Below are 56,436 nucleotides of genomic sequence, written 5' to 3'. Positions count from 1 at the left end.
TCTGCGAGACATCAGCCTGTTGGCGATCGAGATAAACCGAATATTTCGCCTCCGTTTCGAGGCGCTCTGCCGTTTTGGCGTCGATGGCGCCAAATTCGGGAGCGATTCGGGCCAACCAGGCGATATCGACACCGGGATAAGCCAGCAACTCATAGGCGGAGCGACGCACTCCGTCCCTGTTGATCTCCAGCCCATGGCGCGCCGCTTCGTTGGGGGTCATGGTCGTTCCAAGCGCAAGGTCCCTCGCCTTTTCAAGCTCCTGCATGACATCGTTGAAGCGCTGCATCCGCTCCGGTGAAGCGATCCCGAGCTTCGTCGCCAGCGGCGTCAGCCGCTCATCGGCATTGTCGGCCCGTAGCGACAGCCGGAACTCGGCCCGCGAAGTGAACATGCGATAGGGTTCGGCAATGCCGCGGCTGGTCAAATCGTCGACCATCACCCCGATATAGGCCTCCGTGCGGCTGAGCACGATCTGGTCGCTTGCCGAAGCCTGCCGCGCAGCGTTGAGGCCGGCAAGCAGCCCTTGCGCGGCGGCCTCCTCATACCCGGTGGTGCCGTTGATCTGCCCGGCCAGGAAAAGAGCGCCAATCCGCTTGGTTTCCAGCGTCGGTTTAAGCTCGCGCGGATCGACATGATCATACTCGATGGCATAGCCGGGCTGCAGCATGATGGCACGCTCAAGGCCAGGAATGGTCTTCAGAATGTCGATCTGAACGTCCTCGGGCAGCGAGGTCGAAATACCGTTGGGGTAAACGGTGTCATCGTCCAGCCCTTCCGGCTCCAGAAAAATCTGGTGGCCTTCGCGGTCGCCGAACTTGACGATCTTGTCTTCGATGGACGGGCAGTAACGCGGCCCGACCCCTTCGATCGAGCCGGAATACATGGCGGAACGGCTCAGATTGGCGCGGATCAGCTCGTGCGTCGCCGCCGTCGTGCGCGTGATGCCGCAATGGATCTGCGGATTGTCGATGCGGTCGGTCATCAGCGAGAACGGCACCGGATCCTCGTCCGCCGCCTGGCTCTCCAGCGACGCCCAATCGATCGTGCGCCCGTCCAACCGCGGCGGCGTGCCGGTCTTCAGCCGCCCGAGCTTGAAACCCGCTCTGCTCATCGTCGCCGACAGGCCAAGGCTGGCCTGCTCGTTCATGCGGCCGGCAACGATCTTCTTCTCGCCGATATGGATCAGCCCGCGCAGGAAAGTGCCGGTCGTCAGCACCACGGCGCCGCAGGCAAGCCGGCGGCCATCCGCCAGCAGCACCGCGGCTATGCGCTCATTGTCGATTTCGAAATCCAGGACCTCGCCCTCGACCACGTCGAGACGGGCCTGCTCGCGAATCGCCGCCTGCATGGCGAGCCGATAGAGCTTTCTGTCGGTCTGGGTGCGCGGCCCGCGCACCGCAGGCCCCTTGCGGCGGTTGAGCAGGCGGAACTGGATGCCGGCCGCGTCGGCGACGCGCCCCATCAGCCCGTCCAGGGCGTCGATCTCGCGAACCAAATGGCCCTTGCCGAGCCCGCCGATCGCCGGATTGCAGGACATGACGCCGATCGTCTCGAAGCGCAGCGTCACCAGAGCGGTTTTGGCACCGGCGCGCGCGGCAGCGCTGGCCGCCTCGCAACCAGCATGGCCGCCGCCCACCACAACCACATCATAGTGATCGGTCATTTCAGAATCCCGCATTCAAGTCGACCGACACATGTGCCCGTCAGAACGTGGTGTCAAGAATAGGTGGAGCTTGGCGGGCAAATCTCTTCGAAGAAGTGGCGAAGCCGGCGCCGTCTTCCCTTCTCCCCTTGTGGGAGAAGGTGGATTGGCGCGCAGCGCCAAGACGGTTGAGGGGTGCTGGACGGAGTGCCGTCGCAGCCAAGCTGGAGCACCCCTCATCCATCGCCTTCGGCGACACCTTCTCCCACAAGGGGAGAAGGGAGAACCGCACAAAGCTCTAGCGCCGGCGCGCCACGGCTCGCCCCGGAATCAGTGAGGAGCGAACTCAACCTAAAGCGATTGCCCGGCGAACCGTTTCACGTGAAACAATGCCTTCGACGTGGTCGCTCAGCGTTTCACGTGAATCATCGTGAGTCTTTCCGCCCAGTGTTTCACGTGAGTCATTTGCCGATGCAGAACTGCGAGAAGATTACGTCCAGCAAATCCTCGACATCGACCGCCCCAACGATCCGGCCAAGCCTATCAGCTGCCAGCCGCAATTCTTCGGCCCGCAGCTCTTGCCCGCGCTCATCCCCTGCCACCGCCGCAAGCAGAAAGCGTTTCGCCTCATTGAGAAGCTCGACGTGCCGCAGCCGCGACGGCAGGACATCGCCGGCCTGGCCGATTTGCGCCGCGGCGCGTTGGCCGATCTCCGCCAGCAGCTCCGCCAGCCCTGTTCCGTCCCTGGTCGAGATGACCGCGTCGTAGCGCGTTGCAAGCGATTCATCTCGCAGCAAATCGACCTTTGTCCCGATCCTCAATGTCGGGATATCGGCCGGTATTGCGCCGATCGGGACCGGGTCCACCATATCCTCCAACACGAGCAACAGATCGGCGGTTCCGGCCTTGCTCCTTGCCCTTTCGATGCCAATCGCCTCGATCCTGCCGGGCGTCTCGCGCAGGCCGGCGGTATCGGTCACTCTGACGCGCATCCCCTCCAGGTCCAGCACCACCTCGAGCAGATCGCGGGTCGTGCCGGGCTCTTCCGTGACGATCGCCGCCTCGCGCCGGGCCAGCGCATTGAACAGACTGGACTTGCCGGCATTCGGCGCGCCGAGGATGACGACCTCGAACCCGTCGCGGATGATCTCTGCGGCTCGGAAACCTTCGACATGACGCTCGATCTCGTCGATCATCGCGCGCACATCCGACCAGACCGTCTCTGCAACGGAACCGGGCACATCGTCTTCGTCGGCAAAATCGATCTCGGCTTCGATCATCGCCCGCGCATGGATGAGCCGACGCCGCCAGCCCAGATAGAGCTCGCTCTGCACGCCCTCGGCATTCTGCACGGCAAAGCGCCGCTGCGCCTCCGTCTCGGCGTTGACGAGGTCGGCCAGCGCCTCGGTCTCGACCAGGTCGACCTTGCCGTTAAGAAAGGCGCGGCGGGTGAACTCGCCCGGCTCGGCATGCCTGACGCCATCGAAGCCGGCGATCGTCTCCAGCATCTTCGCCACCACGGCGCGGCCGCCATGGACATGGAATTCCGCGATATCCTCACCAGTAAAGCTGTTCGGTCCTGCGAAGAAAACGACCAGGCCGCTGTCGAGCACCGATCCGTCCGGCGCCCTGAACTTGCGATAGGCCGCAACACGGTCTTTAACCATCGGACCGGCGATCGTTTCGATGACGAATCGACTTTGCGGGCCGGAAATGCGGATCACGGCAACACCGGCGGGCAGGCGGCCGCTGGACAGGGCAACAATGGAATCACTTGAAATCATTTGCCGACCCAGCACAACCGCCCTAGCTTCGCTTATTCATCGACAACCGCCGAGTGCCCGACCGTGACATTACCCGCGCAAAATCTGCCCGCGCAAAATCTACTTGCCGAAGAGGCCAGCCCCTATCTGCAGCAGCATAGCGGCAACCCGGTGCATTGGCGGGCGTGGTCGCCGGCGTCGCTCGCCGAAGCAAAGGCGCTGCAGCGGCCAATCCTGCTCTCGGTCGGCTACGCCGCCTGCCACTGGTGCCATGTCATGGCGCACGAAAGCTTCGAGAATGACGACGTCGCCGCCGTCATGAACCGTCTCTTCGTCAATATCAAGGTGGATCGCGAGGAGCGGCCGGACATCGACCAGATCTATATGGCCGCGCTGTCCTCGATGGGCGAGCAGGGCGGATGGCCGCTGACCATGTTCCTGACGCCGGACGGAAAGCCATTTTGGGGCGGCACCTATTTTCCACGCGAGGCGCGTTACGGCCGGCCGGGCTTCGTCCAGGTGCTGGAGGCGGTCGACAAGGCGTGGCGAGAGAAGAAAGAAAGCGTTAACCAAAGCGCCGACGGACTGACCACGCATGTTGAGGCGCGGCTGGCGGGCACGCATGCCAAGGCCGTGCTCGACCGCGACACGCTCGCGAACCTTGCCCAAGGCATCGACGGCATGATCGACAGGGATCTCGGCGGCCTGCGCGGCGCGCCAAAATTCCCCAACGCGCCTTTCATGCAGACGCTTTGGCTGTCGTGGCTGCGCGACGGTAGCACATCGCATCGCGACGCCGTGCTGCTCAGCCTCGAAAAGATGCTGGCAGGCGGGATCTACGACCATATCGGCGGCGGGCTGAGCCGCTATTCGACCGATGCTGAATGGTTGGTGCCGCATTTCGAAAAGATGCTCTACGACAATGCGCAGCTCATCAGGCTTTGCAATTGGGCCTATGCGGCATCGGACAATGATTTGTTCCGGATACGAATCGAAGAGACCGTCGACTGGCTTCTGCGCGAGATGCGCGTCGAGGGCGGTGCGTTTGCTGCCAGCCTCGACGCCGACAGCGAGGGCGAAGAGGGGTTGTTCTACACCTGGGGCAGGGATGAGATAGAAACCGCTCTCGGCGGCGAATCATCGTTGTTTTTCAAATACTTCACGCTTTCCGGGCCACATGGCTGGGGGGGCAAGCCAATCATCCACCAGACCGGAGCACAGCAAACGCTAAGCGTGGTTGATCGCGATCAGCTCATTCCATTGAAGGAAAAATTGCTGGCGGCTCGGGAGCAGCGCGTCAGACCCGGGCGCGACGGAAAAATCCTGACCGATTGGAATGGCCTGGTGATCGCGGCTCTCGCCGAAGCCGGGCGCGCCTTGAAACGAATCGACTGGATCGAGACGGCGGAACAGGCCTTTGCCGCCATTGCCAGCACCAGCCGAGACGGCCGCTTGCCGCATTCGATGCTTGGCGCAAAGAAGCTGTTCCCGGCCCTGTCGAGCGACTACGCCGCCATGGCCAACGCCGCGATCTCATTGTTCGAGGCTACCGGCACATCGAGCTATGCCGAGCTGGCCGGCCAATTCATCGCGCAGCTCGACCAATGGCATCGCGACGATGCCGACACCGGCTACTATCTCACCGCTTCGGACAGCAGCGATGTGCCGATCCGCATCAGGGGCGATGTCGACGAGGCCATCCCGTCAGCCACCGGCCAGATCATCGAGGCCATGGTCCGATTGTCCTCGCTTTCAGGCGATCTCGAATTGCAGGAAAAGACCTGGAAGGTCGCCGAACACGCGGCCGGCCGTGCGGCGCATCAGGCCTATGGCCAGGCGGGCATCGTCAACGCCTGTGCCCTGGCGATCGAGCCATTGAAACTGGTGCTGGTTGACGACCCGGAGAATCCCCGGCTTGTTCCGGTTGCGAATCGAAATCCCGACCCGCGCCGGATCGACACTATCGTGCCAGTCGGTTCGGCAGGGAGCCTGCCGGCTTTGCCGGGAGGTGTGCTGCCGCCAACCGACAAGCCCGGCGCCTGGCTGTGCACCGGGCAGGTCTGCCTGCCGGTGATAACGGATTCTGAGGAACTCGAGCGGCGGTTGCGACGCGGATAGGAAGCTGAGCGGCTCTCCTTCTCCCCTTGTGGGAGAAGGTGGCCGAGCGAAGCTCGGTCGGATGAGGGGTGCTCCAGCTTGGCACCCACCGCACTCCGTCCAGCACCCCTCAACCGTCTTGGCGCTGCGCGCCAATCCACCTTCTCCCACAAGGGGAGAAGGGAAGACAGGGCAGCGCCTCAGCCCTCTTACGTATTCATCGAATCGAAGAAATCCGCATTGGTCTTGGTCTGCTTGAGCTTGTCGATGAGGAACTCGATGGCGTCGGTCGTGCCCATCGGCGCCAGGATGCGGCGCAGCACGAAGATCTTCTGCAGGTCCTGGCGGGCGACCAGAAGATCTTCCTTGCGGGTGCCGGACTTGAGGATGTCCATGGCCGGGTAGATGCGCTTGTCCGCCACCTTGCGGTCGAGCACGATTTCCGAGTTGCCGGTGCCCTTGAACTCTTCGAAGATGACCTCGTCCATGCGGCTGCCGGTATCGATCAGCGCGGTGGCGATGATGGTCAGCGAGCCACCTTCCTCAATGTTGCGGGCGGCGCCGAAGAAGCGCTTCGGCCGCTGCAGCGCATTGGCGTCGACACCGCCGGTCAGCACCTTGCCGGATGACGGCACCACGGTGTTGTAGGCGCGGCCGAGGCGGGTGATCGAATCCAGCAGGATGACGACGTCACGCCCGTGCTCGACCAGGCGCTTGGCCTTCTCGATCACCATTTCGGCGACCTGGACGTGGCGCACCGCCGGCTCGTCGAAGGTCGAGGACACGACTTCGCCCTTCACCGAGCGCTGCATGTCGGTAACTTCCTCCGGCCGCTCGTCGATCAAGAGCACGATCAGATAGCATTCCGGATGATTGGTGGTGATCGAGTGGGCGATGTTCTGCAACAGCACCGTCTTGCCGGTGCGCGGCTGCGCCACGATCAGGGCGCGCTGGCCTTTGCCAAGCGGCGCCACTAGGTCGATGACGCGGGCCGAGATGTCCTTCGAGGTCGGAACCTCCATTTCCATCTTCAGCCGCGAGGTCGGATAAAGCGGCGTCAGATTGTCGAAATGGATCTTATGGCGGATCTTTTCCGGGTCGTCGAAATTGATCGTGTTGACCTTGAGCAGCGCGAAATAGCGCTCGCCTTCCTTCGGGCTGCGGATCGGGCCTTCGACCGTGTCGCCGGTCTTCAGCGAGAACCGGCGGATCTGCGACGGCGAGATATAGATGTCGTCCGGACCCGGCAGATAATTGGCATTGGCCGAGCGCAGGAAGCCAAAACCGTCCTGCAGCACCTCGACGACGCCGTCACCGATGATCTCGATATCCTGCGTTGCCAGCCTCTTCAGGATCGCGAACATCAGCTCCTGCTTGCGCATGACGCTGGCGTTCTCGACCTCGAGCGATTCGGCATAGGCGATCAGCTCTGGCGGTTTCTTGTTCTTGAACTCTGCGAGTTTCATTTCTTGCATCATTAGACGGACTCTGAGTGAGTAAGCATTGGGAAAATATCGGCGGGATGCGACAAATGCCGGGCGCGGCCGAAGCGATGAATGGGGCGGCGCATGACGGGAAGGAAGACCCGTCTTTTATCGTCGGTAGACTGAAAGAGCAAGCCGCCTTTTGCAGGTCATCGAAGCCTCAGAAAGGCTTCACTATGACCAGCACGACGATGACGATCATCAGCAATGTGGGGATCTCGTTGACGATCCGCCAGTGCCTCCCGGGCTTTTCGTTGCGGTCCTCGGCGAATTTGCGCACCGCGCCGGCGAGATAGCCATGAACGGCGGAGAGCCCGAGCACCGCGGCGATCTTGGCATGCAGCCAGCCGCCCTGAAAACCGAAGCCCTTCCAGGCCAGCCAGAGGCCGAACGCCCAGGTGATGATCATCGCCGGATTGATGATGCCGCGCAGCAGGCGGCGCTCCATCACCTTGAAGGTTTCGGACTGGACCGAGCCTTTCTCCGCATCGGCATGATAGACCAGCAGCCGCGGCAGATAGAGCATGCCCGCCATCCACGAGATGACGGCGATGACGTGGATCGCCTTTGCCCAGGGATAGAAATCATCCGGTCCGAACAGGAACAGAAGCCCGGCCAACACGAGGAAAACCGCAATCGCGATCGCTGCGCGGCGCATTGCGCCAACACCACCTTCCGCAGGGCCTTTCCCCATCATAGTCACGACGCGCTCCGCACCAGTTTCACCATGGTCTCGACATGCGCGATCGGCGTCTCCGGCGTGATACCGTGGCCGAGATTGAAGATCAGCGGCCCATCGCCGAGTGCGTTCAAGATAGCGTCGACGCCGTCGGCTAGAGCCTTGCCGCCGGCCACCAGCCGCAGCGGATCGAGATTGCCCTGTACAGCACCACCGTGTTGCAATTCCTTTGCTGTCGATAACGGCACGGTCCAGTCGAGCCCCAGCCCCGTCACGCCGGTCTTCTGCCGATAGTTCCTGTAGTGATCGCCAGCACCCTTGGGAAAGCCGATGATCGGAACGTTGGGATGGACGGCTCGCACCTGCCTGACGATCTCCGCCACCGGCCTGACGCAAAACGCCTCGAAAGAAACTTCATCGAGAACGCCGGACCACGAGTCAAAGATCTGCACCACATCGGCGCCGGCCTCAATCTGCCGGATCAGATAGGCGGCCGAATGATCGGCAAGCACATTCAGCAGCTGCAAGAAAGCTGCCGGCTCACGATAGGCGAACAGCCGCGCCGGCGCCTGGTCTGGGGTGCCATGGCCGGCAATCATATAGGTCGCCACCGTCCAGGGCGCGCCGCAGAAGCCGATCAGCGTCGTTTCATCGGGCAGTTTTGCCCGCAGCCGTCTGACCGTCTCATAGACCGGTTCGAGATTCACGTGAAACGTTTCGCCGTCCAGAGCCGCAATCTCCATGGCCGAGATCGGCGTCAACAGCGGCCCGCGTCCCTCCTCGAAGCGCACGTCGCGGCCCAGCGCATGCGGCACGACAAGGATATCGGAAAACAGGATCGATGCGTCGAAGCCGAAGCGCTCGATCGGCTGCAACGTCACCTCCACCGCGAAGTCGGGATTATAGCAGAGATCGAGGAACGACCCGGCCCGCCTGCGTGTCTCCCGATATTCCGGCAGATAGCGCCCGGCCTGGCGCATCATCCAGAGCGGCGGCGGGAACACCGTTTCGCCCTTCAACACGTCCAGCATGATCCGGTTTTCAGGCATTCAGCGCTCGCATGGTGGCCTGCGGCCGATCGCAGATGTTGGAGATTGGCGGCTGAAGGCCGATCGGCAGCGACCGTTCATGATCTCTCTTAGGCCCACTCAAAGAGTCAAATCCTCTGCCTCTCCAGGCTTCTCTATAATTAAATATTCTATTTCTAGGAATCTTATGATTCTAAGAGTCTGTTGGTATCGGTGGTTGTCTCCTGTCCCGTTTTGCCCCGGAAAAGGCCAGCCAGCATATTGTCGCGTGCTTCTTCTGCCGGATAGGAGGGGATTGGGGACAGTTGGAAATTTCCGAATGGGAACAATGAGTTGCCGCCCGCGCAAAGAAAATGGGCCTGTGGATGGGGCTGAGTCAAAAAAGCCCGTCCCCGGACTTGTCCCCAGCCGCCCGACGAAGCCGACAGCGCATCGAATTGTGGACAAACTGGCATCTGATACAGTCGCCCCAAACCGACCGATCTTTCCGACCGACCTTATCCACATCGGCCCACAGCTTGGAACGAACGCCTGTGAACAAACCCCAGAGCTTCTTTCACCTTCACCTGATTTCCGATGCCACCGGTGAAACGCTGCTGGCGGCCGGGCGGGCGGCTTCCGCGCAATACAAGGATGCGCGCGCCATCGAGCATATCTACCCGCTCATCCGCACCGAAAAGCAGGTGACGAAAGTGTTCGAGGACATCGAGGAGGAGCCGGGCATCATCCTCTATACGGTTGTCGACCAGAAACTCGCCCGCGGCATCGACGAACGCTGCGCCGCCATGGGCCTGCCTTGCGTCTCCGTGCTGGAACCGGTGCTGACCGTGTTCCAGTCCTATCTCGGCACGCCGGCCGGCCGCCGCGTCGGCGCCCAGCATGTGCTGGACGCCGAATATTTTCGCCGCATCGACGCGCTCAACTTCACCATGGAGCATGATGACGGCCAGCTGCCGGCCAATATGGACGACGCCGACATCGTGCTCGTCGGCATTTCGCGCACGTCGAAGACCCCGACCAGCATCTACCTCGCCAATCGCGGTATCAAGACCGCCAACATCCCGATCGTGCTCGGCGTGCCGGTTCCGGAAAGCCTGGTCAGCGCCACGAAGCCGCTGATCGTCGGGTTGATTGCCACCGCCGAGCGAATCTCGCAGGTCCGCCAGAACCGCATCCTCGGCAACACCAGCGCCTATGAGCCGACCGATTATGTCGACCGCGCCGCGATCTCCGAGGAACTCGCCTACGCCCGCCAGATCTGCACCCGGCATGGCTGGCCGATGATCGACGTCAGCCGCCGCTCGATCGAGGAGACGGCGGCGGCCATCGTTGCCCTGCGGGGTAAGACACGCTAGGGTTCGGGTGCTTGTGCTGTGGGCGGTCCTTTCCTTCTCCCCTTGTGGGAGAAGGTGGCCGAGCGAAGCTCGGTCGGATGAGGGGTGTTCCAGCTTGGCACCGACAGCACTCCGTCCAGCACCCCTCAACCGTCTTGGCGCTGCGCGCCAATCCACCTTCTCCCACAAGGGGAGAAGGAAAAGACCGGACGAAAAACCATGGCCGAAAAAATCATTCTTGCCTCAGGCAGCCCGTTCCGCAAGGCGATGCTCGTCCATGCCGGCGTGGCGGTCGAGGCAGTTCCGGCGGAAGTCGATGAGCGCGCGCTTGAGGCTCCGCTAAAAGACAGCGGCGTCTCGCCCGAGGACGTCGCCGTGGTGCTCGCCGAGGCCAAGGCCACCGAAGTCAGCGAGAGAAGGCCCGGCGCCCTGGTGCTTGGCTGCGACCAGACGCTGTCGCTCGGCGACGAAGTGTTCCACAAGCCGGCCGACATGGAAGCTGCGCGCCGCCATCTTTTGGCGCTGTCGGGCAGGACCCATCAGCTCAACAGCGCCGTGGTGCTGGCCCGCGATGGCGCGGTTCTGTGGCGGCATGTCGGCATCGCCAGCCTGACCATGCGAAAGCTCGATCCGGCCTTCATCGGCCGCCATCTAGCGCGGGTCGGCGCCAAGGCGCTGTCCAGCGTCGGCGCCTACCAGATCGAAGGCGAGGGCATCCAGCTGTTCGAAAGAATAGAAGGCGACTATTTCACCATCGTCGGCCTGCCGCTTCTGCCCGTCCTGGCCAAGCTGCGTGACCTCGGAGCCATCGATGGCTGAGGCCGCGAAAAAGGCCTTCGTCACCGGCCACCCGGTCGCGCATTCCCGATCGCCCAAGATCCACTCCTATTGGCTGGCGAAATACGGTGTCGACGGCAGTTACCGGGCGATCGACGTCGCGCCGGACGATTTTGCCGAATTCGTCAAAACGCTCAAGACGAATGGCTACCGTGGCGGCAACGTGACCATCCCGCACAAGGAGGCCGCCTTCGCGCTGGCGGCGCGCCGCGACGATGCGGCCGAGCAAATCGGCGCGGTCAACACACTGTGGTTCGAGGCCGGAGATCTGTGGGGCGGCAACACCGACGCCCATGGCTTTGCCGCCAATCTGGACGAGCATGCGCCCGGCTGGGCAAATAATGGCCCGGCTGTGGTGCTCGGCGCCGGCGGCGCCTCCCGCGCGGTCATCCACGCGCTGATTGAGCGCGGCATCAGCGACATCCGCGTCGTCAACCGGACGCTCGCCCGAGCCGAGGAACTGCGCCACCGTTTCGGCGCCAGGGTCTCGGCCCATGGCACGGCTGCGACCGGCGAGCTGCTTGCCGATGCCGGCCTGCTGGTCAACACGTCAGCGCTCGGCATGCATGGCAATGAAGGCCTGTCCGCCGATCCGGCCAGGCTGCCGGACCATGCCATCGTCACCGACATTGTCTATGTGCCGCTGGCAACGCCATTGCTGGCCGCGGCCAGAGCGCGGGGCCTGAAGACCGTCGACGGGCTCGGCATGCTTTTGCACCAGGCGGTGCCTGGCTTCGAGCGCTGGTTCGGGATCAGGCCGGAGGTCACTGCCGAATTGCGGCAGATGATCGTCGCCGATCTCGGTGCCCAAGGAATTGCCAAGGAGCGAAAGGCATGATCGTGCTCGGCCTCACCGGATCGATCGGCATGGGCAAGTCGACCACGGCGAAGATGTTTGCCGAGGCCGGCGTGCCAGTCCACGATTCGGACGAAGCGGTGCATCGCCTCTACGCCGGCAAGGCGGCGCCGCTGGTGGAGGCGGCTTTTCCCGGAACCACCAGATCCGGGTCGGTCGATCGCACAAAGCTGGCCGAGCGGGTGCTTGGCGATGCGGCTGCGCTGAAACGGCTGGAAGCGATCATCCATCCGCTGGTCCGCGCCGACGCCGACGCCTTCCTGGCCAGGAACCGCGCCGCCGGCGCACCGCTTGTCGTTCTCGATATCCCGCTGCTGTTCGAAACCGGCGGCCGAGACCGCGTCGACAAGGTCGTGGTCGTCACCGCCTCGGCCGAAATCCAGCGCGCCCGGGTGCTGGCGCGGCCGGGCATGAGCGAAGAGAAACTGGCGTCGATCCTGGCCAGGCAGGTTCCCGACGCCGAAAAACGCAGCGAAGCCGATTTCGTCATCGACACCGGACAGGGTTTTGATGCGGCGCGCGCGGCGGTCGATGCGATCGTCGCCGAACTGGTCGGGGATAAGGCCGGCAAGCCTGCTTAACGACGCTTGCATCCAGCGTAATATGTTGCCAATTTGTTCCCATCATGATTCGGCTGGAATCACGCCGGAGCCAACGGACTGTTTAGATGCGCGAGATCATCTTCGATACGGAGACCACCGGCCTCGATTTCCGCGATGACCGCGTCATCGAGCTTGGCTGTATCGAGCTGGTCAATCGGTTCCCGACCGGCCGCACCTTCCACCACTACATCAATCCGCAGGGACGACCGATTCATGCGGAGGCGCAGGCCGTTCATGGCATCAGCGCCGCCGATCTCATGGGCAAGCCGACCTTCAGCGACATCGCCGACGAGTTTCTTGCCTTCATCGACGGCGCCAAGCTGGTCGCCCACAATGCCACTTTCGACATCGCTTTCCTCAATGTCGAATTTGGCCGGCTCGGCCATCCGGTCGTCGACCCCGGGCTTGTCGTCGACACGCTGGCGCTGGCGCGCCGCAAGCATCCGATGGGACCCAACTCGCTGGACGCGCTGTGCCGGCGCTACGGCATCGACAATGCCCGTCGCACCAAGCACGGCGCGCTGCTCGATTCGGAGTTGCTGGCCGAGGTCTATATAGAGCTCATCGGCGGCAAGCAGGCGGCGCTGATCCTCGACAGCGCCACGGCGCCGGCCGGCGGTAGGAGAAATGTCGACGACATCGACATCAGCATTGGCGCGCGGCCGATAGCGCTGCCATCTCGCCTGACCGACGCAGAACGCACCGCGCACGCGAGCATGGTCGGCACATTAGGCGAAAAGGCGCTCTGGCTGCGCGTTGCCCCGGAAGCGAGTTCTGCGGCATAGTGATTTTGACGGGGGCGATTGGCAGTGAGCGTCGATTGTTCATTTCAGTGGCCAATCTCAGTGGCAGATCGCAACCTTTGAGATTAGCCGAAACACCCCTCCCTTCGTCATCCCAGGGCGGAGCAGGAGCGAAGCGACGTCGCGAAGACCCTGGGATCCATGCCGTTACATCAGCCGAAGAGTGCAGCGGCTCAGGATCAGCCGACCTGTAGTGTTCCTTCGCGCCCCCCTCTGTCCTGCCGACTTCCCTACAAAAAAGCCCGGCGCGAGGCCGGGCTCTCAATGTCTGCTCTACAATCGCCTTCTCAGCTCGCCTTGACCTTGCCGGCGGCCTGGTCCTCGGCCAGCTTTTGCTGGAACATCTGCGCGAAATCGATCGGGTCGAGCATCAAGGGCGGGAAGCCGCCATTGCGCGTCGCCTCGGCAATGATCTGCCTGGCGAACGGGAACAACAGCCGCGGGCATTCGATGAACAGCAGCGGCAGCATGTGCTCCTGCGGGAAGCCGCTGATGGCGAACACGCCGCCATAGACCAGCTCGACGTTGAACAGCACTTCCTTATCGAAGGACGCCTTGGCGTTCAGCGTCAAATTGACGTCGAACTGCTTGTCCGAAAGCGGGTTGGCGTTGACATTGACGTTGATGGCGATGCCGGGGGCCTTGTCGCGGCCGCGCAGCGAGTTCGGCGCGCCGGGGCTTTCGAAGGAAAGGTCCTTCACATATTGGGCGAGCACGTTGAGCGAAGGCTGCGTCACGTCACCGTTGCCATTGGCCGCGCCGGTCGGCGCGTCGTCTTTGCTGGCCATAAGCTGTTGTCCTTTTGCCTGGGCAGCGTTGCTGACCGGATTGAAATCGGGCGTTCGCTACCATGGTCGGCATGACAAGACAAGGTTTGCCGGGCATTCGTTCCGGAGGCGTTTGCCGACCAGTCGCCCCTGAGGTGACCTAGTCGTCCTTGAGGCGGCGCCAGGGAGAAGTGTGATCCGGTCCACGCCCGTGATCGTCGCCGCGCGAATAGTCGCCGTCGTCGAGATCGATGGTCTTATCGCGTTGCCGGGCGCGGAAACCGCCGGTGCCGAAATTGGTCGCCAGCACGATACGGCCTTTCAACAGGCGCCAGGCAAGGTCGCGGACCGGCGGCAGGAACAGCAGAATGCCGAAAATGTCTGTTATGAAGCCGGGAATAATGAGCAGGATCGCCGCCAGCACGATCATCGCGCCGTGCGCGAGCTGGCGGCTTGGATCACGTCCGGCGTCCATCTCGGCACGGACCCGGCTCATGACGCCGAAACCCTGGTATCGCAACAACAGCGCGCCGGCGATGCTCGAGGCCAGCACCAGGCCGACCGTCGCCAATGCGCCGACCTGGCGGCCGACAACGACGAAACCGGCGATCTCCAGCAGCGGAAGCGCGAGAATGAACAGGGGAAGCAGCGAAATACGCAAATCTTGACCGATCGTTTCCATGTTTTGCCGGCCGGCGAGCAATCGCCGCTGGCACTGGAGCTTGTAGATAGGTATGCCTGCCTTTAATTTGAATGATGGCACCTTGCGTTCTATATGCTTTGAATGTTGAACGCTATGCGACCGCAGCCATTGCTAGGCCGGGCGGTCCGGCCGGAGTAGGGATTGATTGGCGGAAGATATGGGATTCTTCGACTTCGGCACGATTTTCTTTCTGGTTGCGGCGGTTGTGATCTTTTTCCAGCTGCGCAACGTGCTCGGCCGCCGCACCGGCAGCGAACGCCCGCCCTTCGATCCCTATACGGCGAGCCGGACGCGCGAGGACGCCGCCCAGAAACCCGAGAATGTGGTCTCGCTGCCGCGCAAGCGGGCGCCGGGAGAGCCGGCCATCGACGCCTATGCGGCGATCGACGCCTTCGCCAAGCCTGACACCGATCTCAACAGGGGCCTGCGCACGATCAAGGACAATGATCCGGCATTCGACCCCAAGACCTTCGTCGACGGCGCCAAGATGGCCTATGAGATGATCGTCATGGCCTACGCCGATGGCGACCGCAAGACGCTGAAGAACTTGTTGTCGCGCGAGGTCTATGACGGCTTTGTCGCGGCCATCGGCGACCGTGAGGCGAAATCGGAAAAGATCCAGTCGTCTTTCGTCGGCATCGACAAGGCCGACATCGTCTCCGCCGAGATGAAGGGCGGCGAGGCGCATATCACGCTGCGCATCGTCAGCGAGCTGATTTCGGCGACGCGCGACAAGGCCGGCGCCGTCATCGACGGCGATCCCGAGACCGTCGCCGAGGTCAAGGACGTCTGGACATTCGCCCGCGACACGCGCTCGCGCGACCCGAACTGGAAGCTGGTCGCCACCGAAGAAGAAGACTGAGCCCGGACCACGGCGGGGTCTGTCGTGTCGCTTTCTCAGGCGTTCCGCGAAAAATCCTTTGACGATCTGCCCGGTTGGGACGAGGACGACTATCTGTCTGCGTTCGCGGCTTTCCGGCGTTCGGCTTTTCATGTCCTGACAAAACCCTATCGCTCCGGCGGGCTCGGCGTCGACTTCAACGCCTTCACCGACGCCTACGCTGCGGCCCGCACCGTTCCGCCAACCGACCGGGCGCAAGCCCGCGCCTTCTTCGAGCGTCATTTCATCCCGGCGCACATAAGGGCCGAAGGCAGCGGCGCCGGCCTCGTCACCGGCTTCTATGAACCCGTGGTCGACGCCTCACCGGTGCGAACCGAGCGCTTTACGGTGCCGCTGCTGTCGCGCCCGGCCGACCTCGTCGACATCGACGACGCCAACCGGCCGCCCGGCATGGACCTTTATCTCGCCTTCGGCCGCGAGACGCCGAACGGACCGGTCGAGTACTTCGACCGCGGCGAGATCGAGCGCGGCGTGCTTGCCGGCGAAGGTTTGGCCGGCAAAAGCCTGGCCGGCAAGGGGTTGGAAATCGCCTGGCTCGCCAACAAGGTCGACGCCTTCTTCATCCATGTGCAGGGTTCTGCGCGGCTCACCATGACCGACGGCCGGCTTTGCCGCGTCACCTATGCCGCCAAATCCGGCCAGCGCTTTACCGGACCGGGCAAGATCCTGAGTGAGCTAGGCGAAATCCCGCTGCAAGCGGTGACCATGCAGTCGATCCGTGCCTGGTTCAAGGCGCATCCGGATCGCATCGACGAGATCCTGTGGCGCAACCGCTCCTATATTTTTTTCCGCGAGATTTCCCTCAGCGAGGCGGGGGTCGACGACCCGGAACTCGGGCCGATCGCTGCCGCAAAGGTGCCGCTGACGCCGGGCCGCTCCGTCGCCGTCGACCGGCTGCTCCATACGTTCGGCACGCCGTTCTACATCGACGCGCCGTCGCTGACCGCCTTCGATAAAAAGCCGTTCCGGCGGCTGATGATCGCGCAGGACACCGGCTCGGCCATCACCGGGCCGGCCCGTGGCGACGTGTTCGCCGGAACGGGCGATGCGGCCGGCGAGATCGCCGGTGTCGTCCGCAATCCTGCCGATTTCTACGCGCTGATACCGCGTCCGCTTGTTCGGGAGGCGGGGCGATGACCCGACGCATCGACAGGCTGAGCGAGGACGACCGGGTGCTGTGGAACCTGGTGGCGCGCACGGCCAAGCCGCTGAAGGGCAAGTCCACCATCGACAGTCCCGACATCGGCCCGGACAACGGTGATGACACGAAGCCACCGCCGCGTGCCCAGGCCATGGCTCCGGCCGCGGCGGCGAAAGCAAAGACGCAGCACGTTTCACATGCGCTCGACGAACCGACGCTGGAAAAACTGTCGAAGGGCCGGCTGCCGATCGAAGGCCGCGTCGATCTGCATGGCCTGACCCAGGACGAGGCCTATTCGCTATTGTTTTCCTTCCTGCACCGGGCGCATGCCGGCGGCATCCGCTATGTGCTGGTCATCACCGGCAAAGGCTCCTCGTCGGGCGGCGACGGCGTCTTGCGGCGCGCCGTGCCGGCCTGGCTGTCGACACCCGCATTCAGGCCGCTCGTCTCCAGCCACGACCATGCCGCCCGCAACCATGGCGGCTCCGGCGCGCTCTATGTCCGCCTGCGGCGGGCGCGCCTATGAGGACGAACTTGTGACCCCGTTCGGCGAAAAGCTTCGCGCGTTGCGAAGCGAGCGCGGCGTCAGTCAAAAGGCCATGGCCGAGGCGATCGGCGTCAGCGCCGCCTATTTGTCGGCGCTGGAGCATGGCCGTCGCGGCGCGCCGACCTGGACGCTGATCCAGAAGATCATCGGCTATTTCAATGTCATATGGGACGATGCGGAAGAACTCGCGCGGCTGGCCGAGACCTCGCACCCGCGGGTGAAGCTCGATACGTCAGGGCTCAGCCCGGCCGCCACCGAGCTTGCCAATCTGCTGGCCGAAAACATCGAAAAACTCGACGAAGCCGAGCTTCGCCGCATCACCGCATCGATCCGTGCGGCGCTGAAGCAGCCGAAGTGATCGCCTGCTACTGGACCGCGCCGACCAGAACCTGCTGGCCATCACGGATCGAGACCCAGCGGCCGGTATTGTCGATCGCCTGCCGCTTGAGGAAGCGGTAGCCGGTCCGGTCCCACGCGCGGACCTTTCCGTCCAGATTGTCGAGGATGTAGTCGCCCTTGCTCGTGCGCACCGTCAGCACTGCATGGCCCTCGCCGTCGGGCTTGCGCACCACGGTCATCAGAAGATCGGCGTAGGACACGCCCATGCGGTTCAATTCGCGGCGCTTCTCCAGGACATAGTCCTCACAGTCGCCAACACCCTTGACCGGATAGGCCCAGACCTCGTCCTTGCCGTAGATGTCGAAGTCGCTTATCGGCTTGACGGCGGCGTTGACCCTGGCGTTGACGCTGAGCATCTTGCGCCAGAGCGAGCCGGTCATGGTGGCGGGGGCGAGATTGCCCGGGCGGATCGAGCATTCGGCCGGATTGGTCTTGCAGAAATCGTAATGGCCGATCGGCTGCGATGTCGGGCCGCCGGTTGCCATTGGTCCGGCCGCCGAAGCCGCCGTCGACCAGCCTGCCGCAAGTACCAGCCCTGCGAGTGCGCACACGCGCACCTTTCTCGCCATTGGTGAGGAAATCATTGTCCCCCTCGTCCCTTGTTGTTAACGAAACGTTAAGGGCGATTCACAGTCCCGTCAATTATACGAACGGCCAGATTTGCGACATGGTTACCGGCACGGCCGAAAGCGCGGCTATTGTGCAACAGGTCGATTTGAGCGGCTGCTACCATCCGGGCCTCATAAGCTACATTCTTACTTTTTGGCGGTGCGGACCAGCTTCGGCTTCACTGCAACGCGGGTCTGGCGGCCATAGCTGGTGATGAAGTCGACGATGCGCGGCACGATTTCGGAGCGGAAGCGCGAACCGTTGAAGACGCCGTAATGGCCGACCGCCGGCTGCATGTAATGAGCGTGCCTGTCCGCGGGGATGTTGACGCAGAGGTCGTGTGCGGCCTGGGTCTGGCCGAGGCCGGAAATGTCGTCGTTCTCGCCCTCGACGGTGAACAGGGCGACATTGCGGATCGCTGAGGGATCGACGGCCACGCCGCGATGCGTCATTTCGCCCTTGGGCAGAGCGTGGCGGACAAACACGGTATCGACCGTCTGCAGGTAGAACTCCGCCGTCAGATCCATCACCGCCATATATTCGTCGTAGAAGTCGCGGTGCTTCTCGGCATTGTCGCCATCATGCTTCACCAGATGCATGAAGAAGTCCTTGTGGGCGATGATATGGCGGTCGAGATTCATGCTCATGAAGCCCGAAAGCTGCAGGAAGCCGGGATAGACGTCACGGCCGAAGCCCGGCACCGGCCACGGCGCCTGCATGACGACGTTGTCGCGGAACCAGTCGATGCCCTTTTCCTCGGCCAGAAGATTGACCGCGGTCGGATCGCGGCGGGTGTCGATCGGCCCGCCCATCAGCGTCATCGTCGACGGAACGAACGGATCGCCGCGCGTTTCCATCAGCGCCACCGCCGCCAGCACCGGCACCGAAGGCTGGCACACCGCCATGACATGGGTGTCGGGCCCTAGGGCATGCAGCATGTCGACGATGTAGTCGATATAGTCGTCAAGGTCGAAGCTGCCGTCGCTGAGCGGCACCATGCGGGCGTCCACCCAGTCGGTGATGTGCACGTCGGCATGGGGCAGCATCGCCTCGACCGTGCCGCGCAGCAGCGTCGCATAATGGCCCGACATCGGCGCCACGATCAGCAGCTTCGGATCAGGCCGGCGGTCGGCGGGAACCGCCCGCTCGAAACGGAGCAGATTGCAGAACGGCCGCGACCACACCGTCTTTTCGGTGACGTCGACGCTTTTCCAGTCGACCACGGTCTTGGTCAGGCCGAATTGCGGCTTGCTGTAGCGGCGCGTCGTGCGCTCGAACAATTCGGCCGTTGCCGCGACGGAGCGGCCCCAGGACGTGTGCGTTAATGGATTGAGCGGGTTGGTGTAGAGCATCCGCACCGCATCGGCATAGAGGCGGGCCGGCTGCAGGGCGGCGTGGTTCAATTCGTAGAACTGGTAGAACATCGAGAACCCCGCTGCTGCGACCAAAGGGACGACGGGCAGCGCCGAGCCTTAGATGTCTCGCGCGGACGTTAGCAACAAATTGCTGCGATGCAATACGTCAAGTGGCCTGATTTATGCTCATCCTTTCGTCCAAGGCCTTGAAAATCGGCTTTGAACGGCGAGAGCCGGCTTATTGTGCGACTGCGAAAGCCGCCGGGGAGAGCATGGGCAATCGCTTCAGGTTTGTGGCCATCCGGCCTTGAGGCCGGACAGCATATCTCAGACGCGTGGCGTCACACGCGGGCCGTGCACACGGAGGTATGGCCCGAGCTGATGAAGCCGAGCCGGCTGGCGGCGCCCTTCGACAGGTCGATCACGCGCCCCTTGATGAACGGGCCGCGGTCATTGATGCGCACGACGACGCTGCGGCCGTTGTTGCGGTTGGTGACCTTCAGCTTGGTGCCAAAAGGCAAGGTGCGGTGCGCGGCGGTCAGCGCCGACGGGTTCATCCGCTCGCCCGAAGCGGTCTTCGAGTGCAGCGCGTACCAGGAGGCGCGGCCGCATTGAGCGGCGGCAGGGGAGGTGGATGCGCCGACCATCAGGCCAGCCGCGATCGTCGCCGCGACAAGCGCAGTCTGTTTGTTTTTGTTCATGTTTGGGAATGTCTCCGTTGACAGACCCAAGCCGTTGGAGGCGAATAAGGCAGGAAATGCGGCAAAGGCCCGGCAGTTCCGTGGCAGCGGCACACGTTTGGAGTCGGCGCGAAACAGTCTGTCAGAGTTTTCTGCTGGCTGGTTGCGAGTCTTCGATGATCTTCGCGCTGATCTTCGAGATGTCTTCAGCAAGATCAGACGTTAAGATGCAAGGTAGGGTGAGCGCCATTGGATCGCTTCCTTTCGCTTTGTCATTCGCGGCCATGGCTGAATTGACGATCGACTTGAGAAGGAAATTCCGGCGATGAGATTGATCAAGAATCTGCTGGCGTTGTTGGTGCTCGCCATTGGTGCGCTCTGGTCGCTCCAAGGCATCGGCCTCGTCGGCGGCAGCTTCATGACCGGCCAGTCGCAATGGCTCTATATCGGCATCGTCGCCATGTTGGTCGGGCTGGCGGGATTGGTGTGGGCGAATCGTTCGCGCGGTTGACCCAATGCATGGCGCTCAAGCAAGCCTTGGGCTTGGACCGGGGTGCGCAGCGGTTTGTTGCAGGGACCAGACCAGATGGCGCGGGAGCCGGGTCGCGCGCTATTCACTGTGACCAATACTGCCAGGCCCAGTAGAAGCTTTCGTCGCGCGGCGGCAGACGGCTGCGCTCGGCGTTCCATTGCACGGGGACTGGCGATCTGGGCTCGTCCTCGGCCGCCTGACTGTCCCTGGCCTGGATCAGGCGAAGCCGGCTGCCAAGAAAGGCAAACAGCGTTGCGGTGGAATGGTCCATCACTGTCTCTCCTTTGCTCACTCCCGTCCTGCCCATGGAACGAGCGCGCGCTCGAGCCTGCGGATGATGAATTCGAGCACGAAGGCGATGGCAGCGATCGCCAGGATGCCCATCACCACCACGTCGGTGACGAGGAACTGGGCGGCCGACTGGATCATGAAGCCAAGCCCGCGCGTTGCCGCCACCAGCTCGGCGGCGACCAAGGTCGACCAGCCGGCGCCAAGCGCGATGCGCAGGCCGGTCAGGATTGAGGGCAGGGCGCTGGGCAGGATCACATGCCGTATGACCTGCGCCCGCGTCGCGCCAAGCGAACGGGCCGCGTTGACGCGTTCCTGCGAGACGCCGCGAACGCCCGAAGCCGTCGACAGCGCGACCGGCGCCAGCATGGCGATGGCGATCACCAGGATCTTTGACGGCTCGCCGATGCCGAACCAGATGATGACCAGCGGCAGATAGGCGAGCGGCGGGATCGGCCGCAGGAATTCCAGCAGCGGATCGAAGATGCCCCGACCTATCACGCTGGTGCCGATGGCCAACCCAACGGGGACGCCGACGATGATGGCCGCGACCAGCGCCGCGAACACGCGGCCCAGGCTGGCGACGATATGCTGGACGAGCGTCGCGTCCACAAAACCGTCGCGGACGACGGCAATGAATTTGATCCAGACGGCGGCAGGCGACGGTAGAAAGACCGGCGACACAAGTTGCAGGCGAGCCGACAGCGCCCATGCCGCCAGCACGGCCAGAATGGTGACAGCGCTGACCACGCGCGCCGAAACCCGGCCCCGTTTTGGCCGCTGCCGCGACCACGGCACCGACAAGGCGTCGGTCTCGTCGGCCTTGGCGTCGGCGTTGGTAATTGGCCGTTCCGTGTAGGAGGAGACGGTCATGCCGCCTCTCCCTCGAAGATCGCGTCGGTCAGCTCGCCGCGGGACGCCGCGAAGGCCGGATCGGCCTTGATGGCGCGGATGGGCTCGCCGGCCGCATAGCGCCGGCTGAAGCCGGTTTCGAACGTCCGCACCACCCGGCCCGGCCCGGGCGCCAGCACCACGATGCGGGTGGCGAGCACCAGCGCTTCCTCTATGCCATGCGTGACCATCAGCACGCCGACATGGCTTGCGGTCCACAGATCGAGCAGCGTCGTCTGCATGCGCTCGCGCGTCAGCGCGTCGAGCGCGCCCAGCGGCTCGTCGAGCAGCAGGAATTGCGGTTCGGCGGCGAGTGCCCGGGCCAGCCCGACGCGCTGGCGCATGCCGCCGGAAAGCTCCCAGATATGCTTGTCGCCGGCGCCGTCGAGCTTCACCAGCCTGAGCAGCTCGTCGGCGCGCCGTGTCCGCTCAGCTGGCAGTGCGCCGCGCAGCCTGAGAGCAAAGGCGACATTCTCCCGTGCGGTCAGCCACGGAAACAGCGCGTCGTTCTGGAACACGACGGCCCGGTCCGAGCCGGGCGCGGTGATCGGCCTGCCGCCGATCGTGGCGCTGCCGCGCACCGGCTCGACCAGGCCGGCGGCAACATTGAGCAGCGAGGTCTTGCCGCAGCCGGAGCGGCCGACCAGAACGACGAAGTCGTGCTTGGCGACATCGATCGACACGCGCTCGACGGCCGGCTGGCCGTCATAGTGAACCGAGACTTTATCGAGCACGAGATGCGTCATGTGGCCTCGCAGAACCCTTTGAAGAGAATCCGCCTGCCCCGGGCGCTTAAAGCGGCTCCGGGGCAGGCAGCACGCGGCGTCAGGGAGGAGAACCGCGCGCGTTCTTTTCCGGAACCAACGGTTCCGGACTCATGCACTCAGTTCGAGGCAAGCGCCTCGCTGACATATTTCGACGACACATATTTCGAATAGTCGGGCAGCACGGCGTCGACCTTGCCCTGCTCCTTGAGGAAGGCCGACGTCGCCTCCACAGCCTTGACCGTGCCGCCGCCGAGGAACTTGTCCGAGGCCTGCTCTCCGAGCGTCGGGAAGACATAGCCCTTGAGCAGCAGCGGCACGTCGTCCAGCTTGGCGCCGGTGAGCTTGGCGATCTTTGCCGCTTGTGGCGACGACACCGACCAGGCGTCCGGCTTGGCCAGGAACTCGGCATAGGCCGCACCCGTCACCTTGACGAAGTCGCGCACCGCTTCCGGATTCTTCTCGGCGAAATCGGTGCGCACGATCCAGGCGTCGAAGGTCGGCGCGCCCCAGGCGGCGACCTGTGAGGAGTCCACCACAACCTTGCCGGACGTCTTGATCTGGCCGAGCGCCGGATCCCAGACATAGGCCGCGTCGATGTCGCCGCGCGCCCAGGCCGCCGCGATCTCCGGCGGCCTGAGATTGAGGATTTCGACCGACTTCGGATCGACGCCCTCATGCTTCAGCGCGGCAAGCAGGCTGTAATGCGTGGTCGAGACGAAAGGCACGGCCACTTTCTTGCCGGCGAGGTCGGCGACCTTTTCGATGCCGGCGCCGTTGCGGGCGACAAGGGCCTCGGATTCACCGATCAGGCCGACGATGAAAATGGTCTGGATCGGAAGCTCGCGGCTGGCCGCGGCAGCCAGCGGGCTCGACCCCACATAGCCGATGTCGACCGAACCGGAAGCGACGGCGGCGATCACATCGGCGCCGGAGTCGAATTTCCGCCAGTCGATGGCCGCCTTGGTCGTGCTCTCGTAGACGCCGTCTGCCTGCGGCACTTTCGAGGGCTCGACCACCGTCTGGTAGCCGATGGTGATCTTGAGGTCTTGCGCCTGGGCCGGGCCGAGGAAGGCGGCGCCCGCAAGGGCTGCCGACGACAGGAGAACGATGCGTCGTGAAATGGTGGACATGAAAGGCTCCTTGAAAAGAGAAAACCGGACTGCCTTTCATAGTCATCTAATTCTATCGTTCTTGTAGAGTTAAATCCTTCCAACGGCGAAGGGTTTGGTGGAAAAAAGCTATCGGCGACGGACTGGCGAGCGGATAGAGCGGCTGCGGCGGGCCGGTTGCTACAGGTGGCACTAAAACCTTGGAGCTTGGTCGAAGCCATTACGCTGCTGGGTGCGACCGGCCGTAATCGGGGTGAACTTCAATTCCCGATCCAGCGTCGGTCCGGTAAATCCATACTTCAAACAAGCAATAAATTGGAACCTCATTCCCTGTCTTCGCGTGTAACTATAGTATTCTTATCGACTTAGGGAGTTGACGAGATGAGCGACCATACCCACCGTGCTCCGGCGATCGCTCGTGGCATCGGCCCACATGCTCCGATGCATGCGAGCCGTGTTTCTGTGTCCTCGGCGTCACAAGCCTGGCCCAAATTCGCTGCCACGGCTTGAAAACCAAGCAAAATCAACAGCAACTGGCTTGTATATCATGTCACTAGAAATTATGTGTCATACAAGCTTGGCCGCGGTGGGGACCCACGCCAGGCGTTTCACAACCGGTGGCCCTGCGCCATCGCACGACAGAGAAACGTTCGGTCTATGCTCACAAAAAAGGGCAAGTACGGCCTCAAGGCGCTCGTGCATCTTGCGCGGCTGCCGGTTGGACAGCTCGCCTTCGTTGGCGATATCGCCACCGGAAACAACATTCCAAAGAAGTTTCTTGACGCCATCCTCGGCGAATTGCGCAATGCCGGTTTCGTCCAGAGCCGCAAGGGCAAGGAGGGTGGCTATCGCTTGGCGCGGCCGGCGGATGAAATCAAGATCGGCCATGTCGTGCGCGTGCTCGACGGGCCGCTGGCCCCCATTCCCTGCGCCAGCCGCACCCGGTATCAGCGCTGTGAAGACTGTAACGAGGCAACATGCCAAGTCCGACATCTGATGCTGGAGGTCCGGCAAGCGATCGCCGAGGTGCTGGATCAGCGCAGCCTCGCCGAGATGCGCGATATCGCCAGCGACGAAGACCTTTCGGTTGCGTTGGAAATCCAGGCCTGAGCCAACAAAGCCTGAGCCAGCAACGCTGGAACCATTGGCTCCTGAGGCAATTGGTGCGCGCATGACCAGTCGCGCAAATTCGATCGTCCCAAATTCGATCATTATCGTCGGTGGCGGCGCCAGCGGCGTCGTCCTTGCCGCGCATCTGTTGAAGTCGCCCAATCCCGATCTCCGCGTCACGCTGATCGAAAAGCGCCCGCATTTCGGCCAGGGCATCGCCTATTCCACGCTGCTGTCGGCGCATGTGCTGAATGTCAGCGCGGCCGGCATGAGCGCCTATGCCGACGACCCCGGCAATTTCTGGCGCTGGCTGCTCGAACGCGGCCTGGCAACCCCGGAGCAGGCGCCGGTCTACGCGCCGCGCAGTGTCTATGCCCGCTATCTGAAGGAGCTGCTGGACGAGCTTGAGGCCCGCGAGACGGGGCGCCTTCGCCTGATCCGCGAGGAGAGCCTGTCGATCTCGCCGACCGCATCCGGGGTCGAGGTGGCGCTGGCCAACGGCACCAGCGTCGTCGCCCACCTTGCCGTGCTGGCGACCGGACATGACGAGGAGCCGGGCGCCGGCCAGGGCCACGCGATCAGGATGGGATCGGAAGCCGACACCGCGCTGGACCCCGAGGCCCGAGTCCTGGTGCTGGGCACCGGCTTGAGCATGGTCGATGCGTTCCTGTCGCTCGAACAGCGCGGCCATCGCGGCGATATCGTCGCGGTGTCACGGCGCGGCCTGCTGCCTTCGCCGCACCGCAAGGGCAACCCGATCAAGCTCGACGTTGCCGATATTCCGCTCGGCACCCAGCTCTCCTATTTCGTCGGCTGGTTCCGCGACCTGATCCGGGAAAACCAGAAAGCCGGCATCGACTGGCGCGATGTCGTCGATGGCCTGAGGCCCTTCAACCAGAAAATCTGGCAGAACTGGCCGTCCTCGGCCAAGCGCCGCTTTGTCGAGCACACCAAGGCATGGTGGGACATCCACCGCCATCGCATGGCGCCGGAAGTCTACGGCCGTGTCACCGAGGCGGTTCAAAAGGGACGCATCCGGCTTGTCGCCGGGCGCGTCGTCGACATCACGGCGGGCGACGAATTCACAGTGCAGGTCCAGTCCCGACACACGCAGCGTCTCGAAACGTTCGAAATCGCCCGCATCTACGATTGCAGCGGGATCGCCAGGGACATCTCGACCACCTCGAACAGCGTGGTGCGGTCGCTGGTCGACCGCGGGCTGGCCCGGCCGGATCCGCTGCGCCTTGGCCTCGACGTATCAGACAATTGCGAGGTCATCGCCGGCGACGGCACTGTATCGGCCAAGATACTGGCGGTCGGCCCGCTGACACGCGGCACCTTCTTCGAGATCGACGCCATTCCAGATATTCGCGTCCAATGCGCGCGGCTGGGGAAGCGGTTGCTGGGTTAGGGCTGTGGGTCGGCGCTCTACGGCGCCCCCCTCTGTCCTGCCGGACGTCTCCCCCACAAGGAGGGAGATCGGCAGCTTCGCTGACCGCGCCATTCTTTCAACGTTTGAGATTGGCGAAACCGATTGCGACATCCAATCTCCCCCCTCGAGGGGGGAGATGGCCGGCAGGCCAGAGGGGGGCGCTGTCCCGGAGCCTTTTGCGAGCGGCCCACACCTCCAGCCGTGGAATCCCATTCCTCGTCTGGCCAATGGATTGGCACGATCTATCTTCTTTCAGACTGCAAACGGCTGGAAAAGAGGATAGGCTGACAGCCTGCCCAAGGCGGTCGCTTGACCATGGAGCATCTGATATGAGCAAGCATAAGATCGTGGCACGGGACGATGAACTGTCCCGCCTGCGTCCGCCCTATGCATCGGTTCTCGATCTGATCGGGCAGACGCCGGTCGTCGAGCTGACCAAATTCGATATCGGCAAGTGCCGGCTGTTCATCAAGCTTGAAAGCCAGAATCCCGGCGGCTCGATCAAGGACCGCATCGCGCTGTCGATGATTGCCGCCGCCGAAAAACAGGGCAAGCTGAAGCGCGGGGGCACCATCGTCGAGGCGACCGCCGGCAACACCGGTCTCGGCCTCGCGCAGGTCGGCATCCCCAAGGGCTACCGCATCATCCTCGTCGTGCCCGACAAGATGTCGCGCGAGAAAATCCAGCATCTGCGCGCGCTCGGCGCCGAAGTGCGCATGACCCGTTCCGATGTCGGCAAGGGTCACGCGGAATACTATCAGGACATGGCCGAAAAGATCGCCGCCGAGCTGCCCGGCGCCTTCTATGCCAACCAGTTCGCCAATCCCGCCAATCCGCTGGCCCACGAAACCACGACCGGCCCGGAAATCTTTCAACAGCTCGATGGTGACGTCGATGCGGTGGTCGTCGGCGTCGGCTCGGGCGGCACGCTGACCGGGCTTGGCCGCTATTTCGCTGAGGTCTCGCCGAAAACCGAGATGATTCTCGCCGATCCGGTCGGCTCGGTGCTGGCGCCGCTGATCAAGACCGGCAAGATGACAGAGGCCGGAAGCTGGACCGTGGAAGGCATCGGCGAGGATTTCGTCCCGCCCAATGCCGATCTGTCGCTGGTCAAAAAGGCCTACTCGATCACCGACAAGCAGAGCATGCTGGCGGTCCGCGACCTGCTTTCCAGGGAAGGCATCCTCGCCGGCTCGTCGTCCGGCACGCTGCTTTCGACCGCCCTTCGCTATTGCCGCGAGCAGACCGTGCCGAAGCGCGTCGTCACCTTCGTCTGCGACAGCGGCAACAAATATCTGTCGAAAGTGTTCGACGATTTCTGGCTGGCCGAGCAGGGCCTTGCCGAGCAGGAGCAGCATGGCGATCTGCGCGATCTGGTGATGCGCTCGCACCGCACTGGCGACACCGTGTTTGTCGGCCCCGACGAAAGCCTGCTCAACGCCTATGGCCGCATGCGCCGTTCGGATGTCTCGCAATTGCCGGTGCTGGATGAGGGCAAGCTCGTCGGTATCGTCGACGAAAGCGATATCCTCGCCCACGTCGAAGGCCCCTATGACAGCCGCTGGGACCGCTTCAAAGCCCCTGTGCGCACGGCGATGACCTCCACCCTGCACACGCTGCAGGCCAGCCAGACGCTCGACGCGCTGCTGCCGGTCTTCGATCGCAACGAAGTCGCCATCGTCTTCGACGGCGACGAGTTCATCGGGCTGATAACCCGCATCGACCTGATCAACCATCTGAGGCGCGCCCGATGACCATCAAAGCAACCGTATCGGGCAGGAACCGTCTGGCCTTCTCGACGCGCACGATCCATGGCGGCCAGAGCCACGACCCGACGACCGGCGCGGTGATGGTGCCGATCTATGCGACCTCGACCTATGGCCAGCAGAGCCCGGGCGTGCACAAGGGCTTTGAATATGCGCGCAGCCAGAATCCGACCCGCTTCGCCTTCGAGCGCGCGGTGGCCGACCTCGAAAGTGGCACAGCCGCCTTCGCCTTCGCTTCGGGGCTGGCGGCTATCGCCACCATTTTCGAGCTGCTCGATTCCGGCGCGCATGTCGTCGCCACCGACGACATCTATGGCGGCACCTTCCGGCTGCTGGAGCGGGTGCGCAAACGCTCGGCAAACCTGCAGGTGGACTTCGTCGACTTCACCGATCTTGCGACGGTCGAGGCGGCGATCCGCCCGGAAACCAAAATGCTCTGGGTCGAGACGCCGACCAACCCGCTGCTGCGTGTCGTCGACCTCGAAGCGGTGGCCGCACTGGCCAAGCGCAGGGGCGTGCTCTCGATCGCCGACAACACCTTTTGCAGCCCCTATCTGCAACGGCCGCTGGAACTCGGCATCGACATATCAGTCCACTCAACGACCAAATACCTCAATGGCCATTCCGACATGGTCGGCGGCGTCGCCGTGGTCGGCGACAACAAGGATCTCGCCGACCAGCTGAAGTTTCTGCAGAACGCCATCGGCGCCATATCCGGGCCGTTCGACAGCTTTCTGGCGCTGCGCGGTCTCAAGACGCTGGCGCTGAGGATGGAGCGCCATTCGTCGAACGGCCAGAAGATCGCGCACTGGCTGGAAAGCCGCCCCGACATCCGCCGGGTCATCTATCCCGGCCTCCCCAGCCATCCGCAGCACGCCATCGCCAAGCGGCAGATGCACGCTTTCGGCGGCATGATAACGGTCGAGCTCGACCGCGACCTCGCCGGCACAAAACGCTTCCTCGAGCACACGCAACTGTTCACGCTGGCCGAAAGCCTCGGCGGCGTCGAAAGCCTGATCGAGCACCCGGCGCTGATGACGCACGGCTCCATCCCGGCGCAAAAACGCGCCGAGATCGGGATTTCCGATTCGCTGGTGCGGTTGTCCGCTGGGATCGAGGATGGCGATGATCTGATTGCGGATTTGGATCAGGCGCTGGCGAGCTGAGGGCAGCAACAAGAACCTTGCGAGACGTCGGCGGGACAGTGCCCCCCTCTGCCCTACCGGGCATCTCCCCCACGAGGGGGGAGATTGGCCGTCATCTTGCGCTTTCGCCAACCCCCAACGCTGAAACACGGACGGGACGGCGAAGCTGCCGATCTCCCCCCTTGTGGGGGAGATGTCCGGCAGGACAGAGGGGGCGTGAAGGATCGCCAACGAGCGGCGCTTGTTCTGCATCTTGTGTCTTACATTCAATTCCGTTGACCTTGGCGCCATCTGGCAGAATTGTAGCTTCTTGATCCACCTTGCTGCCTGGCTCCGGAAGCTATGAACAACCGACAACGCAACCAACCGACGGCAAGCGACACCCCGCTCACCTTCGCCATCCTGGTCTTCCCCGGCTTTCCGATGATGGCGTTCAGCTCGGTGATCGAGCCTTTGCGCGCCGCCAATGTGCTGGCGAAGAAAAATTGCTACCGCTGGATCATCGTCGGTGCCGCCGAAGGCCCGGTCGAGGCCTCGAACGGCGTCGTCATCCAGCCCGGCTTTTTCGCCGGTGATGCGCCGAAGGTCGATCGCATTGTCGTCTGCTCGGGCGGAAATGCCGATCATCTCGTCGCCGACGATGCGGTGAGCTGGATCCGCAAAAGCCTGCGCGGCGGCGCCCATATCGGCGCGGTGGCGGATGCCGCCTTCTTCCTGGCGCGGGCCGGCCTGCTTGACGGCCATGCGTGCACCTTGCACTGGACCAGCCAGGCGGCCTTCACCGAAGCGTTTCCGGATATCGAGCTGAGGCGCGATCTCTACGTCATCGACCGCAAGCGCTTCACCTCGGCCGGCGGCGTCGGCAGCCTCGACATGATGCTGGAGATCATCACATCAGACTATGGCGCCGAGCTGGCGGCCGGCGTCGCCGAATGGTTCGTGCACAGCCCGTTGCGCTCCAGCGTCGACCGCAAGCTGATGCCGCTGCGCTTGCGCACCGGTGTCCAGAACGAGCTGGTGCTGTCTGCCATCGCCATCATGGAGGATGCGGTGGAGGAGCGGCTCGGCATGGCGGAGCTGGCGGCGAGGCTCGGCGTCTCCTCCGACAAGCTCGAACGGAATTTCCGCTCCGAGCTCAGCATCTCGCCCAACGGCTATTACCGCCGCCTGCGGCTGAAGCGCGCCGCCGATCTCTTGGCGCATTCGACGCTGATGGTGCGCGACGTGGCGCTCGCCTGCGGCTTCGCCTCGATGTCGAGTTTTGCGCGGGCATTTCGGGAGGAGCATGGGCACGCGCCGAAGGTGGCGCGGAGGCGCTAGGTCCTCTCGGACGTTGGCGGGACAGCGCCCCCCTCTGCCCTGCCGGGCATCTCCCCCTCAAGGGGGGAGATTGGCAGCTTCGATGCTCCGCTCCTCCTGCGACGGGCGAAATTCGCGAAAGCGGCGATGACGGCCGATCTCCCCCCTTGAGGGGGAGATGTCCGGCAGGACAGAGGGGGGCGCCGTAGAGCGCTACGGACGACTTCAAGCGGCATCCGGCACAACACCTGCGGGATTCCGCACAGCCTCTGCGCAAGGCATGGCTCATCTTCCCCGTTTCCAGGAGGCACCCATGAGCATTGTCGTTTTCGACCCCGACAGCACCGAGGACGTCGACTTCAAGGACCGTATGCGCCACCCGGCGGCGGCCGATCCGGCCGGCGGCATGTGGCTGTCCGATACCGAGCCGTCCTTCATCGACGCCGACGCGCTGCGCAAGGGGCGGCTGGCGAAACTGCGCGCCTGGATGCGCGAGGCCGGCTATGGCGGCGTGGTGCTGTTCGATCCCTACAACCAGCGCTACGCCACCGGCTCGCGCAACATGTTCGGCTATTTCCTGCGCAACTCGACCCGCTACTTCTTCATCCCCACCGAAGGGCCGATCGTGCTGTTCGAATATCCGCAGAGCTACCATGTCTCGATGGTGCTCGACACGATCGACGAGGCGCGTCCTTCCAAGCTGGTGTGGTCCTCGGTGTCGGGCCGCGACGACGAAACAGCGGGTCCCTTCGCCGACGAGATCGCAGAACTGCTCAAGGCGCATGGCGGCGGCTCGATGAAGCTCGGCCTCGACCGCTGCGGCCATCTGCAGGCGCTGGCGCTGGAAAAGCGCGGCTGCGAGGTCAGGGATTGCCAAGGCGAAATCCTCGCCGTGCGGGCGGTCAAGACGCCCGAAGAAGTAAAATGCCTGCAGGTGTCGATGGCCGGCGCCGAGGCCGCCGTCTATGCGGTGCGCGAGGCGATCAAGCCCGGTGTTTCCGAAAACGACCTGTTCGCCATCATGTATCACGAGGTGATCCGCCAGGGCGGCGAGTTCATCGAAACCCGGCTCTTGACCTCCGGCCAGCGCACCAACCCATGGTTCAACGAAGCGAGCGGCCGCAAGATCAGGCCGGGCGAACTTTTGGCGCTGGATACCGATACGATCGGCTGCTACGGCTACTATTCGGACTTCTCGCGCACCTTCCGCTGTGAGCCGGGCAAGCCGACGGATTATCAGAAATCGCTCTACCGCATGGCCCACGACCAGGTTCAGCACAACATCTCGATCGTGAAACCCGGCATGGCGTTTCGCGAGATTGCCGAAAAGGCCTGGAAGATCCCGGACCGCTTCGTCGACCAGCGCTATACCTCTGTCATGCACGGCGTCGGCATGCATGGCGAGACGCCGTTCATCGCGCACGCCATGGACTACGAGACCTATGGCCGCGACGGTTTTGTCGTGCCCGGCATGGTGGTCAGCGTCGAGAGCTATATCGGCGAGAAAGGCGGACGCGAGGGTGTCAAGCTCGAGGACGAGATACTGATCACTGAGACCGGCACCGAGCTTCTGTCGCGCTTTCCCTATGAGGACGATTTTCTGGAGAAACAAGTTTGACCCCAGCAGCCACCTCTGGCCGCGGTGCGGTATCGCAAACGTACGGAACTAGCCGCAGCGCTCATGCTTTCGTCATCCTAGGGCGGAGCAAAGAGCGCAGCGACGCGGCGCAGACCCTAGGATCCATGCCGCTACATCTAGACTTCGAGACGGGGCAGAACTCTGTTCCGCTGCACTCTTCGCTAGAGGTAACGGCATGGATTCCAGGGTCTTCGCGACGCCGCTTCGCGGCTGCTTCGCCCTGGAATGACGAAGTTCAGGTATCCGAATGAAGAGCCCGGTCTCGATCGAGCGCGGCACGGTGGCCGCGGTGTTCGTCGACCTCCAGGAGGAGCATCGGCAGGACAGGCGCTATTTGGTCGAGGGTTTTGCCGGCATTCTCGCCAATGTCCAGCGTCTGCAGGCGGCGGCGCGGGCCAACGATGTGCTGCTCTACCATTCGGCCTATATCGTCGATCTCACCAGGGAGGCGCGGCGGTTCCATCCGGTCGATGCGAATGGCAGGTCGGCTTTCTCCGACAAGGACGATCCGCTGACCGCGATCTGTCCGGAAGTGGCGCCGGTCGCCGGCGAGATGATGCTGGTCAAGACTGAGGCCAGCGCCTTCGGTGCAGGCCCTGCAGCCGGCCGGCTCAAGGCCGAAGGCATCGAGTGGCTGGTCGTTGCCGGCGTGTGGACCGAGGCCTGCATCGACGCCACCGTCAGGGATGCGGTGTCATCAGGCTTTCGGGTGCTGCTGGTCAAGGATGCCTGCGGCAGCGGCAGCACGGCGATGCACCAGACTGCCATCCTCAACCTTGCCAACCGGCTCTATGGCGGCGCCGTCACCACCACCGACGGCGCCTGCCGCCTGATCGCAGGCGAGACCGTCGATGCATGGCAGGTCGTGGGTGCCGTGCCTTTGCGCTTCACCTACGAAAACGCGGCCCGGCTCTACGACGAGCTCTGACGCTTCCAGCGGATTTGGTGGGACCGGATGGCAATGGTCAGCGACGCCGAAAAGCCCGAGACAGCAAAACGGGGAAAATACGCGACACTGCTCGACCCGGCGCTGTGGGCCTATATCGACCGGGTCAACGCATGGTATCCGCCCGAAATAGACCTGCCGGTCGACAAGCAGCGGGCGGTCTACGACGCGATGTGCCGGGCGTTCCACGCGGGCACTCCCGCAGGCGTCGAAGCCAGCGACAGCGCGGTTGCCGCCGGCGATCATGCGATCCCGATCCGGCGCTACCAACTGGCGGGCAAGGCACCGCAAGCGATGGTCGTTTATTATCACGGCGGCGGCTTCGTGCTTGGCGGGCTCGACAGCCATGACGATATCTGCGCCGAGATCTGCGCCGGCACCGGCTTTGCGGTGCTGTCCGCCGACTACCGGCTGGCGCCCGAACATCTGCATCCGGCCGCCTTCGCCGATGCGCTGGCGGTGTTCGAATGGGCGGCTGACACAGAGGGCCTGCCGATCGTGCTGTGCGGTGAGAGCGCCGGCGGCAATCTTGCCGCTGGGGTGGCGCATGCGGCACGCCATCATCCTCGCCACGCAATCGGCCAGGTGCTGATCTATCCGGAGCTGGGCGGCGATGAGAGCGCCGGCTCCTATGTCGAGCACGCCGAAGCGCCGCTGCTGACGCTCAGCGACATCGGATTCTATCGCCAGGTCCGCTCCGGCAAGGCACAGTCGCCAGACGACCCGACCTTCGCGCCGCTGCGCGACAGCGACTTCTCCGGCCTGCCGCCGACGGTCGTCGTCACCGCGCAATGCGATCCGCTGTCATCGGACGGCGAGGCCTATCGTGACCGCATCCTCGCCGCCGGCGGCCGTGCCTGGTGGCACGAAGAGCCGCGCCTCGTGCATAGCTTCCTGCGCGCCCGCAAAACCGTGCCGCGGGCCGGCGAAGCGTTCACCCGCATCGTCGCCGCCATCGCCACGCTCGGCAAGGGCGGCTGGTTGTAGGGAAGCCGCGATGAGGGGGACCCTTCCGTCTGCGGAACAGCGCACAACAACTGCGGAAATGCGAACATTTCTTCGCTGAAGCCCGCACTATCATCGCCTATGACCAAAGGCGCCCGGCAACCGCATCCGCCCCCGCGAAGCGGTCGACCGGGCGCCGACAGGAAGGATCGACGATGAAATTCATGCTGACCGACAGAGCGTTGCATCCGCAGGCCGAGCCCGTCGCCGACGGCTTCAAGAAAGGCGGCATGAACCGGCGCGAATATCTCGCCACCATGGCAGCGCTTGGCGTCAGCGCCGCCGGCGCGCTGGCGCTGGGCGGCCTTGCGCCCTCCCCGGCCAGGGCGGCCGAGGAGCCGAGGCGCGGCGGCGTCTTGCGCGTCGCCATGAACGTCAAGGGCTGGAAGGACCCGCGCACTTTCGACGGCGTCGAAATGTCCAATGTCGCCCGTCAGTGCAACGAGTATCTGGTGCGCTGGAACCGCGATTTCACCTTCGAGCCGTGGCTGCTCGAGAGCTGGGAGACCAGCGACGACGCCCGCGTGCTCACGCTGCATGTCCGCAAGGGCATCACCTGGTCGAATGGCGATACCTTCAACGCCGACGACGTCGTCCACAATCTGACGCGCTGGTGCGATGCCGGCGTCGCCGGCAATTCGGTCGCCGAGCGCATGGGCGCGCTGGTCGACGCCGCTACCAAGAAACCGGTCGACGGCGGCATCGAGCGTGTCGATGACTTTACCGTCCGGCTCAATTTGCCGAAGCCCGACATATCGCTGATTGCCGGCATGGCCGATTATCCGGCGCTGATCATGCACCGCAGCTACGATGGCGACGGCGATCCGCTGAAGGCACTGGCGATCACCACCGGACCTTGCGAACTGGTGGCATGGAACGCCGAGGTCGGCGCCGAGGTCCGCCGCAAGGACAAGCCGTGGTGGAAAGGCGACTTCTATCTCGACGGCATCCAATGGGTCGACTACGGCTCCGATCCCAACGCCATGTTCTCGGCTTTTGAATCGGGCGAGATCGACACCAACCACGAAACCGCCGCCGATACGGTTTCGCAAACGGACGCCATGGATCTAAGCAATTCCGAGCTTGCCACCGGCTCGACCATCGTCGCCCGCTTCAACGTCGGCAATCCGCCTTATGACGACATCAGGGTGCGTCGGGCGGCCCAGCTCGCCGTCGACAACAGCGCGATCCTGAAGATCGGCATGGACGACCGCGGCAAGCCGGCCGAGAACCACCATGTCGGCCCGATGCACGCCGAATATGCCGATATCGGCCCGGCCGTGCGGAATGTCGACGAAGCCAAGGCGCTGCTTGCCGAGGCCGGCAAGTCCGACCACGAATACGACTTGATATCCGTCGATGTCGACTGGCAGAAGAACACCGGCGATGCCATCGCCGCGCAGATGCGCGACGCCGGACTGAAGGTCAAACGCACCGTGCTGCCGGCGGCGACGTTCTGGAACGACTGGAGCAAATATCCTTTCTCCTGCACCGAGTGGCTCGGCCGGCCACTGGGCGTTCAGGTGCTGGCTCTGGCCTACAGATCGGGCGCTGCCTGGAACGAGAGCGCCTATGCAAATCCGGAGTTCGACGCCTTGCTCGACAAGGCGCTGGCCACACCCGACGCCGGCGCCCGCAAGGAGATCATGGCCAAGATCGAACAGAATTTGCGCGACTCCGGCATCATCATTCAGCCCTATTGGCGCTCGGTCTACCGGACTTATCGCAAGGGCGTGCATGGCTGTGAGCAGCACCAGTCGCTCGAGCAGCATTTCGAGAAGGTCTGGCTCGACGCGTGATCGCGGGTCTTCCCTTCTCCCACAAGGGGAGAAGGGAGAGCCACGCCGGACCTTGATATCTCACGTCCGAGGCGCACTGTCTCCCGCACCAGCAGGTCTAGATCCTCGCGCCGGGTACGGTGATTGTTGATCGCCACCCTGAGGCAATGCTGGCCATGCACCGTCGTGTCCGAAAGGGCGGCGATGCCTTCTTCCTGCAGCCTCAGCATGATCTCGGTGTTGAGCGCCTTCTGTCGCTCGCCCGACGTCTCGTCGCCGCGGTAGCGAAAACAGACGATGTTGATGCTCGGTGGCGCGACGAGTTCCAGCAGCGGCTCGGCCTCGATCAGCGTGCTGAGATAATGTCCCTGAGCGATGTTCCGGTCGATCAGGCGGCCAAACTTCTCGATGCCGTGCTCCTTCAGCGCCATCCATACCTTCAGCGCCCGGAAACCGCGTGACGTTTGCAAGCCGTAATCATGCAGCCAGTGCCCGGAGGCGAGGCCGCGCGGCGTCGATTCCAGATATTCCGGCGTGACCGCGAAGGTTTTGCGATGGGCTGAAGCATCCCTGACTAGGATCAGGACCTATTAATTTGGCATTCAGCAGTCGATTGCAACGGCCGCCAGCCATCGCTCAAGCGATGGACCAGAAGCCCTTGTGTGAGCTCCTGCTCGCCAGGAGTTAGGCTGCGACTTCCCGGATCGCTCGCGCAAAGACGGGCAAAGAGCGCTCCACCATGCCGTCGTTTGCAGTCAAACTGATCCGCAGACGTCCAGGCAATTGGGCGACGCTGCCGGGCAGCACCCAGACACCGTCAGTTGCGAGGCGTGCCGCGAAGGCCATGTCGTCCGGTATTGGGGAGCGTGGAATGAGATAGAAGGTACCTTCAGGCACCGGCAGGTCGTATCCCGCTGCCCTCAAGCCTTCGACCATGCGATCGCGGCGCCGCGCGAGGGCTGCGACATCTATGCTGAGCTTCTCGAGATCAGGCAGTGCCCGCTGCAGGGTACGGCCGGCGAAAGCCCAACCGTGCGAAACCTGCGCTATGTCGACAGCCTCGCGCAACAGTATGCGATCGGCCTCGGGCATGTCCGCCCCGAGTGCGAGCCAGCCCAGGCGCTCGCCGGGCGCGAGCAAGGTCTTGCCGAAGGAATAGGCGATCAGCGTGTGCGGGTAGCTCTCGGCCGGACTGATATGCGCATGGCCGTCAAACACCAGTCGCGCATAGGGCTCGTCGGCAAGGAGATAAATCACCTTGCCAAATCTTTCGGACGCGGCCGCGAGCTTGTCGGCGAGCGCGTCGAGTTGAGCACGGGGAAAGATGCGGCCGGTCGGGTTGTGCGGCGTGTTGACCACCACCACGCGGGTGCGCGGGGTGATCGCTGCCTCAATCCTTTCGAGATCGAGGTCATAGGTTCCCGGTGCTAGATCGACGGCGACGGGTGTCCCTGCCGCGCCGCGAATCTGGGCACCATAGGCGAACCAGCCGGGACGCGGATAGATGACCTCCTCTCCCACCTCGAGCACGGCGAGCAGCGCAGCCGCTATCGCGCCGAACCCTCCCGCGGTGATCGCAATGTCGTCTGGCTTGTAGTTCCGGCTTCGCGCCTGGCTGAGCGAGCGGGCCACCGTTTCGCGCGCCAGCGCATCGTACTTTTTATAACCGAACCAGTGAACATCCTGTGGCTCGACGTGGCGGATCAATGCATCGACAAATCCACGCAACGGCGTTTCCTGCGGATTGCCGAACATGAAATCGCAGGCATCAGGCCCCAGGCCGTCGCCCTCCAGGACGTTTCGCGCAAAATCCATGACCGTGCGCATTTCCTCGGTGACGGCGAGCATCCGGCTGGACACGGTGGCGATTGGCACGCACTTCCCCTGCTGCAGGCGGCGCATGTCGAGCGTTTCTTCGAAAGCCATGCCGGAGGATTTTGGCGTCGCGTCCATGGTGGTTTCTCCCTCTCCCGCTACTCGGCCGGGAACTGGCAGCCCGGCGTCGAGCGCGAAAGGGCCGTCTCCTCCGCGTCCATCTCGGCTTCGATGCCGTCGAACAGCGGCGTCGTCATGTAGCGTTCGCCGGTGTCGGGAAGCATGCACAGGATCACCGAGCCGGGTGCGGCTTTTTCCGCGATCTGGCGTGCCACGGCAAAAGTGGCTCCGCCGGAGATGCCGGTGAAAATCCCTTCCTTTTGCGCCAGTGCCTTGGCCCATTTGATGCCCTCGGGCCCGGGGACAGGCACCACCTCGTCGTAGAGGCTGGCGTCGACCGCCTCCTGCAGCACGTTGGGGATAAAATCCGGGGTCCAGCCCTGGATCGGGTGCGGCTCGAAAGCCGGATGGCTGGCGGCGGGCGCACCGTCGGCGCCGCGCTCCTGTGCCTTGCCGCTGCCGATGAGCTGGGCGTTGGCGGGCTCGGCCAGCACGATTCGGATCTCCGGACGCTCGCGGCGCAGCACGCGCCCGACACCAACGACGGTGCCGCCGGTTCCGTAGCCGGTGACGAAGCAGTCGAGCCGCGATCCGGCGAAGTCGTTGATGATTTCGCGCGCCGTCGTCGCCTCGTGAATGGCAGCATTGGCCTTGGTCTCGAACTGGCGGGCCAGGAACCAGCCATTGGCTTGCGCCAGCTCCACCGCCTTGTTGTACATGCCAAAACCCTTCTGGGCGCGCGGCGTCAGCACCACCTTGGCGCCCAGCATGCGCATCAGCTTGCGGCGCTCGATGGAGAAACTGTCGGCCATCGTCACCACCAGCGGATAGCCCTTCTGCGCGCAGACCATGGCCAGCCCGATGCCGGTGTTGCCGCTGGTCGCCTCGACGACGGTCTGGCCCGGCTTCAGGGCGCCGCTGCGCTCACCCTCCTCGATGATGTTGAGCGCCAGCCGGTCCTTCACCGACGCCGCCGGATTGAAGAACTCGGCCTTCACATAGATCGTCACACCATCGGGGCCGAGATTGTTGATCCTGATCACCGGCGTATCGCCGACGGTGTCGAGAATACTGTCGAACAGGCGGCCGCGGCCGGCCGTGGTCCTGATTTTTTGCTGATACAACATGGCTGTTCTCCTCTTTTTGTTATTGTCACGAGTTGTCGTCACGAGCCGGTTACAAACCGGCGGCTTGGGCAGCGAGGTTTCGAGACCTTACCGCGGTAAGGTGCCTTTGCCGGCTCGGAAAGCGGCAGTGCCGGCGTCCGGCGCGGAAAATTCGTTGCCGGATGCACTCTATCGCTTTCAGTGATAAAGCAGAGGGCGATAGGCCAGCGTGGGAGCAAGCGTGGAAACGCACGTGGAATCCGCTCGATCGAGCCTGGGCGGCGCAACGGCCGGGCTGTCCGTGCGGCTGCTCGGGCCGCTGACGATCATGCGCGACGGTGCCGTCGTGCAACTGCCGGCATCGCGCAAGCTGCGCGCGCTCTTCGCCTATCTGGCGCTAGCGCCGCATGCCGTCGGACGCAGCCGTCTGTGCGAGCTCTTGTGGGACGTGCCGAACGATCCGAGGGGCGAGCTTCGCTGGTGCCTCAGCAAGCTCAGAAGCATTCTCGACGACCCCGCCAGGATCGAGACGTCTGGCGATACGGTCGCGCTTGATCTCAGCGGCAGTCTCGTCGACGCGATCGATATTGCCTCGGCCGCCGCTGAAGGAATCGAGACGCTCGATCTGGAGCGGCTGCAGGTCTTGTCCGGCCTGTTCGTCGGCGATTTCCTCGACGGGCTGGAGATCGACCGCAGCCCGCATTTCAACAGCTGGCTGATCGCGCAACGCCGCCGGTTCAGATCATGCCATGCCGCCGTCCTGGAACATCTCGTCAACAATCTCCCGGCAGATGCCGACGAAACCTCTCCGCATCTGGAAAAGTGGGTGGAACTTAATCCGTTCGACGGGCGCGCGCATGCGGCTCTTCTGGCAGGGCTTGCACGGCGCGGCCAGATCGGCGCGTGCGAGGAACATCTCGCTTCCGCGGAGCAGCTGTTTGCTTCGGAGGATCTGGATTTCAGTCCCGTTCGTGAGGCATGGCGGACGATCCGCAGCGAACGACCTGCCGCGACGCTCTGGGCGCGACCGGCACTTCTGCCCGCGGCCCCCCAGGCGTCGATTGTGCTTCCCCATCCCGATACTGCTGCATTGCAGAAGGCTTCGCTTGCCGTGATGCCTTTCATCGAGGAAGCCGGCATCGGCAGTGCTCGCGGTGGCCCCTCTCGCGGTGGATTAGCCGATGGCCTCACCCACGACATCATCACCCGTTTGGCCAAGCTCAGGGACTTCTTCGTCATCGCCCGCGGCTCGGTCTTTGCGCTGGCGGAAAAAAACATCGCGCCCGAAGACGCCGGCCGGCGGCTTAACGTCGACTATGTCGCCACCGGCACCGTGCGCAGCCAGGCAGGCCGCGTCGTGGTCTCAGTCGAACTTGTCGAGGTTCGCACGGTCAGGATCGTCTGGGCCGAGACGTTCGAGCGCAAGCCCGACGATATCTTTGCCGTCCTCGACGATATCGGCAACAGCATTGTCTCGTCGATCTCGGCCGAAATCGAGATGGTCGAGCGCAACCGCGCCTTGCTGAAAGCGCCCAACTCGCTGAATGCCTGGGAGGCTTACCATCGCGGCCTCTGGCACATGTATCGCTTCACCCGCACGGAAAACGAACAGGCCCGGCATTTCTTCGGCATGGCCCTGAAGCTCGATCCGACCTTCGCCCGTGCCTATGCCGGCCTGTCCTTCACCCATTGGCAAAACGCCTTTCAGCGCTGGGGAGACCGCGACAGGGAAAGCGCGCTGGCCTTCGAAACCGCCGGCCAAAGTCTTCTGGTCGATGACCACAATCCGGCCGCCCACTGGGCCATGGGCCGGGCTCTGTGGCTGCGCGGCGAGCAGGACGGATCCCTCATCGAGTTGGAGCGGGCCGTCGACCTCAGCCCGAACTTCGCGCTTGGCCACTACGCACTTTCGTTTGTACACTCGCAGTCGGGTGACCCAAAAGCGGCGATCGGTTCATCCGACCATTCGCGCCATCTGAGCCCGTTCGATCCGCTGCTGTTCGGCATGCTGGGGGCCAGGGCGATGGCGCATGTCCGGCTCGGCCAGTTCGACGAGGCTGCCGAATGGGCGCTGAAAGCCGCCGCCCGTCCCAATGCCCATGCCATCATCCTGGCGATCGCGGCCCACTGCCTCGCGCTGGCGGGACGGCTTGACGAAGCGCGAAACTTTTCCGCCGCGCTGCGCAAGACGCTGCCGAACTACTGCGCCGATGATTTTATCGGCACCTTCCGCTTCGAGCCGGGCGCCGAGGCCATGTTCCGGCAAGGGGCGAGAAGGATTGGGCTGGGCTGATCCATCCCAGGTCGGGATGGTGCTTGTGAAGCGAATGAGCCCGAGCCATGCCTCCGTCTGACACTACAACCGATCGTGGCCGCGATCCTCGCCCGGGCCCCTCTCGGTGCGGATAACTGAGTGCACTTTACGACTCAGCTATGTATCTTATCGGAGCTGACCTTCTCGGGAGGCTAATGCATGTCGCCAAAAAGGGGTAATGACATGCATACAAAAAAATAAAGCGCGTCGCATGGGCCTCTTCAGACGCGTGCTTCAGCTGCGTGCGGAGGCATGAGGACAGGATGACAACGAACCCCAGGAATGACGTCAATAACGGGGTAAAAGTCCAAACGCGCGCAAAGGAGCGAGAGCGCATCGTCCGCGCTGCGGACAGTGTCGATCGGGTCTACGCGGCGATCAAGGAATTCGCGATCGACTATCGTTTCCGGCCGGGAGAGAAGATCAACGAGGTCGAACTCGCGACTGAACTTGGCGTAAGTCGCACGCCGGTGCGCGCGGCTCTCAACAGATTGCAGCGCGACGGCTTCGTGGCGTCCGTTCCGAACAAGGGATTCTATGCCCGCGAACTCACGCCGGAAGCCGTGCGCGATCTCTACGAACTCCGCGCGGCGATCGAGCGGGCCGCATTCGTCCTGGCCTGTGAGCGGGCAACGGACACCGAGATCCAGGCGACGGTCGACGCATGGACCAAGCATAGCAGCCTGAAGGGTGAAGGGTCGTGGGTGAAGGTTGCCGTTGCCGATGAAAGTTTCCACATGGCCCTGACGCAATTGTCGAAGAATGCGCAGATGGTCAATGCGCTCGAGGGCCTATGTTCGCGGATTCGCTTTTTCCGGCGCATCGATCTGGAGTCCATGCCGCGCCGCAGCCACAGCTACCAGGAGCATGAGGCGATCATTGATGCCCTGCGCCGTCGCGATGCCGCGGGCGGGGCAGCCCTGGTCGAAAAGCACATCACGCTGAGTTCGGCGCATGCAATGGAGGTGGCCGCGCGTGGCTTAGCGCGGATCTTTTTCGGCACTACCGCGTAGGAGGACCATCGCGGAGAGCGGGGAAGAGGAACACAGCGAGGCGGAACGAGCGTGAGCGGCGGAACAGCCGATCTCCCCCGCATGGGGCCGCATGGGGGGAGATCGGCAGCTTCGTCGCCTCGCCCATCTCTTCAGGCCTCTTGTGAATTCCAACCAACCTTCTAAAGTGTACTCACTTTGTGATTTCCGGAGGCGTCATGCGCATAGTGGTGCTGGGTGGCGGCGTCGTTGGTGTCACGACAGCCTATCAACTGCAAAACGACGGTCACGACGTCGCGCTCATTGAACGCAATGCGCAGGTCGCCGCTGAAACGAGTTGGGGCAATGCCGGTATGATCGCGCCAGGCCATTCCTTTGTCTGGTCGTCCCCCAGGGCGCCGATAACCTTGCTGAAATCGCTGGTGCTCAAGGACCAGGCGCTGCGCTTCAAGTTCTCGGCGGATCCGCGGCTCTATACGTGGTCCTGGTTGTTTCTCATGGAATGCACGGCCGCCAAGGCGCGGCGCAACACGCTGCTCAAGCATCGCCTCGCCGCCTACTCGCAGGCAGTGCTGCGCGAGGTCGTTGCCGACGAGCAAATCGACTACGACCGTAACGATCGCGGCATCGTCTATTTCCACCGCAACCAGCAAGCGCTCGACAATGGTGTCGAGCATATGAAGCTGCTGCAGTCGGACGGACAAGAGATCAAGGTGCTCGACCGAGACGCGGTCGTCGCGCTCGATCCGTCTCTGGCGTCCGCCAAGGACAAGATTGCCGGCGGCATCTATTGCCCGACCGACGAGACCGGCGACCCGGCAAAGTTCACCAGGGCCCTCGCCGCCAAGATTATCGCCCGCGGCGGCGCCATCCACACAGGCACGAAGATCACCGGTATCGAAACGACCGGCGACGCTGTCGCGCAGGTGCTCACCGACAAGGAGCCTTTCAAGGGTGATGCCTATGTGCTTGCGCTCGGGAGCCACAGTCCTGTTCTGGCAAGAAAGATCGGCATTCGACTGCCGATCTACCCGATCAAGGGCTATTCGCTGACGATCCCGATCGGCAATCGTCCGCTGCCGCCGACCATCGCCTCCGTCGACGAGCACAATCTGGTTGCCATCTCGCGCTTCGGCGACCGTATCCGCGTCACCGCAACGGCGGAGTTCGCCGGCTACGACACCAGCCATAAGCCCGCCGATTTCGCCTTCATGAAAGGGGTTGCCGAGGACCTCTACCCCGAGGGCGCCGACTACCATCGCGCGGAAATGTGGGCGGGTCTGAGGCCCATGACGCCGAACAATCTTCCCGCCTTCGGACGGCAACGCTTGCGCAACCTCTTCCTCAACACCGGGCATGGTCACATCGGCTGGACCATGTCGCACGGGTCGGCCCGGATCACCGCCGATCTGATCGCCGGCCGGACGCCGGCCATTCCAATGAATGGTCTTTGAACCGACTTTGAAAGGGAACGCCATGTCTTTCGACAACGCTATGTCTCTCAACAACGTCATGTCTGCCAACCTCGCCGCCACGCGCCTTGCGTCTTCCGGGCCGATTGATCTCGGCGTGCTGCCATCGGAACTCGACGGCGGTCTGGCGTCGCGCGCGGCGATCGGCCTTGTGGTGCTGGCAACGGATCAGACCCTGGAGCATGAATTCCGCGCGCTCGTGCGCCAGTCCGGTGTCGCCTTCTACGAATCCCGCGTGTTCAGCGACAACGACATAACGACCGAGACCTTGCGCGCCATCGGTCCCAGGATCGCGCCGGCCGTCGACCTCATCTTGCCGAGCATTCCCCTGGACGTCGTTGCCTTCGGCTGTACCTCGGCGACGATGACGCTCGGCGAAGAGGCGGTTTTCGCGGAGATCAGGAAGGCACGGCCAAATGTCGCCTGCACCACACCCGTCACCGCCGCGCTCGCGGCGTTCAAGGCTCTCGACGTCAAAGGCATCGGCCTGCTGACGCCCTACGCGCCGCAGATCAATGAAAACCTCGTTGCCTATTTCAGCGGGCGCGGCGTCGACATATCAGCCGTCGCGACCTTCGACCGGCGCGACGATCGCGACGCCGCCCGCATCTCGGCCACATCGATCGAAGCCGCGGCCGAGCGGATGGCTGCCACGCCGGGGGTGGATGCGGTCTTCATATCATGCACCAGCCTGCGCATCGCCGAAGCGGCCGCCGGGCTCGAGCAGCGCATCGGCGTGCCGGTCACGTCCAGCAACCACGCCATGGCCTGGCATTGTCTGCGGCTTGCCGGGATCAATGACGTCGTGCCCGCCGGAAGGCTTTTTGGATTGCCAAGCAACTGACTGGCGATCGCGGCGCACTGCCTTGCGCTGGCGGGACGGCTTGACGAGGCACGAAATTTTTCCGCTGTTCTTCGCAAGACGCTGCAGCCGTGTTCCGGCAAGGCGCCAAGCGCATCGGACTGGGCTGATCCACTCCTGCCCCGGCCTGTTTCAACCGGTCAAGGCCGCGATGCCTAGAGCGCTTCATCGTTTCACGGAAACGCCGAACCGCTCTATCTCTTTGTTTTTGCGCAATTCCGGACGGAAAACCGCTTCACACTTTTCCTGGAATTGCTCTAACCGGTCGACAGCCGAACAAAAGCCCGGCAATCGGCCAAGAAGATCGGCCAGCAAAGCCGCGTTCGTCGCAGCTATATGCCGAGCATCGTCTTGGCTTGGTTGAGCGCGGCCTCTGACCCTGCATGATCGCCGGCGGCGTGCAATGTCTCGCCTTGGGCGCGCAGTTCCTTGACTTTGGTCATATCGGCCTCGGAGAGGGTGGCGGTCGGCAACGCCGCGTCGATCGCGGCCATGATGGTCGGGCACGAATTTGCAAAGGCTGTCGCAGGAACGACCGCCAGGAAAACCGCAAGCGAAATTGATCGTAACATGGACGTTTCTCCCTCGCCGGAACACGCCACGTCGACGACCGGCATAGGAATGGTACAGCGGATGCCCGAACCTGCCAATCACGATGATGCCGCCGGGTTGAGGCAAGCTGCGGTCGGCCGGTTTTTTCTCGAGGTTTCTGAGCCTTTCATCACGGCTGATCGCCACCACCTCACGTCCGAAGTCGACGGCAGCTTCGCGGCAATCGTCAGATCGCCCAAAATTCCTCGACCAGAGCGGATCAGGCAGGCTGAACCGATTTGACATTGCCTTCGGTATCGACAAGGCAGCTTGTCTTCTTGCCGCCGGCATCGAGCTCGACCTGATAGGTTTGGGGATCGATCTTGCTCGACGAAACCGGAAGTATCTTCGTGCTGTCGACGCCGCTCGCCTTGGCGGCCGCGTCGGCGCAAAGAAGCTGAAGGTCCGCCGGGGCCGTCTCGACCTTGGTCCTGGACATCTGTTCCTGGGGAGGCGGCGGCGGGGCGCTGACACAAGCGCTCAGTGTTCCCACCAAAAATCCAATTGTTGTTGCCCGGATCGACGTTCTCACTGCATGTTTTGCCGACATTGCTTGGTCCCTCTCCGAATGCCGCTTCCCGGCCTTACACACCCTTGTAAAGTGCCGCCCCCTGCATGAGAACGATGACCTTGGCTCCAACCTTGACGCGCGATGCGAGATCGGTGATGTCGTCGTTCCTCATCCGGATGCACCCCGATGACACGTCGAGCCCGATCGTCCAGGGCTCCGGAGTGCCGTGTATCCGGTAGATCGTGTCCTGGTCGCGCTCATACAGATAGAGCGCCCTGGCGCCGAGCGGGTTGTCCGGTCCTCCCGGCATGCCTCCCGCATGTTTGACCGCATTCGGATCACGAGCGATCATTTCGGCCGGGGGTGTCCAGGTCGGCCATTCCGCCATGCGGCCGACGCGCACGATTCCGGCCCATCCAAATCCCTCCCGGCCGACGCCGATACCGTAGCGCATGGCCCGCTGACCCGGCTGCACAAGATAGAGAAAATGCTGGTTGCCATCGATGATGATCGTTCCGGGCACTTCCGCGGTGCGGAACTTGACCATCTGCGGCCGAAACGCCTCCGGCACTTCATTGTGCGCGGCATAGTATTTGCGTGCCTTGGTGCGGTCGTAGTCCACCCATTTGCGGGTTTTCGGATCGAAAACCTGTGTTCCCGCAGCCAGCGCCGCCACTGCGACAAGACCGAACGCTGCCGCGACAATTGCCGTCAGGGAGCGCCGCTGGAGAATGGCGCGTCCCGCGATCATCAGCTTGCCGTTCATGGATTTGCCCACCCGTTCACCCGAGCGCCCTGTGCAGCAACCCATTGTTTGGCGTACTCGTAAGGATCCTGACGCTCCACTTGGAGCGCATAACTCATCTTCGCGGCGTCTTCGGGCTTGAGCGCGACCCGTTCCAGGAACTCGACCACCTTCGGATATTTTTTGCGCAGTGAGGTGGCGTAAGCGATATGGAAATGTGCGGTATCCCATGACACTGGCGCGCTGGACTTCGAGACCCAGAGCGGGTCCTCGGAAGGCAGCACGATCTTCCACTTTGCCGGGTCAAAAGGCGGCTCGGTAAGCCGGACAATGTCGTGCAGCTCAAACACGTGATGCGGTGCATAGCAGGCAAACACCATCGGATGAGCCGTGGCGACCGCGGCATCGACAGCCGCCATTCCGACATCCTCCGGCGTCTCCAGCAATGTCATTGTCTTGGCATAGCCATAGCTGTTGGCGCGGACACGCTCGATAGCCGTCGAGGACCAACCCTCCGCGCCAATCCACAGTTCCCCATGTCCGTCCCGATCAGTGTCCAACGCGGCAGTTTTGCGCGGGTCGGTGAGGTCCGAAATGTCGCGAATGCCAAATTTGTCGGCGGTTTCGCGGGTTGCGCATATGCCTTGCCATGCCGGCACACCGATGGGACTGATGGCAACCGTGCCGGCATCGTCCACATACTTCTTCACCAGATTGTCGAGGTTGGGCAGCCACATTTCGGGATGAATATCCACCTCGCCCGAATCGAGGCCGGCAAAGGCAATAAGCGTCCCCATCTCGCGCACATCGGCATCGAGCCCGAAATTTTCCTTCAGGCTGACCTTGAGAATGTTTGCCGTCGCCTGGCCCGACGGCCAGTTCGGCATTGCAATGACGAGATCAGCCGCTTGGGCCGGGATCGCCAGCATCGTCAATGCCGCCAGCGACATTTTCCGCAGGCACTGCCGAAATCGGTCGTGCATTTCTTCCCCCTCGCTTCGGCGCTGAAATGAACCGGGACGGGAACAATCTGTCACGGCAAGCACCGGGTTGTGACAGCAGCCCCATCTGCCGACGGCAACTGCTGAAGGTGCGACAATGCATTCGCCAAAGAGAGCGCCGTCACATGCCGCCTCTGCACGCTACTCGATGACATTCCGTATGGGAAGATGCTTACAACCGGAGGTCGCGCGCCAACTTTCAAGTTGTCCGCGGGCACACGCCTTACGAACTGTAGGGCGTGCTAGGACACCTTGTTGGGTGAGGTCATTCGCAAGGTCATGTGCAGCCGACGGCCCGGAAACCGCAGTTTCCGGGAAATCAAGAACTTACAAAGGGATTTGGTGCCCAGAAGAGGACTCGAACCTCCACTCCTTGCGGAACACGGACCTGAACCGTGCGCGTCTACCAATTCCGCCATCTGGGCTGGTGCGGGCTCTTTAGGCGGGCAAACGGTGAGTGTCAACGCGCTTTTTTGAAACGCACTCGCCGGCTCAGTTCTCCAGCACTTCCTTGGATGCCACGGTCGAATCGGCGTTGAGCTTGTAGATGACCGGCACGCCGGTGCCGAGCTCCAGTTTGACGATCTCCTCGCCCGACTTGCCGTCCAGCGCCATGATCAGCGCACGCAGCGAATTGCCGTGCGCCGCCACCAGCACGGTGCCGCCGCGCAGCACATGCGGCTGCAGGTCGTGCAGATAATAGGGCCAGACGCGCGCGCCGGTGTCCTTCAGGCTTTCGCCGCCGGGCGGCGGCACGTCGTAGGAGCGGCGCCAGACATGCACCTGCTCCTCGCCCCATTTCTTGCGCGCATCGTCCTTGTTGAGGCCGGAGAGGTCGCCATAGTCGCGCTCGTTCAGCGCCTGGTCGCCGATGGTCTCGAGATCGCTCTGGCCGACCGCGTCGAGAATGTGCTGGCAGGTCTTCTGCGCCCTGATCAGCGACGACGTGAAGGCGATGTCGAATTTCAGGCCGCGCGCCTTCAGCTTGGCGCCCGCCTCCTTGGCCTCGGCGTGGCCCAGCTCGGTCAGGTCAACGTCGCGCCAGCCGGTGAAGAGGTTCTTCAGGTTCCATTCGCTCTGGCCATGGCGCACGAGCACGAGAGTTCCCGACATTTTTGCTCCTTCAGTTTGTGGATCAGATCGTCTCAGGCGAGTCCGAGCACGTCCCGCATCGAATACAGTCCCGGCTTCCTGCCGCGCGCCCACAGTGCGGCCTTGACCGCGCCGCGAGCGAAGATCGCCCGGTCCTCGGCGTGATGGGCGAGCGTGATGCGCTCGCCGGTGCCGGCCAGCACCACGGAGTGGTCGCCGACCACCGAGCCGCCGCGCAGCGTGGCAAAACCGATCGAGCCGGTCTTTCGCACGCCGGTGTGGCCGTCGCGCGACCGCACGCTGTTCCCGTCAAGATCGATGCCGCGCCCGACGGCAGCGGCTTCGCCGAGCAGCAGCGCCGTGCCCGACGGCGCGTCGACCTTGTGCCGGTGATGCATTTCCAGGATCTCGATGTCGAAATCATCGGCGTCGAGCGCGCGCGCCGCCTGCTCGACCAGCACCGCCAGCAGATTGACGCCGAGGCTCATATTGCCTGACTTGACCACCGTCGCGTGGCGCGCCGCCGCCTCTATCTTGGCATTGTCGTCCGCCGAGCAGCCGGTGGTGCCGATGACATGGACGATGCGCGCCTGCGCCGCGTAGCCGGCGAATTCGACCGTCGCTGCCGGGCTCGTGAAATCGAGCACGCCGTCGGCCCTGGCGAAGGCCGGCAGCGGGTCGTCGCCGATCGCCACGCCGATATTGCCGATGCCGGCAAGCTCGCCGGCATCCTTGCCGAGATGTGGCGAGCCGGCCCGCTCGATCGCGCCGGCGACGCGTGCGCCCGGTATCGTGTGAATGGCGCGGATCAGCGCCTGGCCCATCCGGCCGGCCGCGCCGACCACCACTAGGCCCATTTCATTGACGGGGGGATCGTTTGTGGCCGCACCGCTCATAAAGTTCTCCCGATCGCCTTTTTCGCGCGCCGCACCGGAGTTTGGATTGACTTGCCGTCGTCGACAAGCCCCAGCCCCTTGTTGCCCTGGACCCGGTGAAAGCGGGCATAGACGCTGTGCGGGTCGGCCATCAGCGAGGCATGCGTGCCTTGCTCGACCAGCCGGCCCTGTTCCATGACGACGATGTGGTCGGCATTGACCACCGTCGACAGCCGGTGCGCGATGACGATGGTCGTGCGCCCTTCCGTCACCTGGGTCAGGGCCTGCTGGACGCGCGCTTCCGCCTCGTTGTCGAGCGCCGAGGTCGCCTCGTCGAGCAACAGGATCGGCGCCTGTCGCACGATGGCGCGGGCGATCGACAGACGCTGGCGCTGGCCGCCCGACAGCGTCACGCCGCCTTCACCGACAGGGGTGTCATAGCCTTGCGGCTGCTGGCGGATGAAGCCATCGGCCTCGGCTTGCTGCGCGGCCAGTTCGATCTCGGCGTCGCTGGCGCTCAGCCGTCCGTAGCGGATGTTGTCGCGAATGGTGCCCTCGAACAGATAAGGCTGCTGCGAGACATAGGCGATGGAGCTGCGCAGCGACTGCTTGGTCATCTCTAAAATGTCCTGGCCGTCGACCTCGATGCTGCCCGCCTCGACATCATGGAAGCGCTGCAGCAGCGCCACCAGCGTCGACTTGCCGGCGCCCGAGGCGCCGACGATGGCGGTCATCTTGCCGGCGGCGGCGACGAAGCTGAGATCCTGCAGCACCGGCGCGTCGGCGACATAGCCGAACGACACATTGTTGAAGCGCACCTCGCCCCTGGTGATCTTCGCTTCGACCGCTCTGGCCGCGTCGCCCTGCTGCGGCTCGAGGTCGAGCAGCTCATAGATCATGCGCGCATTGACCAGCGCCCGTTCCATGCCGACCTGCATGCGCGCCAGCCGCCGGGCTGGGTCGTAGGCGAGCATCAGCGCCGTGATGAAGGAAAATACCGCGCCAGGCGGCTGGCCGCTGACGGCTGCGCGGTAGCCGGAATAGGCGATGACGCCGGCGACTGCGAAGCCGCCCAGCATGTCGGAGATCGGCGTCAATCGTTCCGACACGCGGGCGATGCGGTTTGCCCGCTGCTCGGCGCCGGCGACAAGATCGCTGATGCGGCGCGACAGCTCGTCTTCCAGCGTGAAGGCCTTGACGATGGCGATGCCTTGCGTTGCTTCCTGCATGGCGCCGATCAGCCGCGAGTTGATCTGCACCGCTTCGCGCGTGGCGCGTCGTATTCTGCGTGTCAGGTAGACGACCGTGTAGATCAGCGGCGGCCCGATCAGCAGCGACATCAGGGACAGCATCGGATCCTGCCAGATCATGACCCCGATCAGCGCGACCAGCGATACGGCGTCGCGTGCTAATGATGTCAGCGTCATCGAGAGCAGGTCGCGGATGCCGTTGACGTTCTCGTTGATCTGGGCGGCCAGCCGCCCCGAGCGCGTGTCGTTGAAGAAACCGACGCCGAGCTTCATCAGATGAGCGAAGATGCGGCGCTGGTAGCGCGCCACCAGATTGTTGCCGATCCTGGCCAGCGTCACCGCCTGGCCGTAAGTGGCCAGCCCGCGCAGCATGAACGCGCCCAGGATCAACAAGCAGATCAGCGCGATGAGATCGCCGCGCTGCTCATAGAATATCTGGTCGACGACGTCCTTCATGATCCAGGCGGTGAAGGCAGTCGTAGCCGCAACTATCACCAGGCACAGAACGGCCAGAGCATAATACCAGCGGTACTCGTGGCTGTTCTCGGCGATGATGCGGCGGACCACCGCCACGATCTCGCCGGGCCGGGCCTTGGCTTGGTGCCGGGCTTCCGCTTGATGTTTGGGCGACTGGTTCAAAGTCGGGATCGTTCCGTGATGTCGGTTCGGCCTCGCGGCCGGGCTAATTCGGCAATCCTCTTAGCGCCCCGGTGGCGGCTTGCCTATGGCCGAGGTCGGCAAAACTTCGCCGCGGCTCAGGGCGTCACTTAAGTCCGCCAGCGCCGCCCCGCCGTCTGGACGCCGAACAGCGACGGGTTTCTGGCATAGGCGGCAAGACCGGAAAGCGCTGCCAGCGGATGGGTGATCACATAGACGGGCATGGTGCGCATCATCTCGCTATGCGGCGCCTTGTCCTCGAAGGCGGCGCGGAACTCGCCCGTTTTCAGCGCCGGCAGGATTTTCTGGGCGATGCCGCCGGTCAGGAAGACGCCGCCGCGGCTCATGAACACCAGCGCAAGGTCACCGGCTGTGCGCCCCAGGCAGGTGACGAACATCGACAGCGCTTCCTCGGCCACCGGATCTGACTTCGCCAGCGCCGCGGCGGTGACCTCGGCCGGCGTGGTGAAGGGCGTCGGCTTGCCGTCCGCCTTGGCCACCGCCCGGTAGGCATTGACCAGGCCGCGTCCGGACAGGATCTGTTCGCCGGAGATTCTGCCCTCGAGCTTCTCGATATGCGGAAAGACCTGGAAATCGCGCGGCGAGCGCGGCCCGATATCCATGTGCCCTCCCTCACCGGGCACCGGAATCCAATGGTTCAGCGCGTGGACCAGGCCGGCGACGCCAAGCCCGGTTCCGGGACCGAGCACCACCCGTCCGGCATTGGGCTCCGGCGCATCGCCGCCGATCTTTTCCATATGCTCTTCGCCAAGCGCCACGACAGCCAGCGCCTGCGCCTCGAAATCATTGAGCACCACGACGTCGCTGAGGCCGAGGCTGGCAAACATCTTTCTCGGCTTGACGATCCACGGGCAATTGGTGAGCGGGATCTCGTCGCTGTCGACCGGGCCGGCCACCGCCAGCACGGCGGAGTTGGGCCGGACCGGCGAGCGGTCGAGCACCGCTGCCTGGATCGCGTCGTCGATGGTGTTGAAGTTGGCCGTCTGGACGATCTGCGGCTCGGTTGGTTCCGAGTTCGCGTCGAGCACGATCGAAAAGCGCGCATTGGTGCCGCCTATGTCGCCGATCAGGACCGGAAACTGCAGCGCTGTGTCGTCGTCGCCTGGCATGCTCTTGTCCGTCCCGGTTCCCAGTGGCGTTCCGCTGTTCTTTCGTTGACTAGCGCATGACCTGGAAAAGGGAAAGTCGCTTCAGAGTCAGTTCCGGAGCAATCACCTCAGGTCCGAATTTCGTGCTAGCCCTATTCAGCGTTGGCGCTGCACCTCACCTGCCTGCCGGCATCCTCTCCCCGTATAGTGACGGGGAAAGGGGGCGCTTTCATCGATGGTTCCGCTAATCTCCAACTCTGCAAGAACGGCGCCAAGGCCGCGGCCAGCCCTTTCTCCCGTCACTATACGGGGAGAAATGCCCGGCAGGGCAATGAGGGGCGGCGCCGACCCAACAGTTGGTCGTCTCCAACATCAGTGGAAGCCGAGGCGATTATCCTGGCATCAGTTCCCCGGCCGCGGTCGCGGCAATGGAATGCCGATCTCGGGTGTAGCCGCGAAGGCGTTGATCGAGGCCGGAAGCGCTGCCGCGCCGCTTGCGGATGCCCGCGCCGGCGCCGGGGCCACCGTGAGAGTGGGTGCAGCCGCGACCGGCACGCCGTCGCCATAAAAGGTGACCGCCTCCGCCGAAGCCGGATCGGGCCCGTCGAGCACCGCCTGGCATGCCGCGGGCAGGCTCGCCATCGTCATCACGTCGCGCGCTTTCGGCCTGTCCGGGTTTTTGTTGGGGCGCCACGGTTCCTCGGTGAACCACCATGCCAGAGACTGGTCGCAGCCGTCGCCGGGCGCCGTGTTTTCCTGTGCTTTGCAATTGGGCGAGCCGGGCTGGCAGCCGATGCGGATGTGGAAGTGATAGTCGTGGCCCCAGAACGGCCTGACCTTGCGCAGCCATGCGCGGTCGCCTTTCACCGTGTCGCAGAGCTTCTTCTTGATGCCGGGATTGACCAGGATGCGCTCGACTTCCGCGTAGCTTGCCGCGCGCTTTAGGAGCCGCATATGCGCCGGCACCCAGAGCGCATCCTTCACCAGATGGGTCTTTTCATCGACAAGCAAGGTGGCGCTCATATTTTCGCGCTGGTCGATCGAAAGCTTGCGGTCGGGCATCGGCGTCAGCCAGATGTCGGCGTCGAGGCCGATCTGGTGCGAGGCATGGCCGGTCAGCATCGGGCCGCCGCGCGGCTGCGAAATGTCGCCGACCAGCAGGCCGGGCCAACCGTCGGCCGCGGCGTCGCGCGACAGTTTCTCGATCAGCGCGATCATCGTCGGATGGCCCCAGCGACGGTTGCGCGAAGGCCGCATCACCTCCCATTTCGGGCCGTCCATGGGGATGGCGACGCCGCCGGCAAAGCAGCCCTTGGAATAAAAGCCGATCGATTGCGGCGCAGCCACGGCCGGCAGCTTTTTGGCGCCGAACAGGTCTTTCGCCAGGCCTTCGGCGGCGGCAGGTCGCGCCGCAAGCCCCGCCAGGGCGAGGACGGCGAGCGCTGCTAATGCATGTCGCCCAAAGCATGCCCTCGGGCTTGAACCGAGGGTGCGCAGCGGCTTTGGGACAACGACAGGCATAAACAGAGATCTAAAGCGCGTCGCGACGCGCTTTAGCAGCAATGCTCTGCCGGGCAATGATTGCTTCAACGGTTTCATGAAGCAGAACCCCTCTGCGAATTTAAGTCGAATCATATCATGCCCGGCGCGAGGTTTCGATCACGACCGCTTCATCGGGCTGCGCGCCTCGCCGTCGTGCCATCTGCCGTCAGACCACATTTGGTCGAAGGCCGAGCGGTAGTCGGGAAAGCGAAAGCGATAGCCGGCAGCCTTGATCGCCGCGTTGGCGACACGCTTGTTCTCGCCATAGAAGGATCGCGCCATGGGCGAAAGCTGGGCGGTCTCGAACGGAATTTCGGGCGGCGGTGTGACGCCCATCAGCCCGGCGGCATAGGCGACGACGTCCTGCGGCGGCGCCGGCAGGTCGTCGGTGACGTTGAAGATGCCGCCGCGATTGTCTCCGATTAGATGCCAAAGCGCCCCGGCAATGTCGTCGCAATGGATGCGGTTGAACACCTGGCCCGGCTTGACCAGCCGCCGCGCGGTGCCGTTTTCCAGATTGACCAGGGCATTGCGGCCCGGCCCGTAAATGCCGGAAAGCCGCAGGATCGCCACCGGCCGGCCGATGTCCCGACCCAGTCTCAGCCAGTCCCGCTCGGCGGTGACACGCATCATCGAGCGCTTCGACACCGGCCGGCATTCGGCGGTCTCGTCCACCCAGCCGCCGCCATGGTCGCCATAGACGCCGACGGTGGAGAGATAGGCGATCCATTTCAGCGCCGGCATCTCCGTCCTAATTGTCTCGCGCGCCGCATTCAACACCGGGTCGCCGGCCTCTTCCGGCGCCACCGAGACGACGAGATGGGTTGTTTTCTCGAGCGCGTCACGGATTTCGGGCGTCAGCGCGCCATCGAAAAGCAGCGGCTGGATCCCGGCTTGCCGCAACGCTTCGAATTTCTCCGGCGCGCGTGTCGTGCCAAGGATCGTGCCGGCATCCTTGTTGGCTCGGGCAAATGCCTTGCCCGAATAGCCGGCCCCGAAAACAAAGATATGCTTCTCGCTCATGCATGCGCCTCGATTTGATTTGCCAGCGCCAGGCGCCATTCGCGTTGCACGGCGTCGTCGCTTTCTGCTTTGACCGCAGCGGTGGCGCGTCTGGCAAATTCAGTTTCAGGCACAAGCCGTGACAGCGCCCATACCGCCGCCCCACGCACCAGGGGCGAGGCATCGCCGAGCAGCGCGCGCACGGCGTTGCCGAGCGAGGAATCGCCGGAATTGCCGGCGGCGATCAGCACATTGCGGACAAAGCGGTCGCGACCGATGCGCTTGATCGGCGAACCGGTGAACAAGGACCGGAAAGCCGCGTCGTCGAGCGCCAAGAGATCGGCGAGCGGCGGCTCGCGCAAGTCCGCGCGGGCGGCGAGCTTTGCCTCCGACGCAGTCTGGGCAAACTTGTTCCACGGGCAGGCGGCCAGGCAGTCGTCGCAGCCATAGATGCGGTTACCGATTTTTTCCCGGAACTCGTGCGGGATCGGCCCCTTGCTCTCGATGGTGAGATAGGAGATGCAGCGTCGCGCATCGAGCCGGTAGGGAGCCGGAAAGGCGTCGGTAGGGCAAACGTCGAGGCAGGCGCGGCAGGAGCCGCAATGGTCGTCCTCGGGCGTATCGGGCGCAAGCTCGGCCGTCGTGAAGATGGTGCCGAGGAACAGCCAGGAGCCGTGCGCGCGGCTGACCAGATTGGTGTGCTTGCCTTGCCAGCCGAGGCCGGCGGCTTCTGCCAGCGGCTTTTCCATAACCGGGGCGGTATCGACGAACACTTTTACATCGCCACCGGCGCGCGCCACGATCTTGCCGGCAATCTCTTTCAGCCGGCCCTTCATCACGTCGTGGTAATCGCGGTTCTGCGCATAGACCGAGATCGCGCCGCGGTCGCGCTTCACCAGGACCGCGCGTGGGTCGTGGTCGGGGCCATAGTTCATGGCGAGCACAATGATGGAGCGAACTTCGGGCCAAAGTGCTGTCGGCTCGCTGCGGCGTTCGAGCGTCTCGGCGATCCAGCCCATCGAACCGTGAAAACCGTCGGCGACGAATTCGGCGAGCCGGGCCGGCGCCTGCGGAATGGCATCGGGCGTGGTGACGGCAACGGCATCGAAACCGGCGCGCCGTGCCTCGCGGTCGATCAGCGCGCGCAGGTTTTCCGCTTTAGAAATCGAGGTCCGCATAATGTGACACCGGCGATAGGCCGCGCACCCGGTCGGACAAAAGCGGCCGGAACGATGGCCGCGATTTCACCCGTGCATACCATTCGCGCGCGGCAGCGTGTTCGCGCCAGTCGATCTCGCCGAGATAGTCGAGCACAGACAGCGCAGCTGCAGCCGCGAGATCGGCATAGGTGACCTTGTTGCCGGCCAGCCATTGGCGGGTGCCGGCCAGCCAGTTGGTGTATTTCATGTGCTGGCGGATGTTGGCGCGCGCGGCACGGATCGCTGC

At 63.7% G+C, this 56,436-nt stretch carries 53 protein-coding genes, 1 tRNA gene and 1 pseudogene (1 of these 55 only partly in view); 25 read left to right on the top strand and 30 right to left on the bottom strand.

The annotated features are described in order from the left end of the window. Positions 1–1,663, bottom strand: partial view of a tRNA uridine-5-carboxymethylaminomethyl(34) synthesis enzyme MnmG gene (mnmG, locus tag EOC94_RS23655; RefSeq protein ID WP_127293831.1) — the 5' portion only. It extends 212 nt beyond the left edge of the window; only the first 1,663 of its 1,875 coding nucleotides appear in the window; it begins with the start codon at positions 1,661–1,663; the stop codon falls past the left edge of the window. 440 nt (positions 1,664–2,103) lie between these two features. Beyond that, positions 2,104–3,426: a tRNA uridine-5-carboxymethylaminomethyl(34) synthesis GTPase MnmE gene (mnmE, locus tag EOC94_RS23645; RefSeq protein WP_127293829.1), complete on the bottom strand. Its 1,323-nt coding sequence runs from the start codon at positions 3,424–3,426 to the stop codon at positions 2,104–2,106. 63 nt (positions 3,427–3,489) lie between these two features. Here mnmE and EOC94_RS23640 point away from each other — a divergent pair, with 63 nt between their 5' ends. Beyond that, positions 3,490–5,523 (top strand): thioredoxin domain-containing protein, encoded by a 2,034-nt coding sequence (locus EOC94_RS23640; protein ID WP_245465637.1) that lies wholly within the window; start codon positions 3,490–3,492, stop codon positions 5,521–5,523. 188 nt (positions 5,524–5,711) lie between these two features. Here EOC94_RS23640 and rho read toward each other — a convergent pair whose 3' ends face one another. From rho to hemE, 3 genes are all read right to left on the bottom strand, one after another. Then, complete coding sequence (rho, locus tag EOC94_RS23635; RefSeq protein WP_127293968.1) at positions 5,712–6,977, bottom strand: transcription termination factor Rho; 1,266 nt, start codon at positions 6,975–6,977, stop codon at positions 5,712–5,714. Positions 6,978–7,146: 169 nt separating this feature from the next. Beyond that, entirely contained in the window at positions 7,147–7,644 is a 498-nt protein-coding gene (hemJ, locus tag EOC94_RS23630; RefSeq protein ID WP_245465636.1) for a protoporphyrinogen oxidase HemJ, read from the bottom strand. Between the two features lie 41 nt (positions 7,645–7,685). Beyond that, positions 7,686–8,714 (bottom strand): uroporphyrinogen decarboxylase, encoded by a 1,029-nt coding sequence (hemE, locus tag EOC94_RS23625; protein ID WP_127293827.1) that lies wholly within the window; start codon positions 8,712–8,714, stop codon positions 7,686–7,688. Between the two features lie 512 nt (positions 8,715–9,226). On the opposite strand from hemE, the gene EOC94_RS23620 reads away from it, so the two are divergent. The 5 genes from EOC94_RS23620 to dnaQ all read left to right on the top strand — a co-directional run bounded on the left by EOC94_RS23620 (position 9,227) and on the right by dnaQ (position 13,107). After that, complete coding sequence (locus tag EOC94_RS23620) at positions 9,227–10,048, top strand: pyruvate, water dikinase regulatory protein (protein WP_126104257.1); 822 nt, start codon at positions 9,227–9,229, stop codon at positions 10,046–10,048. A gap of 198 nt (positions 10,049–10,246) precedes the next feature. Then, positions 10,247–10,846: a Maf-like protein gene (locus EOC94_RS23610; protein WP_127293823.1), complete on the top strand. Its 600-nt coding sequence runs from the start codon at positions 10,247–10,249 to the stop codon at positions 10,844–10,846. Further along, positions 10,839–11,702 (top strand): shikimate dehydrogenase, encoded by an 864-nt coding sequence (locus tag EOC94_RS23605; protein ID WP_127293821.1) that lies wholly within the window; start codon positions 10,839–10,841, stop codon positions 11,700–11,702. The genes EOC94_RS23610 and EOC94_RS23605 overlap by 8 nt, the downstream gene beginning before the upstream one ends. Beyond that, on the top strand, positions 11,699–12,301 hold the full coding sequence (coaE, locus tag EOC94_RS23600; protein WP_127293819.1) for a dephospho-CoA kinase: 603 nt from the start codon (positions 11,699–11,701) through the stop codon (positions 12,299–12,301). The genes EOC94_RS23605 and coaE overlap by 4 nt, the downstream gene beginning before the upstream one ends. Before the next feature lie 86 nt (positions 12,302–12,387). Further along, complete coding sequence (dnaQ, locus tag EOC94_RS23595; protein WP_127293817.1) at positions 12,388–13,107, top strand: DNA polymerase III subunit epsilon; 720 nt, start codon at positions 12,388–12,390, stop codon at positions 13,105–13,107. 305 nt (positions 13,108–13,412) lie between these two features. On the opposite strand, the gene secB is transcribed toward dnaQ, so the two are convergent. Both secB and EOC94_RS23585 read right to left on the bottom strand, forming a co-directional pair. Beyond that, the gene (gene secB / locus EOC94_RS23590; protein ID WP_126104252.1) at positions 13,413–13,913 is read right to left on the bottom strand and encodes a protein-export chaperone SecB; all 501 of its coding nucleotides are present in this window, start codon (positions 13,911–13,913) and stop codon (positions 13,413–13,415) included. A gap of 139 nt (positions 13,914–14,052) precedes the next feature. Then, the gene (locus EOC94_RS23585) at positions 14,053–14,553 is read right to left on the bottom strand and encodes an FxsA family protein (protein WP_095485105.1); all 501 of its coding nucleotides are present in this window, start codon (positions 14,551–14,553) and stop codon (positions 14,053–14,055) included. Between the two features lie 199 nt (positions 14,554–14,752). Here EOC94_RS23585 and EOC94_RS23580 point away from each other — a divergent pair, with 199 nt between their 5' ends. Genes EOC94_RS23580 through EOC94_RS23565 form a run of 4 tightly spaced genes read left to right on the top strand, consistent with a single transcriptional unit; the run spans position 14,753 to position 17,542 of the window. Beyond that, positions 14,753–15,457, top strand: a complete 705-nt coding sequence (locus EOC94_RS23580) for a Tim44/TimA family putative adaptor protein (RefSeq protein ID WP_126104251.1) — start codon at positions 14,753–14,755, stop codon at positions 15,455–15,457. A 24-nt stretch (positions 15,458–15,481) separates the two neighbouring features. Continuing rightward, positions 15,482–16,633: a murein transglycosylase A gene (locus EOC94_RS23575; RefSeq protein ID WP_127293815.1), complete on the top strand. Its 1,152-nt coding sequence runs from the start codon at positions 15,482–15,484 to the stop codon at positions 16,631–16,633. Beyond that, on the top strand, positions 16,630–17,163 hold the full coding sequence (locus tag EOC94_RS23570) for a Smr/MutS family protein (RefSeq protein WP_127293813.1): 534 nt from the start codon (positions 16,630–16,632) through the stop codon (positions 17,161–17,163). Before EOC94_RS23575 ends, EOC94_RS23570 begins: the two co-directional genes overlap by 4 nt. A gap of 10 nt (positions 17,164–17,173) precedes the next feature. Next, entirely contained in the window at positions 17,174–17,542 is a 369-nt protein-coding gene (locus tag EOC94_RS23565) for a helix-turn-helix transcriptional regulator (RefSeq protein ID WP_095485104.1), read from the top strand. A 7-nt stretch (positions 17,543–17,549) separates the two neighbouring features. Here the strand turns inward: EOC94_RS23565 and EOC94_RS23560 are convergent, their stop codons facing one another. The 3 genes from EOC94_RS23560 to EOC94_RS23550 form a co-directional block, all read right to left on the bottom strand. After that, positions 17,550–18,167, bottom strand: coding sequence for a transglutaminase-like cysteine peptidase (locus EOC94_RS23560; RefSeq protein WP_127293811.1), 618 nt, complete (start codon positions 18,165–18,167; stop codon positions 17,550–17,552). Positions 18,168–18,338: 171 nt separating this feature from the next. After that, positions 18,339–19,616 carry a polyhydroxyalkanoate depolymerase gene (locus tag EOC94_RS23555; protein WP_127293809.1) on the bottom strand — a complete coding sequence of 426 codons (1,278 nt, stop codon included), beginning with the start codon at positions 19,614–19,616 and terminating at the stop codon, positions 18,339–18,341. A 272-nt stretch (positions 19,617–19,888) separates the two neighbouring features. Beyond that, the gene (locus EOC94_RS23550; protein WP_127293807.1) at positions 19,889–20,248 is read right to left on the bottom strand and encodes a septal ring lytic transglycosylase RlpA family protein; all 360 of its coding nucleotides are present in this window, start codon (positions 20,246–20,248) and stop codon (positions 19,889–19,891) included. 304 nt (positions 20,249–20,552) lie between these two features. Here EOC94_RS23550 and EOC94_RS34170 point away from each other — a divergent pair, with 304 nt between their 5' ends. Beyond that, complete coding sequence (locus EOC94_RS34170) at positions 20,553–20,738, top strand: hypothetical protein (protein ID WP_164547073.1); 186 nt, start codon at positions 20,553–20,555, stop codon at positions 20,736–20,738. Between the two features lie 103 nt (positions 20,739–20,841). Here EOC94_RS34170 and EOC94_RS23540 read toward each other — a convergent pair whose 3' ends face one another. The 4 genes from EOC94_RS23540 to tauA form a co-directional block, all read right to left on the bottom strand. After that, on the bottom strand, positions 20,842–21,030 hold the full coding sequence (locus EOC94_RS23540) for a hypothetical protein (protein WP_127293805.1): 189 nt from the start codon (positions 21,028–21,030) through the stop codon (positions 20,842–20,844). A gap of 17 nt (positions 21,031–21,047) precedes the next feature. Beyond that, positions 21,048–21,920 carry an ABC transporter permease subunit gene (locus tag EOC94_RS23535; RefSeq protein ID WP_127293803.1) on the bottom strand — a complete coding sequence of 291 codons (873 nt, stop codon included), beginning with the start codon at positions 21,918–21,920 and terminating at the stop codon, positions 21,048–21,050. After that, a complete protein-coding gene (locus tag EOC94_RS23530) occupies positions 21,917–22,684 on the bottom strand; it encodes a taurine ABC transporter ATP-binding protein (RefSeq protein WP_095484767.1) in 768 nt (255 codons plus the stop codon). The genes EOC94_RS23535 and EOC94_RS23530 overlap by 4 nt, the downstream gene beginning before the upstream one ends. Positions 22,685–22,821: 137 nt before the next feature. Then, complete coding sequence (gene tauA / locus EOC94_RS23525; protein ID WP_127293801.1) at positions 22,822–23,835, bottom strand: taurine ABC transporter substrate-binding protein; 1,014 nt, start codon at positions 23,833–23,835, stop codon at positions 22,822–22,824. Positions 23,836–24,471: 636 nt separating this feature from the next. Between tauA and EOC94_RS23520 the strand changes: the two genes are divergently transcribed. The 9 genes from EOC94_RS23520 to EOC94_RS23460 all read left to right on the top strand — a co-directional run bounded on the left by EOC94_RS23520 (position 24,472) and on the right by EOC94_RS23460 (position 35,955). After that, complete coding sequence (locus EOC94_RS23520) at positions 24,472–24,924, top strand: Rrf2 family transcriptional regulator (protein WP_095484765.1); 453 nt, start codon at positions 24,472–24,474, stop codon at positions 24,922–24,924. A gap of 61 nt (positions 24,925–24,985) precedes the next feature. Beyond that, positions 24,986–26,335, top strand: a complete 1,350-nt coding sequence (locus EOC94_RS23515; protein ID WP_126104243.1) for an FAD/NAD(P)-binding protein — start codon at positions 24,986–24,988, stop codon at positions 26,333–26,335. A 350-nt stretch (positions 26,336–26,685) separates the two neighbouring features. Continuing rightward, complete coding sequence (locus tag EOC94_RS23505; protein WP_095484762.1) at positions 26,686–28,110, top strand: pyridoxal-phosphate dependent enzyme; 1,425 nt, start codon at positions 26,686–26,688, stop codon at positions 28,108–28,110. Beyond that, entirely contained in the window at positions 28,107–29,288 is a 1,182-nt protein-coding gene (locus EOC94_RS23500; protein ID WP_127293799.1) for a cystathionine gamma-synthase, read from the top strand. Before EOC94_RS23505 ends, EOC94_RS23500 begins: the two co-directional genes overlap by 4 nt. A gap of 321 nt (positions 29,289–29,609) precedes the next feature. Next, positions 29,610–30,587: a GlxA family transcriptional regulator gene (locus EOC94_RS23490; RefSeq protein ID WP_127293795.1), complete on the top strand. Its 978-nt coding sequence runs from the start codon at positions 29,610–29,612 to the stop codon at positions 30,585–30,587. A 292-nt stretch (positions 30,588–30,879) separates the two neighbouring features. Then, positions 30,880–32,184: a Xaa-Pro peptidase family protein gene (locus EOC94_RS23480; protein WP_127293793.1), complete on the top strand. Its 1,305-nt coding sequence runs from the start codon at positions 30,880–30,882 to the stop codon at positions 32,182–32,184. Positions 32,185–32,452: 268 nt separating this feature from the next. Then, a complete protein-coding gene (locus EOC94_RS23470) occupies positions 32,453–33,133 on the top strand; it encodes an isochorismatase family protein (protein ID WP_127293791.1) in 681 nt (226 codons plus the stop codon). A 27-nt stretch (positions 33,134–33,160) separates the two neighbouring features. Beyond that, entirely contained in the window at positions 33,161–34,138 is a 978-nt protein-coding gene (locus EOC94_RS23465) for an alpha/beta hydrolase (RefSeq protein ID WP_245465635.1), read from the top strand. Between the two features lie 173 nt (positions 34,139–34,311). Then, positions 34,312–35,955 carry an ABC transporter substrate-binding protein gene (locus tag EOC94_RS23460; RefSeq protein ID WP_127293789.1) on the top strand — a complete coding sequence of 548 codons (1,644 nt, stop codon included), beginning with the start codon at positions 34,312–34,314 and terminating at the stop codon, positions 35,953–35,955. A 44-nt stretch (positions 35,956–35,999) separates the two neighbouring features. Here EOC94_RS23460 and EOC94_RS23455 read toward each other — a convergent pair. The 3 genes and pseudogenes from EOC94_RS23455 to EOC94_RS23445 form a co-directional block, all read right to left on the bottom strand. Next, positions 36,000–36,512 (bottom strand): annotated as a pseudogene (locus EOC94_RS23455) (pyridoxal-dependent decarboxylase); the annotation flags it as partial. A gap of 106 nt (positions 36,513–36,618) precedes the next feature. After that, positions 36,619–37,887: an aminotransferase class I/II-fold pyridoxal phosphate-dependent enzyme gene (locus tag EOC94_RS23450; RefSeq protein WP_127293787.1), complete on the bottom strand. Its 1,269-nt coding sequence runs from the start codon at positions 37,885–37,887 to the stop codon at positions 36,619–36,621. Positions 37,888–37,907: 20 nt separating this feature from the next. Continuing rightward, positions 37,908–38,996, bottom strand: coding sequence for a pyridoxal-phosphate dependent enzyme (locus EOC94_RS23445; RefSeq protein WP_127293785.1), 1,089 nt, complete (start codon positions 38,994–38,996; stop codon positions 37,908–37,910). A 307-nt stretch (positions 38,997–39,303) separates the two neighbouring features. Here EOC94_RS23445 and EOC94_RS23440 point away from each other — a divergent pair, with 307 nt between their 5' ends. The 4 genes from EOC94_RS23440 to EOC94_RS23425 all read left to right on the top strand — a co-directional run bounded on the left by EOC94_RS23440 (position 39,304) and on the right by EOC94_RS23425 (position 44,597). Continuing rightward, a complete protein-coding gene (locus EOC94_RS23440; protein ID WP_127293962.1) occupies positions 39,304–41,268 on the top strand; it encodes a BTAD domain-containing putative transcriptional regulator in 1,965 nt (654 codons plus the stop codon). Positions 41,269–41,552: 284 nt separating this feature from the next. Further along, positions 41,553–42,302 (top strand): GntR family transcriptional regulator, encoded by a 750-nt coding sequence (locus tag EOC94_RS23435; protein WP_127293783.1) that lies wholly within the window; start codon positions 41,553–41,555, stop codon positions 42,300–42,302. A 197-nt stretch (positions 42,303–42,499) separates the two neighbouring features. Next, positions 42,500–43,735: a D-amino acid dehydrogenase gene (locus tag EOC94_RS23430; RefSeq protein WP_127293781.1), complete on the top strand. Its 1,236-nt coding sequence runs from the start codon at positions 42,500–42,502 to the stop codon at positions 43,733–43,735. 22 nt (positions 43,736–43,757) lie between these two features. Next, on the top strand, positions 43,758–44,597 hold the full coding sequence (locus EOC94_RS23425) for an aspartate/glutamate racemase family protein (protein WP_245461500.1): 840 nt from the start codon (positions 43,758–43,760) through the stop codon (positions 44,595–44,597). 350 nt (positions 44,598–44,947) lie between these two features. On the opposite strand, the gene EOC94_RS23420 is transcribed toward EOC94_RS23425, so the two are convergent. Next, positions 44,948–45,187: a hypothetical protein gene (locus EOC94_RS23420; RefSeq protein WP_095485099.1), complete on the bottom strand. Its 240-nt coding sequence runs from the start codon at positions 45,185–45,187 to the stop codon at positions 44,948–44,950. Here EOC94_RS23420 and EOC94_RS23415 point away from each other — a divergent pair. Further along, positions 45,075–45,449 (top strand): hypothetical protein, encoded by a 375-nt coding sequence (locus EOC94_RS23415; protein WP_164759207.1) that lies wholly within the window; start codon positions 45,075–45,077, stop codon positions 45,447–45,449. The genes EOC94_RS23420 and EOC94_RS23415 overlap by 113 nt on opposite strands. On the opposite strand, the gene EOC94_RS23410 is transcribed toward EOC94_RS23415, so the two are convergent. The 12 genes from EOC94_RS23410 to EOC94_RS23350 all read right to left on the bottom strand — a co-directional run. After that, positions 45,427–45,645 (bottom strand): hypothetical protein, encoded by a 219-nt coding sequence (locus EOC94_RS23410; protein ID WP_337124585.1) that lies wholly within the window; start codon positions 45,643–45,645, stop codon positions 45,427–45,429. The genes EOC94_RS23415 and EOC94_RS23410 overlap by 23 nt on opposite strands. Before the next feature lie 145 nt (positions 45,646–45,790). Continuing rightward, positions 45,791–46,483 (bottom strand): L,D-transpeptidase, encoded by a 693-nt coding sequence (locus EOC94_RS23405; protein ID WP_095484749.1) that lies wholly within the window; start codon positions 46,481–46,483, stop codon positions 45,791–45,793. After that, positions 46,480–47,445: a glycine betaine ABC transporter substrate-binding protein gene (locus EOC94_RS23400; protein WP_095484748.1), complete on the bottom strand. Its 966-nt coding sequence runs from the start codon at positions 47,443–47,445 to the stop codon at positions 46,480–46,482. Before EOC94_RS23400 ends, EOC94_RS23405 begins: the two co-directional genes overlap by 4 nt. A gap of 358 nt (positions 47,446–47,803) precedes the next feature. Further along, positions 47,804–47,888, bottom strand: a tRNA-Leu gene (locus EOC94_RS23395). A gap of 67 nt (positions 47,889–47,955) precedes the next feature. Further along, positions 47,956–48,576 carry a 2,3-bisphosphoglycerate-dependent phosphoglycerate mutase gene (locus EOC94_RS23390; RefSeq protein WP_127293779.1) on the bottom strand — a complete coding sequence of 207 codons (621 nt, stop codon included), beginning with the start codon at positions 48,574–48,576 and terminating at the stop codon, positions 47,956–47,958. 32 nt (positions 48,577–48,608) lie between these two features. Then, complete coding sequence (gene dapB / locus EOC94_RS23385; RefSeq protein ID WP_127293777.1) at positions 48,609–49,451, bottom strand: 4-hydroxy-tetrahydrodipicolinate reductase; 843 nt, start codon at positions 49,449–49,451, stop codon at positions 48,609–48,611. Next, positions 49,448–51,319 carry an ABC transporter ATP-binding protein gene (locus tag EOC94_RS23380; protein WP_127293775.1) on the bottom strand — a complete coding sequence of 624 codons (1,872 nt, stop codon included), beginning with the start codon at positions 51,317–51,319 and terminating at the stop codon, positions 49,448–49,450. Before EOC94_RS23380 ends, dapB begins: the two co-directional genes overlap by 4 nt. Before the next feature lie 128 nt (positions 51,320–51,447). Further along, on the bottom strand, positions 51,448–52,467 hold the full coding sequence (locus EOC94_RS23375; RefSeq protein WP_127293773.1) for a glucokinase: 1,020 nt from the start codon (positions 52,465–52,467) through the stop codon (positions 51,448–51,450). A gap of 381 nt (positions 52,468–52,848) precedes the next feature. Further along, positions 52,849–53,967 carry a penicillin-insensitive murein endopeptidase gene (gene mepA, locus EOC94_RS23365; RefSeq protein WP_095484743.1) on the bottom strand — a complete coding sequence of 373 codons (1,119 nt, stop codon included), beginning with the start codon at positions 53,965–53,967 and terminating at the stop codon, positions 52,849–52,851. A gap of 138 nt (positions 53,968–54,105) precedes the next feature. Beyond that, on the bottom strand, positions 54,106–55,011 hold the full coding sequence (locus EOC94_RS23360) for an SDR family oxidoreductase (protein ID WP_095484742.1): 906 nt from the start codon (positions 55,009–55,011) through the stop codon (positions 54,106–54,108). Further along, positions 55,008–56,168 carry a tRNA epoxyqueuosine(34) reductase QueG gene (queG, locus tag EOC94_RS23355; RefSeq protein WP_095484741.1) on the bottom strand — a complete coding sequence of 387 codons (1,161 nt, stop codon included), beginning with the start codon at positions 56,166–56,168 and terminating at the stop codon, positions 55,008–55,010. Before queG ends, EOC94_RS23360 begins: the two co-directional genes overlap by 4 nt. Continuing rightward, positions 56,149–56,436: glutathione binding-like protein (locus EOC94_RS23350; protein WP_185928316.1), on the bottom strand; the 288-nt coding region annotated here is incomplete at its 5' end. The genes queG and EOC94_RS23350, both read right to left, overlap by 20 nt.

Origin of the sequence: Mesorhizobium sp. M6A.T.Ce.TU.016.01.1.1 (assembly GCF_003997065.1) — a bacterium.
Lineage (GTDB): Bacteria > Pseudomonadota > Alphaproteobacteria > Rhizobiales > Rhizobiaceae > Mesorhizobium > Mesorhizobium mediterraneum.
Note: the sequence above shows the minus strand (reverse complement) of the source record. Positions and strands in the feature narration are given on the sequence as shown.

Coding starts and splice junctions, on each gene's coding strand:
- mnmE (WP_127293829.1), bottom strand. CDS start 3,426: ATGATTTCAAGTGATTCCATTGTTGCCCTGTCCAGCGGCCGCCTGCCC.
- rho (WP_127293968.1), bottom strand. CDS start 6,977: ATGCAAGAAATGAAACTCGCAGAGTTCAAGAACAAGAAACCGCCAGAG.
- hemJ (WP_245465636.1), bottom strand. CDS start 7,644: ATGCGCCGCGCAGCGATCGCGATTGCGGTTTTCCTCGTGTTGGCCGGG.
- hemE (WP_127293827.1), bottom strand. CDS start 8,714: ATGCCTGAAAACCGGATCATGCTGGACGTGTTGAAGGGCGAAACGGTG.
- EOC94_RS23610 (WP_127293823.1), top strand. CDS start 10,247: ATGGCCGAAAAAATCATTCTTGCCTCAGGCAGCCCGTTCCGCAAGGCG.
- EOC94_RS23605 (WP_127293821.1), top strand. CDS start 10,839: ATGGCTGAGGCCGCGAAAAAGGCCTTCGTCACCGGCCACCCGGTCGCG.
- coaE (WP_127293819.1), top strand. CDS start 11,699: ATGATCGTGCTCGGCCTCACCGGATCGATCGGCATGGGCAAGTCGACC.
- dnaQ (WP_127293817.1), top strand. CDS start 12,388: ATGCGCGAGATCATCTTCGATACGGAGACCACCGGCCTCGATTTCCGC.
- secB (WP_126104252.1), bottom strand. CDS start 13,913: ATGGCCAGCAAAGACGACGCGCCGACCGGCGCGGCCAATGGCAACGGT.
- EOC94_RS23580 (WP_126104251.1), top strand. CDS start 14,753: ATGGGATTCTTCGACTTCGGCACGATTTTCTTTCTGGTTGCGGCGGTT.
- EOC94_RS23570 (WP_127293813.1), top strand. CDS start 16,630: ATGACCCGACGCATCGACAGGCTGAGCGAGGACGACCGGGTGCTGTGG.
- EOC94_RS23560 (WP_127293811.1), bottom strand. CDS start 18,167: ATGATTTCCTCACCAATGGCGAGAAAGGTGCGCGTGTGCGCACTCGCA.
- EOC94_RS23555 (WP_127293809.1), bottom strand. CDS start 19,616: ATGTTCTACCAGTTCTACGAATTGAACCACGCCGCCCTGCAGCCGGCC.
- EOC94_RS23550 (WP_127293807.1), bottom strand. CDS start 20,248: ATGAACAAAAACAAACAGACTGCGCTTGTCGCGGCGACGATCGCGGCT.
- EOC94_RS34170 (WP_164547073.1), top strand. CDS start 20,553: ATGAGATTGATCAAGAATCTGCTGGCGTTGTTGGTGCTCGCCATTGGT.
- EOC94_RS23540 (WP_127293805.1), bottom strand. CDS start 21,030: ATGGACCATTCCACCGCAACGCTGTTTGCCTTTCTTGGCAGCCGGCTT.
- EOC94_RS23535 (WP_127293803.1), bottom strand. CDS start 21,920: ATGACCGTCTCCTCCTACACGGAACGGCCAATTACCAACGCCGACGCC.
- EOC94_RS23530 (WP_095484767.1), bottom strand. CDS start 22,684: ATGACGCATCTCGTGCTCGATAAAGTCTCGGTTCACTATGACGGCCAG.
- tauA (WP_127293801.1), bottom strand. CDS start 23,835: ATGTCCACCATTTCACGACGCATCGTTCTCCTGTCGTCGGCAGCCCTT.
- EOC94_RS23520 (WP_095484765.1), top strand. CDS start 24,472: ATGCTCACAAAAAAGGGCAAGTACGGCCTCAAGGCGCTCGTGCATCTT.
- EOC94_RS23515 (WP_126104243.1), top strand. CDS start 24,986: ATGACCAGTCGCGCAAATTCGATCGTCCCAAATTCGATCATTATCGTC.
- EOC94_RS23505 (WP_095484762.1), top strand. CDS start 26,686: ATGAGCAAGCATAAGATCGTGGCACGGGACGATGAACTGTCCCGCCTG.
- EOC94_RS23500 (WP_127293799.1), top strand. CDS start 28,107: ATGACCATCAAAGCAACCGTATCGGGCAGGAACCGTCTGGCCTTCTCG.
- EOC94_RS23490 (WP_127293795.1), top strand. CDS start 29,610: ATGAACAACCGACAACGCAACCAACCGACGGCAAGCGACACCCCGCTC.
- EOC94_RS23480 (WP_127293793.1), top strand. CDS start 30,880: ATGAGCATTGTCGTTTTCGACCCCGACAGCACCGAGGACGTCGACTTC.
- EOC94_RS23470 (WP_127293791.1), top strand. CDS start 32,453: ATGAAGAGCCCGGTCTCGATCGAGCGCGGCACGGTGGCCGCGGTGTTC.
- EOC94_RS23465 (WP_245465635.1), top strand. CDS start 33,161: ATGGCAATGGTCAGCGACGCCGAAAAGCCCGAGACAGCAAAACGGGGA.
- EOC94_RS23460 (WP_127293789.1), top strand. CDS start 34,312: ATGAAATTCATGCTGACCGACAGAGCGTTGCATCCGCAGGCCGAGCCC.
- EOC94_RS23450 (WP_127293787.1), bottom strand. CDS start 37,887: ATGGACGCGACGCCAAAATCCTCCGGCATGGCTTTCGAAGAAACGCTC.
- EOC94_RS23445 (WP_127293785.1), bottom strand. CDS start 38,996: ATGTTGTATCAGCAAAAAATCAGGACCACGGCCGGCCGCGGCCGCCTG.
- EOC94_RS23440 (WP_127293962.1), top strand. CDS start 39,304: ATGCGCGACGGTGCCGTCGTGCAACTGCCGGCATCGCGCAAGCTGCGC.
- EOC94_RS23435 (WP_127293783.1), top strand. CDS start 41,553: ATGACAACGAACCCCAGGAATGACGTCAATAACGGGGTAAAAGTCCAA.
- EOC94_RS23430 (WP_127293781.1), top strand. CDS start 42,500: ATGCGCATAGTGGTGCTGGGTGGCGGCGTCGTTGGTGTCACGACAGCC.
- EOC94_RS23425 (WP_245461500.1), top strand. CDS start 43,758: ATGTCTTTCGACAACGCTATGTCTCTCAACAACGTCATGTCTGCCAAC.
- EOC94_RS23420 (WP_095485099.1), bottom strand. CDS start 45,187: ATGTTACGATCAATTTCGCTTGCGGTTTTCCTGGCGGTCGTTCCTGCG.
- EOC94_RS23410 (WP_337124585.1), bottom strand. CDS start 45,645: ATGTCCAGGACCAAGGTCGAGACGGCCCCGGCGGACCTTCAGCTTCTT.
- EOC94_RS23405 (WP_095484749.1), bottom strand. CDS start 46,483: ATGAACGGCAAGCTGATGATCGCGGGACGCGCCATTCTCCAGCGGCGC.
- EOC94_RS23400 (WP_095484748.1), bottom strand. CDS start 47,445: ATGCACGACCGATTTCGGCAGTGCCTGCGGAAAATGTCGCTGGCGGCA.
- EOC94_RS23390 (WP_127293779.1), bottom strand. CDS start 48,576: ATGTCGGGAACTCTCGTGCTCGTGCGCCATGGCCAGAGCGAATGGAAC.
- dapB (WP_127293777.1), bottom strand. CDS start 49,451: ATGAGCGGTGCGGCCACAAACGATCCCCCCGTCAATGAAATGGGCCTA.
- EOC94_RS23375 (WP_127293773.1), bottom strand. CDS start 52,467: ATGCCAGGCGACGACGACACAGCGCTGCAGTTTCCGGTCCTGATCGGC.
- mepA (WP_095484743.1), bottom strand. CDS start 53,967: ATGCCTGTCGTTGTCCCAAAGCCGCTGCGCACCCTCGGTTCAAGCCCG.
- EOC94_RS23360 (WP_095484742.1), bottom strand. CDS start 55,011: ATGAGCGAGAAGCATATCTTTGTTTTCGGGGCCGGCTATTCGGGCAAG.
- queG (WP_095484741.1), bottom strand. CDS start 56,168: ATGCGGACCTCGATTTCTAAAGCGGAAAACCTGCGCGCGCTGATCGAC.